The 55,601-nt window shown below is 44.6% G+C and carries 51 protein-coding genes, 1 tRNA gene and 2 pseudogenes; 27 read left to right on the top strand and 27 right to left on the bottom strand.

Annotated features, from left to right (window positions below; all coding sequences use genetic code 11):
- Window positions 1-167 precede the first annotated feature (167 nt).
- From dnaG to ACOCD9_RS14130, 16 genes are all read right to left on the bottom strand, one after another.
- A complete protein-coding gene (gene dnaG / locus ACOCD9_RS14205; protein WP_287701839.1) occupies window positions 168-2,072 on the bottom strand; it encodes a DNA primase in 1,905 nt (634 codons plus the stop codon).
- A gap of 368 nt (window positions 2,073-2,440) precedes the next feature.
- On the bottom strand, window positions 2,441-3,565 hold the full coding sequence (locus ACOCD9_RS14200; RefSeq protein ID WP_419547827.1) for a beta-ketoacyl-ACP synthase: 1,125 nt from the start codon (window positions 3,563-3,565) through the stop codon (window positions 2,441-2,443).
- Between the two features lie 98 nt (window positions 3,566-3,663).
- Window positions 3,664-4,401, bottom strand: a complete 738-nt coding sequence (locus ACOCD9_RS14195) for a peptidylprolyl isomerase (protein ID WP_287701843.1) — start codon at window positions 4,399-4,401, stop codon at window positions 3,664-3,666.
- A 28-nt stretch (window positions 4,402-4,429) separates the two neighbouring features.
- On the bottom strand, window positions 4,430-4,996 hold the full coding sequence (locus ACOCD9_RS14190) for a photosystem I assembly protein Ycf4 (RefSeq protein WP_104395423.1): 567 nt from the start codon (window positions 4,994-4,996) through the stop codon (window positions 4,430-4,432).
- Window positions 4,997-5,601: 605 nt separating this feature from the next.
- A complete protein-coding gene (locus ACOCD9_RS14185; protein WP_419547826.1) occupies window positions 5,602-6,135 on the bottom strand; it encodes a hypothetical protein in 534 nt (177 codons plus the stop codon).
- Entirely contained in the window at window positions 6,135-7,310 is a 1,176-nt protein-coding gene (locus ACOCD9_RS14180; protein WP_419547825.1) for a helix-turn-helix domain-containing protein, read from the bottom strand. The genes ACOCD9_RS14185 and ACOCD9_RS14180 overlap by 1 nt, the downstream gene beginning before the upstream one ends.
- A gap of 210 nt (window positions 7,311-7,520) precedes the next feature.
- A complete protein-coding gene (locus tag ACOCD9_RS14175) occupies window positions 7,521-7,856 on the bottom strand; it encodes a ribulose bisphosphate carboxylase small subunit (RefSeq protein WP_002741682.1) in 336 nt (111 codons plus the stop codon).
- A gap of 15 nt (window positions 7,857-7,871) precedes the next feature.
- Window positions 7,872-8,270, bottom strand: coding sequence for a RuBisCO chaperone RbcX (gene rcbX, locus ACOCD9_RS14170; protein WP_002732424.1), 399 nt, complete (start codon window positions 8,268-8,270; stop codon window positions 7,872-7,874).
- A 130-nt stretch (window positions 8,271-8,400) separates the two neighbouring features.
- Window positions 8,401-9,816 (bottom strand): form I ribulose bisphosphate carboxylase large subunit, encoded by a 1,416-nt coding sequence (locus ACOCD9_RS14165; RefSeq protein ID WP_002753365.1) that lies wholly within the window; start codon window positions 9,814-9,816, stop codon window positions 8,401-8,403.
- Window positions 9,817-10,366: 550 nt separating this feature from the next.
- Window positions 10,367-11,029 (bottom strand): carbon dioxide concentrating mechanism protein, encoded by a 663-nt coding sequence (locus ACOCD9_RS14160; RefSeq protein ID WP_419547824.1) that lies wholly within the window; start codon window positions 11,027-11,029, stop codon window positions 10,367-10,369.
- Between the two features lie 131 nt (window positions 11,030-11,160).
- Window positions 11,161-13,119 (bottom strand): ribulose bisphosphate carboxylase small subunit, encoded by a 1,959-nt coding sequence (locus ACOCD9_RS14155; RefSeq protein ID WP_287701850.1) that lies wholly within the window; start codon window positions 13,117-13,119, stop codon window positions 11,161-11,163.
- A 70-nt stretch (window positions 13,120-13,189) separates the two neighbouring features.
- A complete protein-coding gene (locus tag ACOCD9_RS14150; RefSeq protein ID WP_002734360.1) occupies window positions 13,190-13,501 on the bottom strand; it encodes a EutN/CcmL family microcompartment protein in 312 nt (103 codons plus the stop codon).
- Window positions 13,502-13,533: 32 nt separating this feature from the next.
- Window positions 13,534-13,875 carry a carbon dioxide-concentrating mechanism protein CcmK gene (locus tag ACOCD9_RS14145; RefSeq protein ID WP_002733426.1) on the bottom strand — a complete coding sequence of 114 codons (342 nt, stop codon included), beginning with the start codon at window positions 13,873-13,875 and terminating at the stop codon, window positions 13,534-13,536.
- Between the two features lie 66 nt (window positions 13,876-13,941).
- Entirely contained in the window at window positions 13,942-14,253 is a 312-nt protein-coding gene (locus tag ACOCD9_RS14140; RefSeq protein ID WP_002734613.1) for a carbon dioxide-concentrating mechanism protein CcmK, read from the bottom strand.
- Window positions 14,254-14,868: 615 nt separating this feature from the next.
- The gene (locus ACOCD9_RS14135) at window positions 14,869-15,153 is read right to left on the bottom strand and encodes a Nif11-like leader peptide family natural product precursor (protein ID WP_002741693.1); all 285 of its coding nucleotides are present in this window, start codon (window positions 15,151-15,153) and stop codon (window positions 14,869-14,871) included.
- Window positions 15,154-15,234: 81 nt separating this feature from the next.
- On the bottom strand, window positions 15,235-15,522 hold the full coding sequence (locus ACOCD9_RS14130) for a hypothetical protein (protein ID WP_419547823.1): 288 nt from the start codon (window positions 15,520-15,522) through the stop codon (window positions 15,235-15,237).
- On the opposite strand from ACOCD9_RS14130, the gene miaB reads away from it, so the two are divergent.
- The gene (miaB, locus tag ACOCD9_RS14125) at window positions 15,521-16,861 is read left to right on the top strand and encodes a tRNA (N6-isopentenyl adenosine(37)-C2)-methylthiotransferase MiaB (protein WP_419547822.1); all 1,341 of its coding nucleotides are present in this window, start codon (window positions 15,521-15,523) and stop codon (window positions 16,859-16,861) included. The genes ACOCD9_RS14130 and miaB overlap by 2 nt on opposite strands.
- Window positions 16,862-17,110: 249 nt before the next feature.
- Window positions 17,111-17,497, top strand: a complete 387-nt coding sequence (locus ACOCD9_RS14120; RefSeq protein WP_287701856.1) for a DUF2358 domain-containing protein — start codon at window positions 17,111-17,113, stop codon at window positions 17,495-17,497.
- 9 nt (window positions 17,498-17,506) lie between these two features.
- Here the strand turns inward: ACOCD9_RS14120 and ACOCD9_RS14115 are convergent, their stop codons facing one another.
- Window positions 17,507-18,919, bottom strand: a complete 1,413-nt coding sequence (locus ACOCD9_RS14115; RefSeq protein WP_419547821.1) for a DUF697 domain-containing protein — start codon at window positions 18,917-18,919, stop codon at window positions 17,507-17,509.
- A gap of 177 nt (window positions 18,920-19,096) precedes the next feature.
- Here ACOCD9_RS14115 and rpmG point away from each other — a divergent pair, with 177 nt between their 5' ends.
- The 8 genes from rpmG (at window position 19,097) to glgA (ending at window position 26,628) form a co-directional block, all read left to right on the top strand.
- Window positions 19,097-19,291 (top strand): 50S ribosomal protein L33, encoded by a 195-nt coding sequence (rpmG, locus tag ACOCD9_RS14110; protein ID WP_002734724.1) that lies wholly within the window; start codon window positions 19,097-19,099, stop codon window positions 19,289-19,291.
- A 40-nt stretch (window positions 19,292-19,331) separates the two neighbouring features.
- The gene (gene rpsR / locus ACOCD9_RS14105; protein ID WP_002732313.1) at window positions 19,332-19,547 is read left to right on the top strand and encodes a 30S ribosomal protein S18; all 216 of its coding nucleotides are present in this window, start codon (window positions 19,332-19,334) and stop codon (window positions 19,545-19,547) included.
- 374 nt (window positions 19,548-19,921) lie between these two features.
- Window positions 19,922-22,150 carry a GAF domain-containing protein gene (locus tag ACOCD9_RS14100; RefSeq protein ID WP_419547820.1) on the top strand — a complete coding sequence of 743 codons (2,229 nt, stop codon included), beginning with the start codon at window positions 19,922-19,924 and terminating at the stop codon, window positions 22,148-22,150.
- Window positions 22,151-22,226: 76 nt separating this feature from the next.
- Window positions 22,227-22,299 (top strand) — tRNA-Phe (locus tag ACOCD9_RS14095).
- 248 nt (window positions 22,300-22,547) lie between these two features.
- The gene (locus ACOCD9_RS14090; RefSeq protein ID WP_104398396.1) at window positions 22,548-23,291 is read left to right on the top strand and encodes a HEAT repeat domain-containing protein; all 744 of its coding nucleotides are present in this window, start codon (window positions 22,548-22,550) and stop codon (window positions 23,289-23,291) included.
- The gene (locus ACOCD9_RS14085; RefSeq protein WP_002734602.1) at window positions 23,275-23,892 is read left to right on the top strand and encodes a flavin prenyltransferase UbiX; all 618 of its coding nucleotides are present in this window, start codon (window positions 23,275-23,277) and stop codon (window positions 23,890-23,892) included. The genes ACOCD9_RS14090 and ACOCD9_RS14085 overlap by 17 nt, the downstream gene beginning before the upstream one ends.
- A gap of 155 nt (window positions 23,893-24,047) precedes the next feature.
- Window positions 24,048-24,710: a hypothetical protein gene (locus ACOCD9_RS14080; RefSeq protein ID WP_287701864.1), complete on the top strand. Its 663-nt coding sequence runs from the start codon at window positions 24,048-24,050 to the stop codon at window positions 24,708-24,710.
- Between the two features lie 490 nt (window positions 24,711-25,200).
- On the top strand, window positions 25,201-26,628 hold the full coding sequence (gene glgA / locus ACOCD9_RS14075; protein ID WP_419547819.1) for a glycogen synthase GlgA: 1,428 nt from the start codon (window positions 25,201-25,203) through the stop codon (window positions 26,626-26,628).
- A gap of 48 nt (window positions 26,629-26,676) precedes the next feature.
- On the opposite strand, the gene ACOCD9_RS14070 is transcribed toward glgA, so the two are convergent.
- On the bottom strand, window positions 26,677-27,282 hold the full coding sequence (locus ACOCD9_RS14070; RefSeq protein WP_002733700.1) for a vWA domain-containing protein: 606 nt from the start codon (window positions 27,280-27,282) through the stop codon (window positions 26,677-26,679).
- Between the two features lie 195 nt (window positions 27,283-27,477).
- Here ACOCD9_RS14070 and ACOCD9_RS14065 point away from each other — a divergent pair, with 195 nt between their 5' ends.
- The 8 genes from ACOCD9_RS14065 to ACOCD9_RS14030 all read left to right on the top strand — a co-directional run bounded on the left by ACOCD9_RS14065 (window position 27,478) and on the right by ACOCD9_RS14030 (window position 35,314).
- The gene (locus tag ACOCD9_RS14065) at window positions 27,478-27,810 is read left to right on the top strand and encodes a TMEM165/GDT1 family protein (RefSeq protein ID WP_287701867.1); all 333 of its coding nucleotides are present in this window, start codon (window positions 27,478-27,480) and stop codon (window positions 27,808-27,810) included.
- A gap of 93 nt (window positions 27,811-27,903) precedes the next feature.
- Window positions 27,904-28,179, top strand: a complete 276-nt coding sequence (locus ACOCD9_RS14060) for a TMEM165/GDT1 family protein (RefSeq protein WP_046662945.1) — start codon at window positions 27,904-27,906, stop codon at window positions 28,177-28,179.
- Between the two features lie 566 nt (window positions 28,180-28,745).
- Window positions 28,746-30,059 carry an urea ABC transporter substrate-binding protein gene (gene urtA / locus ACOCD9_RS14055; RefSeq protein WP_287701868.1) on the top strand — a complete coding sequence of 438 codons (1,314 nt, stop codon included), beginning with the start codon at window positions 28,746-28,748 and terminating at the stop codon, window positions 30,057-30,059.
- Between the two features lie 94 nt (window positions 30,060-30,153).
- Window positions 30,154-31,314 (top strand): ABC transporter permease subunit, encoded by a 1,161-nt coding sequence (locus ACOCD9_RS14050; protein WP_419547818.1) that lies wholly within the window; start codon window positions 30,154-30,156, stop codon window positions 31,312-31,314.
- Window positions 31,315-31,317: 3 nt separating this feature from the next.
- On the top strand, window positions 31,318-32,472 hold the full coding sequence (gene urtC / locus ACOCD9_RS14045) for an urea ABC transporter permease subunit UrtC (RefSeq protein WP_002733641.1): 1,155 nt from the start codon (window positions 31,318-31,320) through the stop codon (window positions 32,470-32,472).
- 113 nt (window positions 32,473-32,585) lie between these two features.
- Window positions 32,586-33,332 carry an urea ABC transporter ATP-binding protein UrtD gene (gene urtD, locus ACOCD9_RS14040; protein ID WP_002732385.1) on the top strand — a complete coding sequence of 249 codons (747 nt, stop codon included), beginning with the start codon at window positions 32,586-32,588 and terminating at the stop codon, window positions 33,330-33,332.
- A gap of 38 nt (window positions 33,333-33,370) precedes the next feature.
- Window positions 33,371-34,069 carry an urea ABC transporter ATP-binding subunit UrtE gene (gene urtE / locus ACOCD9_RS14035; RefSeq protein ID WP_419547817.1) on the top strand — a complete coding sequence of 233 codons (699 nt, stop codon included), beginning with the start codon at window positions 33,371-33,373 and terminating at the stop codon, window positions 34,067-34,069.
- Window positions 34,070-34,090: 21 nt separating this feature from the next.
- On the top strand, window positions 34,091-35,314 hold the full coding sequence (locus ACOCD9_RS14030; RefSeq protein WP_419547816.1) for an NAD(P)/FAD-dependent oxidoreductase: 1,224 nt from the start codon (window positions 34,091-34,093) through the stop codon (window positions 35,312-35,314).
- 455 nt (window positions 35,315-35,769) lie between these two features.
- On the opposite strand, the gene pckA is transcribed toward ACOCD9_RS14030, so the two are convergent.
- A complete protein-coding gene (gene pckA / locus ACOCD9_RS14025; RefSeq protein WP_419547815.1) occupies window positions 35,770-37,449 on the bottom strand; it encodes a phosphoenolpyruvate carboxykinase (ATP) in 1,680 nt (559 codons plus the stop codon).
- A 442-nt stretch (window positions 37,450-37,891) separates the two neighbouring features.
- On the opposite strand from pckA, the gene ACOCD9_RS14020 reads away from it, so the two are divergent.
- From ACOCD9_RS14020 to ACOCD9_RS14010, 3 genes are all read left to right on the top strand, one after another.
- On the top strand, window positions 37,892-38,032 hold the full coding sequence (locus tag ACOCD9_RS14020; protein WP_287701880.1) for a hypothetical protein: 141 nt from the start codon (window positions 37,892-37,894) through the stop codon (window positions 38,030-38,032).
- Between the two features lie 45 nt (window positions 38,033-38,077).
- Complete coding sequence (locus tag ACOCD9_RS14015; protein WP_419547814.1) at window positions 38,078-39,448, top strand: cobyrinate a,c-diamide synthase; 1,371 nt, start codon at window positions 38,078-38,080, stop codon at window positions 39,446-39,448.
- Between the two features lie 531 nt (window positions 39,449-39,979).
- Window positions 39,980-41,839 carry an iron uptake porin gene (locus ACOCD9_RS14010; RefSeq protein ID WP_419547813.1) on the top strand — a complete coding sequence of 620 codons (1,860 nt, stop codon included), beginning with the start codon at window positions 39,980-39,982 and terminating at the stop codon, window positions 41,837-41,839.
- Between the two features lie 281 nt (window positions 41,840-42,120).
- On the opposite strand, the pseudogene ACOCD9_RS14005 reads toward ACOCD9_RS14010, so the two are convergent.
- The 5 genes and pseudogenes from ACOCD9_RS14005 to ACOCD9_RS13985 form a co-directional block, all read right to left on the bottom strand.
- Window positions 42,121-42,371 (bottom strand): annotated as a pseudogene (locus ACOCD9_RS14005) (ISAzo13-like element transposase-related protein); the annotation flags it as partial.
- A 565-nt stretch (window positions 42,372-42,936) separates the two neighbouring features.
- The gene (locus tag ACOCD9_RS14000; protein ID WP_419547812.1) at window positions 42,937-43,887 is read right to left on the bottom strand and encodes a LysM peptidoglycan-binding domain-containing M23 family metallopeptidase; all 951 of its coding nucleotides are present in this window, start codon (window positions 43,885-43,887) and stop codon (window positions 42,937-42,939) included.
- A 19-nt stretch (window positions 43,888-43,906) separates the two neighbouring features.
- Window positions 43,907-45,205 (bottom strand): homoserine dehydrogenase, encoded by a 1,299-nt coding sequence (locus tag ACOCD9_RS13995; protein ID WP_287701888.1) that lies wholly within the window; start codon window positions 45,203-45,205, stop codon window positions 43,907-43,909.
- Between the two features lie 141 nt (window positions 45,206-45,346).
- Window positions 45,347-46,702, bottom strand: a complete 1,356-nt coding sequence (locus ACOCD9_RS13990; RefSeq protein ID WP_419547811.1) for a (Fe-S)-binding protein — start codon at window positions 46,700-46,702, stop codon at window positions 45,347-45,349.
- 9 nt (window positions 46,703-46,711) lie between these two features.
- Window positions 46,712-47,998, bottom strand: a complete 1,287-nt coding sequence (locus ACOCD9_RS13985; protein ID WP_419547810.1) for an FAD-binding oxidoreductase — start codon at window positions 47,996-47,998, stop codon at window positions 46,712-46,714.
- A 391-nt stretch (window positions 47,999-48,389) separates the two neighbouring features.
- On the opposite strand from ACOCD9_RS13985, the gene ACOCD9_RS13980 reads away from it, so the two are divergent.
- From ACOCD9_RS13980 to ACOCD9_RS13970, 3 genes are all read left to right on the top strand, one after another.
- Entirely contained in the window at window positions 48,390-49,577 is a 1,188-nt protein-coding gene (locus ACOCD9_RS13980; protein ID WP_419547809.1) for an aspartate aminotransferase, read from the top strand.
- 97 nt (window positions 49,578-49,674) lie between these two features.
- Window positions 49,675-50,406 carry a RadC family protein gene (gene radC, locus ACOCD9_RS13975; protein ID WP_002761042.1) on the top strand — a complete coding sequence of 244 codons (732 nt, stop codon included), beginning with the start codon at window positions 49,675-49,677 and terminating at the stop codon, window positions 50,404-50,406.
- A gap of 596 nt (window positions 50,407-51,002) precedes the next feature.
- Complete coding sequence (locus ACOCD9_RS13970; RefSeq protein WP_419547808.1) at window positions 51,003-51,728, top strand: GUN4 N-terminal ARM-like repeat domain-containing protein; 726 nt, start codon at window positions 51,003-51,005, stop codon at window positions 51,726-51,728.
- A gap of 35 nt (window positions 51,729-51,763) precedes the next feature.
- On the opposite strand, the gene ACOCD9_RS13965 is transcribed toward ACOCD9_RS13970, so the two are convergent.
- From ACOCD9_RS13965 to ACOCD9_RS13955, 3 genes are all read right to left on the bottom strand, one after another.
- Window positions 51,764-52,711 carry a TIGR01777 family oxidoreductase gene (locus tag ACOCD9_RS13965; protein WP_287701896.1) on the bottom strand — a complete coding sequence of 316 codons (948 nt, stop codon included), beginning with the start codon at window positions 52,709-52,711 and terminating at the stop codon, window positions 51,764-51,766.
- Window positions 52,712-52,857: 146 nt separating this feature from the next.
- The gene (gene psb28 / locus ACOCD9_RS13960; RefSeq protein ID WP_002757021.1) at window positions 52,858-53,217 is read right to left on the bottom strand and encodes a photosystem II reaction center protein Psb28; all 360 of its coding nucleotides are present in this window, start codon (window positions 53,215-53,217) and stop codon (window positions 52,858-52,860) included.
- A 104-nt stretch (window positions 53,218-53,321) separates the two neighbouring features.
- Window positions 53,322-53,435, bottom strand: coding sequence for a PetM family cytochrome b6-f complex subunit 7 (locus ACOCD9_RS13955; RefSeq protein WP_002731506.1), 114 nt, complete (start codon window positions 53,433-53,435; stop codon window positions 53,322-53,324).
- Between the two features lie 302 nt (window positions 53,436-53,737).
- On the opposite strand from ACOCD9_RS13955, the gene ACOCD9_RS13950 reads away from it, so the two are divergent.
- The 3 genes and pseudogenes from ACOCD9_RS13950 to ACOCD9_RS13940 all read left to right on the top strand — a co-directional run.
- A complete protein-coding gene (locus tag ACOCD9_RS13950) occupies window positions 53,738-54,259 on the top strand; it encodes a DUF192 domain-containing protein (RefSeq protein WP_409870280.1) in 522 nt (173 codons plus the stop codon).
- Between the two features lie 362 nt (window positions 54,260-54,621).
- On the top strand, window positions 54,622-54,816 hold the full coding sequence (locus tag ACOCD9_RS13945; RefSeq protein ID WP_002732568.1) for a DUF2949 domain-containing protein: 195 nt from the start codon (window positions 54,622-54,624) through the stop codon (window positions 54,814-54,816).
- 347 nt (window positions 54,817-55,163) lie between these two features.
- Window positions 55,164-55,553 (top strand): annotated as a pseudogene (locus tag ACOCD9_RS13940) (flagellar assembly protein H); the annotation flags it as partial.
- Window positions 55,554-55,601: the final 48 nt, after the last annotated feature.

Below are 55,601 nucleotides of genomic sequence, written 5' to 3'. Positions count from 1 at the left end.
GGTTAACAATTTGTAATATTCCTTGTTGACACCCTTACTGACAAAGAAAAAACTGAAATCAAGTCAGGATAAGGGTTGGAGTGCTTACTGCAAAAATTGTTAAGAAAGATCCCTATAAGGGATAGCTTGATAAGGGGGGTGTCTGACAGTTTTTAACACCTAACTACTTAAGCTTGTTGGTAGTGAGGATCAATTGCGATTAATTTATTAACAGTTTGATAGAATTCCTGCTGATAAAATTCCCGTTGATTGCTGTCGAGAGCATTAATTAATTGTTCTTGACAGTAGCGACGATATTCCATTAAACTAATTTTTTCCAGAGCTATAATAGCATTTTTTATCTGTTCTTCTGGCTGAAATATTTCTTGACTGGTATGTTCATTTAAGTGAAATAAAGAATTGAAATCACGATTTTTGTCTGTAGTTATCATCAATAAATGATTCTGTAAAGCTGACATCAAATCTCTTGGTTTAGTAATTTGGGTTTCTAACTCTAGAATTACTTGCCATAACCAACGATAATCAGGGACATTAAAAATTAAATCTTTTTCATCCAAAGATTCTAAAATTATTTCCCGATATTCAGGATAATGGAGATAGATTAATAATAGTAACCATTCGGCTGCTTCTGAGCCGTTTTTTTCGGATTTATCTAAGATGCTTTTCCTCTTGATTGCCAGAGATTTTCCCTGTGGACGGTGAGCTTCGTCGAACCGAGGTTTATTAACCTGTTTAGAGAGATTTTTTAAAATATATGGCAAACGAGTAGCATCTTTTTGAGCCAAAATTTCAGCACAATAATCTAGATAAAAAGTGCGTTGATTGCCATCGATTAACTTTTGCAGTAAACTCACCATACTGCTAGACACTTGTTGAAAATGTAGTCCCTGTTTTAAATCTTTGTTCACCAACATTTGCGATATTTGCCAATCAATCCAAAAAGGAGATTTTTCGATCAGTTCTCGATAACTAAGATATCCGTCAGCACGAGATTTAAGAAATTCATCGGCATCTTTACCATCGGGAAGATTGAGGATTTTTAGGTTAACTTGTCCTGAATAAACTAGGGAGTTAATTTCCTCGATCGCTCTTTGTGTCGCTTTAATTCCCGCTTGATCAGCATCAAAATTAAAGATTATTTGTTTACTTTCACTGTAGCGCAAAAGTAATTTAATTTGCTCTTGACTTAAAGCTGTTCCTAAACAGGCAACCACATTAGTAATACCAGCAGCATGGAGAGCGATTGCGTCAAAATAACCCTCGACAACTATCGCTAAATCTTGCTGAATAATTGCCTGTTTAGCTCGATCGAGAGCAAAGAGAGTTTTTCCTTTTTCAAATAGAGGAGTATCGGGAGAATTTAGATACTTTGGTTGTTCATTACCTAAAGTGCGACTACCAAAAGCGATCGCCCGTCCTTGACTATCAAAAATAGGAATCATTAAACGATCTCGAAATTGATCGTAATAACCACTACCATTTTGACGCGCTTTAATTAATCCCGCTTGTTCCACTAAAGCCACAGGATAGCGCTTTTGTTCCACTAAATAACGATAGAGCGTTTCCCAACCTTCTGGAGAATATCCCAGTTGAAAAGTTGTGATAGTTTCTGGGGTTAGTTGTCGTTGTACCTTGAGATAATCTAACGCTTTTTCCCCTTGGAGTTGACTAAGGGCGTGTTGATAAAAACTCACCGCCACGGCCATTATTTCGTATAATTGTTCTTTGAGGGATAATTTCTGTTCTAATTCCTGACGCTGTTCTACTGCTAGAGTTTTAATCGGGATTTGATACCTTCTAGCAAGATCGAAAACCACTTCACTAAAAGATTGTTTCCCCACTTCCATGAAAAATTTAATCCCGTTTCCCCCCGCACCACAGCCAAAACAGTAATACATTTGTTTGGCAGGACTAACCGTAAAACTAGGGGATTTTTCCTCGTGAAAGGGACATAAACCGACGTATTCCCTTCCCCTTTTTTTGAGGACGACTCTCTCGGAAATTAAATCCACAATATCAATTCTTTGTTTAACTTCTTCGATCGTATCTGGATGTAGTCTCGGTGTATCCATAATCAGTTATCAGCAGTCAGGAGTCAGATGTGAGTTTTAAGTGAGCAGTATATATTAAGTGAGCAGTATTAAAGCTGATCACTGAAAAATCTCCCCAACACCTACCACCCCCACTAACACCCTTTTTGACTCCCGGAAATTCGCACCCATAAGTAATAAGAAAGGACTTGACTTTGGCGGGGGCTTGTGCTACGCTTTTCTTATAATGGTAATCTGTGCAAATCTCATTTAACTCAAATATTTCAATTATGAATAAAATCTTTTAAAAATATTATCTCAAAATCTCCCGACAAAAGCAAGCAAAATTTTGCCAATAATTGTTAAGTTTTGTTAAAAAGAAATGCAGAGACGGGCAGGAAAAGAACTGATTACTGATCACTGAAAAACTTCCCCACTGCGATGGCTGCATTTTGTCCTCCGAAACCGAAACTAAGACAGAGACAATTGTGCAGGGAAAAATTAACAGCCGATCTAATTAAATTTAATTGAAAAGGCGACTCGCGCACACCGACACAAGGGGGAATTAGCTGATTTTTCAGAGCCATTAAACAAAAAGCCACACCTAATGCCCCCGAAGACCCTAAAGTGTGTCCTGTTGCGCCTTTTGTCGAGCTTACAGCCACTTGCGAACCAAAAATGCTGGCGATCAGGTTTGCCTCCCGTTCATCGTTTAAACGGGTGCTAGTGCCGTGGGCGTGAATGTAATTAATTTCATCTTTTCTTAATTGACTTCTGTGCAAACATAGTTCTATGGCTTTGGTAGCGCTACGATTATCCACCGCCGGGGCGCTAACATGATCGGCATCGCAGGTAAAACCATAGCCCAAAATTTGCCCGTAGATGGCGGCATTTCTGCTTAAAGCCAGTTCTTCCGATTCAAGGACTAAAATCGCGCCACCTTCCCCCAAAACTAAGCCTTCCCTAGCTCTATCAAAAGGATAACAGCCCGTTTTCGCCAAAGCTCCCATCTGTTCAAATCCCACCAGAGTTAAGGGAGTGATCGGAGTTTCGATCGCCCCGACTAAAACTCGATCGCATTCTCCCATTTTGATTAATTCTACACCCTGAGCGATCGACCAGATGCCCGTGGCACAGGCCGCCATGGGTGCTAAGACTGGGGCGCCGGTTTCTATCAATCTAGCGGTCAATACCGAGGCGCGATCGGGTAAACTATCTAACCAGTTTTCTACTATTCCCGTCGCTGCCATCCGTTCCCATAAACCCTGACAACCGCGACTAGAACCGATAGTGACAGCACAATCCTTTAAGGGAGGGGTTAACTTCGCGTCTTCGAGGGCAGCAATCAGGGCAATTTTGGTTAAATCCTCTAAAAATGCTGGTTTGTGACCGATTAAACCCAGGGGTAACGCGGGTAAATCAGAAAAGGGTTGTTGTCTAGTTATACCAGTTTTGCCCTCTAGTAATCTTTGCCAACTCTGACTTAAATTTCCCAGAGAACTGATCAACCCAATTCCCGTCACCACAACATTCATTGATCAGTTATCAGTTATCAGTTATCGGAATATTAAATGATTGGGTGGGTGACGGCGAACATTAAATTATCGTCCCGCGAACCCACCCAATCTGAGGGCTATTTTTTCAGATTTTCTGCACCGGAAATAACTTTGGCCGAGTCAATTTTATCCCCTTGTTTAATCGTATCGATCACTTCCATTCCCTTAGTGACATAACCAAAAACGGCATAATCACCATCGAGGAAATTGATATCCGACAGGGCAAAATAAAACTGAGAAGAAGCGGAATTAGGTTGTTGAGAACGGGCCATCGCGATCGCACCGCGTTTATGGGGTAAAGCGACGATGGGAGTGCGCGACGTGGCCTGTTGACCGATTGCTTTCCCATAAATCGGCTCTTTTTCGTCTTTAAGGAGAATTTCTAGGGGAACATAACGAGGTTGCTTGGTTTCTGGATCAACAAAACCACCGGTTCCGCGACCTTGGGGATCACCACCTTGGGCGACAAAAGGCTGCGGTTCTGTAACCACGCGATGGAAAGTTAAACCATTATAAAAACCTCTCTCCACCAGATCCACAAAATTACCGGCAGTAACTGGGGCCGCATTGCCATCAATTTCGATCGTTACCGGTTTACCTTTGATGATCATCTCGACGACAGCAGTTCCATCTAAGCGGGGTTTGTAATTATCCATGTTGACACTGCCCGAACTGGCAGGTTGAGAGGTTTGGGTGATACTAGAATTATCGGGGGTGGAGTTAGCTTCTGGGGAAGAACAGCCGAAAAGTGTGGTCGTTGTGATTAAAAAAACACAAACCACAGACAGCCAGCCAGATTTTCTTATCTTCATCATTTTATAGCCAAAAAGAGCGAAAAAAGGCCTACAATCCCTCTAGAGGAATTTCCAGAAAACGAGCGAGTTCCGCTCCTTGATTTTCCAATTCCGAGAGGGACATCGGATCACCGACGCGAGTTAGAGGGATATCGCGACGCTGTTTAATCCGTAGGAATAGTTCCCGTTTCGGGTTGAGTCCTTCTCGCACTTCGGCCCGCACAGCTTGCGCATCTTCCAGGGGCCAATCGAGATCAATGCGACGATTTTTGCCGGGGTAGCCCCAACGAAAGATTTTAACTTTGCCGGTTTCCTTATTAAACTCGTTGTAACCACCTCCGACATTCCAGAGGAGAGATAACCAGAGATAGATGGCTAAAAGGGTCCCCGCAGTGCCATAAAAGAGGAGGGCGACCCCTTGGGGAATGAATTGTAAGGCACTGGTATCGCTAACGAGAAGTAGATTGACCTTAAAATAACTGGAAAGACCGGCAAGGAGAAACCCTAGACCGCCAATAGAGACGATTACAGCCCAAAAATAGTTACTAGGGCGACGCGCTCCCACTACTTCTTGCCGTAGGATCAGGCTATCTTTACTTGTTGTTTGCGCTTTCATGAATTCTTTTTAAGGTTGCCTAGAGTTATTTTACCAGCTTTTTTCTCGCCACTTCCCCAACCCCGCCCCAGGGATACAGCCGTTGATTTTTCTGAGTGTACCCATGTTTGTCATAATATTTACTTATAGGTGAGTGGGGGAAGTTTAGGGGAAAATTCCCTAATCGTAATTCTCCTCGGCAACAATCATGCGTTATATTTATTCGGGGTTTCCTTAATTTGTACCCAGTAACGGCACATTCAGATACAGCACGGGTTATGGTCTTTTGTCAAGGGGGAAGTCTAATAATAATTATAATTCCTATGTTGATGTTAACTTAGCACCCCACAGACAAGGTGCGTTACATTTTATGGTTCTTCGTTACTTGGTATGGTTCGATAGGGTGGCGTAAATCGACTAAATCCTTATCTGGCAAAAGATTTAATTGATTAGTTCGCTCTAGATCAAAAACAATTGACAAAAATCGCTAAATGCCTTTCTCTATAAGGGTTCCATCCCTTATAACCCTCGTCCATTGCATAAGACAAACCGAAGAACCCATTTTATTAAAGCACCAGGTAATAGCGGCGTGCTGCTACGCAGTGCCTTGGAAACCTCACTATCGTTCAACACTTCTCATCCATCATCCATCTTCTCCTTGCTGCCTCACGAGCTAAGTCGAACTTAATTTTGAACTTATTATTCTCCAGAATTTCCTGAATTGATCTAAGCTCATGATACCCTAAATGGTCTGCTAAATAAGCTTCTATCAAAACCTCCACCAGTTGAGTAATAGTATCTTTCGGCATTTGAATATGTTGCCGAATATAATTTATTGCCTTTCTATCATCGGTCAGCACTTTGCCACCGATACGTCTGGCGACAACAAAACAGGACAGTTCTGCATCACTCGCACGTTTTGATTGAGGGACGTTTGACATCTCAACTAAATCCTCGATCTCTAGAGGAAATGTTGTAATTTCACCATAATCAATTAGTTTTTTGTAATAATTTAAACTATCAGAATGTCCCTGCTCAAATTCTAATTGAACATACACTGTAGTAATCACAGAGTATCCAAGCAATTTAAGAAGATGAAAGCGATTAATGTACATGAAGTGAATAATCGCACAAGTATCGATAGATACTACGCCCATCATTAACTACTGACCTCCAAAAACGTTAGAAGTTCATTTAGAAGCTGATAACCATCTTCCAAAGGTAGCAGTAGCATATCTAGGAGCTTATGGTGAGTAATCTCTCCTCTTCTATATGCCTCCGTACACAAATCAATGAAATGCCAGGACAAACCTTGACGTATAATTTGTGCAGATTTACTTCGCATACCTGAAGATAGCGTTGGTGGAGTCTCAGGATCAAATTTCTCGTCATGTTTAATGACCAAACGTTTTTCTTGAATTAATGGATCTTGTAAAGCCTTATCGAGCCATTTAAGCTCAGATAAACGGATAATTACCACTTGAGAACTGACTCGAAATCGTTCAGCAATTCGCCGAATGAGACTAACCCAAGCTTCGTAGCTTTCTGCGGGTGAGTAATCTGACTCAATTCTTTGTTTTGAAACTAGAAAGCTGCCTGCAAAACTATTGGCTCTCCACTCAAGTTCAGACCGAGCATTTAAAGATTTTAAGTATGTAACTTCCTGCCCTTCAGAAGAGTCAAATAAAGCATGACAGTACTCATGAGCGGCAGAAAAATTTTGTCGGTATAAATCATCAAGATAGTTGATGAGAATACAGTGACCAGCGACCGGATGGTTAATATATAGTCCGGATATATTTTTATCTTCTAATTGACGTTTGAATATATGAATGCCTTGATTTCTGATTAACTCAAATATATTTTCTACTGGCTGTTGCCCTAAACCCAAACGTTCTCTCTCCAAAGAAGCTGCTTCTTCACCTTGTCTTTTGAAGTAGCTATGATTAAACGGATATTGTGCGTAATTAGGAATTTTTGTAGGCTGACGCTGAAATACTTCCCTTTCTAGGAAATCTTCGTACTCACAAAGCCGAACAAATTCCTGAATAGCAATGCGATCGCTTTTAGAAAGGGCAGCGTTGCGACGAAACATTTCTTGAACTTGGGACTCTGCTGATGGGTAGTCGCCTGTAACTAAGTACCTGAAGTCACGGCGGTACATCACAGATAACAACACCAACTGGTCGCCAGTAATTCTATTCCTGCCTTCTTCAATATCTAGATATTCCTGCAAACTTATTTGAAGACGCAATGCCGACTCTTGCGGAGTAATTGAAAGACTTTCTCGCGCTTTCTTGAGCTTTCTGCCTAAAACTACATAATCAAATGCCATCGCTAATGAGAAAAACAGGAATCCAGTCCCATTATATTGGGAGCATTTCATTTATGCAAATGAGTAATTATATAGTCATTTCAATTAAAGGTGAGATGCTCCCCTATTTTTAGCTCGGATTCACTCTTGCTAAAAATTCTACCAGACAAATAGAAAAAAAGGGAGGTCTAAGAACCCCCCTCAATAGTTAATAATTAGATGACAGCCAAATTAGTAGCGGCCGGCGTTGGGTTTATGAACAATAAAGCTCATGGTTTGACATTGTTTGATGTTGTCAAAAGCGATAACGCGGATGTAGCAATCAGAATATTCAGTGCGGCACTCGCGAACTTCATTAAGAACTTCTTGGGGGCCAGAAACAGAGAATAAAGGCAGTTTCCACATCGTCCAATGATAATCTGCGGGTTTGGGATCTTTTTCAAATTCCACAGCAGGAATATAACCCTGATCGATCATGTATTGAATTTGTTTAGCAATTTGTTGATCGGTGAGGGGGGGCAAGTAGGAAAGAGTTTCGTAACGCTTCTCTTTAGGTAAAGTTTTCATGGGTTTCTTGATTCCTTATGGGTTGGGTAGATCATCAACATCGAGATTTAATTCCGATGTCTCTGGTTGACTTATAGCAGTACGGGTGAGACGTTCCAAAAGTTGCCGACGATGTTCGGTATTGTCATTAATAATTCCCGTTTTTACCATCTCTGGCAAGAACTCTAAAACCTGTTCGGCTAGATGTTCTCTTACCGTCATGATCCGCAAAACTAACTCTTTATTCTCAGTCATTAACCCCGCAATATAGGCCTCGCCATCCTGAATGGAATGGCTAGAAGTATAGTGACTCAGCCAAATAGCCAAAGTCGGATTAGTTTCTGACAATTGATCGATAATCGTGCGAACCGCTTGGTAAGTTAGGTAACTTTGTAAGACTTTCGCGGTATCTTGAACAACTTTTTTCGGATACATTTTATACAGTTTTCAGTTATTGGCTAGACAGTTATCAGTGTTGAAATTCTAGCGACTGCTTGCCGATTTTGGGCAAGTCCCCGGCATTATTTTGCACCGATAACTGCTAACAACCTTCTGAAGGGCTGTATTAGAGGGTATCCATAGCCTCGAACTCGAATTTGATTTCTTTCCAGAGTTCGCAAGCGGCAGCCAGTTCAGGACTCCAACGGCAAGCTTCCCGGATAACGTCGTTACCTTCGCGGGCCAAGGAGCGTCCTTCGTTACGAGCTTGGATACAAGCTTCCAGAGCCACACGGTTAGCGGTGGCACCAGGTGCGTTACCCCAGGGGTGGCCGAGGGTTCCACCACCGAACTGTAAGCAGGAATCGTCACCGAAGATTTCCACCAGCGCGGGCATATGCCAAACGTGGATACCACCAGAAGCAACCGGCATTACCCCGGGTAAGGAGGCGTAGTCTTGGGTGAAGAAAATACCACGAGCGCGATCTTCTTCTACATAGTCTTCACGCATCAGGTCAACAAAACCCATCGTGATCCCGCGTTCACCTTCAAGTTTACCGACAACGGTTCCCGAGTGCAGGTGATCACCACCAGAGAGACGTAAGCACTTAGCTAAAACGCGGAAGTGGATACCATGATTTTTCTGACGGTCGATAACCGCGTGCATTGCCCGGTGAATGTGGAGCAGTAACCCTTTGTCGCGGCAGAATTTCGCCAGGGTGGTGTTAGCGGTGAAACCACCGGTGAGGTAGTCGTGCATGATGATGGGGGTTTTGATTTCGGCGGCGAATTCAGCCCGTTGCATCATCTGCTCGCAGGTAGGAGCAGTTACGTTGAGGTAATGTCCTTTAACTTCGTTGGTTTCTGCTTGGGATTTAACGATCGCCTCTTGGACAAAGAGGAAACGATCGCGCCAACGCATGAAGGGTTGAGAGTTAATATTTTCGTCGTCTTTGGTGAAGTCTAAACCACCGCGAAGACATTCATAAACGGCACGACCGTAGTTTTTAGCGGAAAGGCCGAGTTTGGGTTTGATGGTGCAACCGAGTAAGGGGCGACCGTATTTGTTTAATTTGTCCCGTTCAACGGTGATACCGTGGGGAGGACCTTGGAAGGTTTTGATTAAAGCGACGGGGAAACGGATATCTTCTAAACGGAGACCGCGTAGAGCTTTGAAACCGAAAACGTTACCAACGATCGAGGTGAGGATGTTGGTGACGGAACCTTCTTCAAATAGATCTAAAGGATAGGCAACGAAACAGAAGAACTGGTTATCTTCGTTGGGTACGGGTTCGATATCATAACAACGGCCTTTATAGCGATCGAGGTCGGTTAAGTTATCGGTCCAAACGGTGGTCCAGGTACCTGTGGAAGATTCCGCCGCTACCGCCGCACCTGCTTCTTCAGGAGGAACTCCGGGTTGGGGTGTCACCCGGAAGCAAGCTAGTAGATCGGTATCTTTGGGGGTGTAGTCGGGGGTGTAGTAAGTCAGGCGGTAGTCTTTTACGCCGGCCTGGAAACCTTTGGATTTGGCTTGCACCATTGGGATTATTCCTCCATAAACTGCATGATTAGTCGCACCTGTAAAATCTCGCCGTCAACCGACATAGATTTTTCTTAAGCTCCTTTCCCCTGCTGCTAGGAGCGAAGTTAGGGAGCAATTTTCACTAATGTTTTTTTCAACTGATCATCTTAACACGAACTTTACCCTATTCTGATCATTTTTTTTCTCTATCCCTAAAATTTTGATTGTTTTTTTTTCTCGGGGGGATTAGTTTCTTTAATCTGTCGTCATCTAACTTTGACAATCTCTACAAAAACACAAAAAAATCAACAAAAATTTACCTGATTGACACGCAGAAACTTCTGCTCATCAGGCTTTGAGCGATTAAAGCTAATCCTTAATTGAGGAAGATTATCAATAATTACAACCTCAAAAAATGTCGGCAATCGCTAAAGATGAATTAGATTTCTAAGCAATTATACCCAGTACCTAGAGGACAGTTAGACAGCAGTGAACTCTAGATAAATTAGGTCTAATTACTCAGTAATTATTGTTGAGATTTTTGGCTTGTGAACGATTATTTTCCCCTTCAAGAATTATGGTTATTGTTGCCATTAAAACGATGACGTTCTGGAAATAGCGTGACCAATAACTGATTGATATAGACCTTTCCGACCACCGATGCTTGATTCGGTCGGTTAGTAGTAGATGCTTGTTCTCTGGTTTCCGTAGGACCTGCCTCGGCCACCATTTCCTCGCCATCCCAAGGACTGGCCACGGTTTCGGCGACCACTTCCTCCACTGACGGGACTGGGGACACTTGACTGACTACGGGTTGCGGTTCCGGTAAAGGGGGTCTTTCCGGTTCCGATGGGGTCGCTGACACCTCGATGGTAATTTGACGGGAAGTATCTCCGATCAGGGAACCGGACGGCACGAGCGACATCGCTGCCACAGAAGCATTAAAAATCGTTGTGGTTGACCCAATACAGGCATTCTCACCGATTTCACCCCGACCGACGACCAGAACACCTGTACCCAAAATTGCTCCCGCACCGATAGCAATAACACCCTGATAGGCGGTTAAAATTGTTCCCATACCCAGGCAAGCACCCGCACCGATAATTATTTGGCTATTGGGGGCTGCTCGGAGAATCACCCCCGGAGCCACGATCGCACTCTCATGAATGGTGACATCACCATTGACATAGAATTCCGAGCGGCTAATAGGTTGAACGGGGGGTAAGGACATAATTGACAGTCACTCAGTGATCAGTGATCAGTGAGCGGGGGTTAGGGGGTAGGGGTTAGAGTTTCGGGTATTTTTCCCGATCCGCCAACACCTAACACCTATCTCCGTTCACCGATCGCCGAGTCCTGAAATTAAGGGCGTTGAATAATCGATTCGAGAACACGACGTTTCGCTTGGGAGTCAATCCCGATCAGACGAACGTATTCCCCTTGATGGTCGCGCAGACAGGTTTCTAAAGCGGCCACCACATCGGATTCGCGACTGCTCTCGATCGGGGTGCAGCTTTGCCAAGAACTGGTTTTAAAACGACGTTTATCCGCGTGTTCGGCCCCGATTTTGTGACCTTGGTTCAATAAAGAGCGAATTTGAGTGATCGTTTCTGCGGTTAAGGTACTGGTTAAAGTGGCAGTACCGCCGCCAGAAGAACCAGAAGCATAGCTTTTGAAACTCGGTTCAGCAACGGTGGCGGTTTTACTGCTGCCATTACTACTCACCGAACCATCGGGACGCTGAATCACCGTTTCTAAAACCCGTTTTTTGGCCTTAGCATCGATACCCAGTAAGCGGACGTATTCGCCGCTATGTTCCCGTAAACAATCTTCCAAAGCAGTAATTACATCGGATTCGCGATTGCTTTCGATCGGGGCGCAACTCTGCCAAGAACTGGTTTTAAACCGGCGTTTATCCGCGTGTTCGGTGCCGATTTTGTAGCCTTGGGCGAGCAGGGAACGAATTTGAGCGATCGTTTCTCCACTTAAGCTACCACTGCTGCTATGACTGGCTCCGTTACTAGCGGGGGCGCTGTAGCTGCTGGCTTTGCCGCTGCCGTTACTAGCGGGGGCGCTCCCGGGGCGGTGAATAATCATTTCGACGACGCGTTTTTTCGCTTGCGGGTCGATCCCGATCAGGCGGACATACTCATCGCTATTTTCAGTCACGATCGCTTCAATATCGCGAATGATGCCCGCTTCGCTCTTGGTTTCGATCGCCGGTCCGGTTAACCAAGAACTGGTTTTAAACCGGCGTTTATCCGCGTGTTCGGTGGCGATTTTCAGTCCTTGGGCCAGCAGGGAACGCACTTGTACCGACAGGTCGGAATGGCCGTTACCGTTGCCATGACCGCCGTGGACGGCGGTGGTGGTGCGGGCCGGTTCTCCCGGGGTGTCTTCGGGGCGTTGGATAATCATTTCCAGTATGCGCCGTTTAGCGGCGGGATCGACTCCGATCAGGCGGACGTATTCGCCTTGCAGGTCTCTGAGGGAGGCTTCTAGGGATTGGGATACCTGTTCTTCGCGGCCACCGTCGATAAAGCCGGCACTTAACCAAGAACTGGTTTTAAAGCGGCGTTTGTCAGCGTATTCGATGCCGATCTTGTAGCCTTGGGAGAGGAGGGAGCGAACCTGCGCTCGAATGTTTGTATTTAAACTCATAGGTGTCACCGAATTTCTATATAGCGTCTCATTAGCGATGTTTATAGCGGCTGCTGGTGCAGGAGTCGCTGGGCTGTGGGCTTTGACCGGGACGCTGGGGGCGAGGTCGATATCGACAATGTGACGGGTGAAGGCTCGATCGATTTCTGTGACATCGGGTAAGCGATCAGCCTGCTGTTGGCTGGTGATCACGGAACCGGATGGCACGAATTTACCGGCGGGGATTTCCACGTCTTGAACGAGGGCGTGCATCATGACGATGCAATCGGCCCCGATGCGGGCATTAAAGACGGTGGAGCGAAAACCGATAAAACAGCGATCGCCCACATAGGCAGGCCCGTGAATGAGTGCCATGTGGGTGATGCAGCTGCCCCGGCCGATCCACACCGAATATTCTCGGCCGTCATCTCCCACCACACGGCTTTTTTCTAAACCGTGGATGATTGCTCCGTCCTGAATTTTGCTGTCGTCGCCAATGTGAAAGGGGGTTCCTTCATCGGCGCGGATGGAAGTCCCCGGAGCGATCACCACTCGCGCCCCGATCTCGATAGCGCCACTGAGGTTAGAGAAGGTGTGGACTTTGGCACTCTCGTCTATGCGCGTTTCCTCTGGGGATTTGGTCCGCTTTTTCGGACTAGCCGCCGTTGTGCGGACGACCATAGTTAGTCTTCCTCCATACTGAATTTGGCTGGCTGGTTGTTAATTAACTGTGTTTGGGTTCTATCGATGTTTAACCGGATTGACGAAATTCGTCTCTCTTGCTGTAGAGGGTGCGATTTTCTACGGTTATAGTGTCAATAATCCCCACCACCATCGCGTCAAGGGGGCGATTGTTCTGCCCGTCTTCGATACGGGCGGCTCCTCCCCGGGACACTAGCACCCATTCATTAAGCCCCGCTCCGACAATATCACCCGCTACTTCGTATTTAGGCAAAAGTTGCCCTTGGGCGTCGATGAATTGCAAAAGCAGAAGTTTCACTCCCGTCATACTGCGCGGTTTCAGGGTGCTAACGACGGTTCCGCAAACTTTGGCAATTTGCATGGAATTTGTTTACACTAAAAGTTAGTTGCGCTCTAGATTCGTCTTAAAGGTTGTGGGTTAACACTTTCACGAAACTGTTCCACGGCTTCTGTATAACGAATGGGAAGAACGTATTCGAGGTTTTCGTGGGGACGGGCGATGATGTGGGTCGAGAGGACTTGACCACCTTTAACACGATTAGATGCCGCTTCTGTCCCCGCCGATACGGAGGCCTGTACTTCCGAAACGTCCCCCCGGACGATGACGGTGACGCGACCACTACCAATTTTTTCGTAACCTACTAGGGTTACGCGGGCGGCTTTTACCATGGCATCAGCCGCCTCGACGACGGCTGGGAAACCCAAGGTTTCCACCATGCCCACTGCAATTGACATAATATTTTTGTCTCCTAATGGTTGGCTTTCTTCGACTCTATAGATGCTGACCCCGATTAACGGTGTTTAATAGCTGCGGAATTGCTCTACTTCTTCGGTGTAGCGAATGGGCAGCACGTATTCGAGGTTTTCGTGGGGACGAGCGATGATATGGGTAGATAGCACTTGTCCTCCGTTAACCCGGTTGGCGTTTTCCACTCCGGCAGCCACAGAAGCTTGCACTTCTGAAACGTCTCCCCGGACAATGACAGTGACGCGACCACTACCGATCTTTTCGTAACCCACTAGAGTCACCCTGGCGGCCTTGACCATGGCATCGGCCGCTTCCACAACGGCGGGAAATCCTAGGGTTTCAATCATTCCTACTGCAATTGGCATTTTTTTGTTCCTCGCTTGTCAAGCCAAACTAAACTATTAATTTCGTTAGCGTTATCAACTTTGTTTCAGTCAAATTCTTTCCTTGTTACTTTTCCTGCTCTAGCTTTGGTGGCAGTCGGGATCGTGGCAAGGTGGGGGTAAGACCATCCTAAATTTTATCTCGATCGTGACCGTTTTCATCCACTAATTTTATTTTCTAGGGCTGGTTGGTAAAAATTTGACGAGTCAGGCAAAATTATCAACCTAAAAAAAGCATAGGAAACTATGACACCTTTGACAATATAAAACATTATGATTATTTCTCATCTTCCGGTTAACGAAAGTTAATCATTCCTTCCCTTCGTCCATCAGCCTCAGCAATTCTCAAGAGATTTACAGCTAAAACCTTTGCTATGACTGCATTTCCGCTTTAACTTTTCCCTTGGCAGCTTGATTGTCTCTGCTGGATTTACTGGCAGATAAAAGCCTATTTTTCGCTGATTTCGGCTTTTTTATAATTTTTTTATACTATATACGGCTGGGGTTGGGGAGAGAGGGAGCCTTTTTCAGTGATCAGTAATCAGTGAACCGAAAACTCACCTCTGATCACTGGTAACTGATCACTGATGACTGACTCTAGCGATCGATCTCGCCTTCGTAGGGTTGAACACCGATCGAGGGATAATTATCGTGGTTAGGGCTGAAAACTTCTAACACTGCATGGGCCAACTTTTGGAAAAAGTCGGGACTCTCGTGCAAGGATTTAAGTGCCGCTTCTAATTCAGGACGGGAGAAATCGAAGCCTTGGGAGCGAGCTATCTCTAGCAATTGCTGAGGATCTTGGGTTGAGCGCATTTTTTGACCCAATTCTTCGTTTTTAGCGGCTAAGGCGAAAAAGTCGAACACTTGATTTTTAGACATATAAATACTTTTCCTTTGATGATTAAAGGTGTGGCCTCGGCGGCGTGGAGGTTAAACTGCCTAGTATGGTTTATTTTTATCCTACCAGTCAGGAGATATCCTCAAAGCAAAAGTTTCGTTTTTCTTTGCTTGTATGGCTGAGTATGCTTTTTCTGGGGTGTGGGCTTCGGCCGTGAGCTCAGCCGAACGGGTGTGGGGTGTGGGGTGTGGGGTGTGGGGACAATAAATAAAAATAATCTCCTGACTCCTGACTCCTGACTCCTGACTCCTGACTCCTGAATCCTGCCGACCGCCGACCGCTTCTTTCAAGTCAGAGAATAAATAGCCTAAAATAGAAACCTGCACTCTTGTTTCTGTAGCCAGCATCATGAATAAGTCCCCACGTCGTTACCATATCACCACCTTTGGTTGTCAGATGAATAAAGCTGACTCCGAACGCATGGCGGGTATTTTAGAAGATTTGGGGTTTCAATGGTCTGAGGATGCCAACGAAGCCGATTTAATCCTCTACAATACCTGTACAATTCGCGATAATGCCGAACAGAAGGTTTATTCCTATCTCGGCAGACAGGCTAAACGCAAACAAACTCAACCCGACCTTACTCTAATTGTCGCTGGCTGCGTGGCTCAACAGGAAGGGGAACAATTATTAAGACGGGTTCCCGAAGTGGATTTAATTATCGGTCCCCAACACGCAAACCGCTTGGGAGACTTATTACAACAAGTTTTTGACGGTTCCCAGGTGGTGGCTACCGAACCCATCCACATCATGGAAGATATCACCAAACCGCGCCGGGATAGTAGTATTACCGCTTGGGTGAACGTCATCTATGGTTGTAATGAACGCTGTACCTATTGTGTGGTTCCGGGGGTGCGCGGGGTGGAACAATCGCGCACTCCTGCGGCAATTCGAGCAGAAATGGCACAATTAGGACAACAGGGTTATCAAGAAATCACCCTTTTAGGTCAAAATATCGATGCCTACGGACGGGATTTACCCGGAGTGACGGCAAGCGGCCGACATCTGCACAATTTCACCGATTTACTCTACTACGTTCACGATGTGGCCGGCATTGAACGTCTCCGTTTTGCCACCAGTCACCCCCGCTATTTTACCGAACGTTTGATTAAAGCTTGTCAGGAATTACCTAAAGTTTGTGAACATTTTCATATCCCTTTTCAATCGGGGGATAATGATATCCTCAAGACCATGAAACGGGGCTATACTCAGGAAAAATACCGACAAATTATTGCTAATATTCGCGATTTAATGCCGGATGCTGCCATTAGTGCCGATGCGATTGTCGGATTCCCCGGAGAAACAGAGGCACAGTTCGAGAATACTTTAAAATTAGTCGATGAGATTGGTTTTGATCAATTAAATACGGCGGCCTATTCTCCCCGTCCCGGTACTCCTGCCGCTATTTGGGATGATCAATTAAGTGAGCAGGTAAAAAGCGATCGCTTACAAAGATTAAATCATTTAGTGGCCACAAAAGCCGCTGAACGTTCCCAAAGATATTTAGGCAGAATTGAGGAAATTTTAGTGGAAGACGTTAACCCTAAAGATGCTGGTCAAGTTATGGGAAGAACTAGAGGCAATCGCTTAACTTTCTTTACGGGAAATATTGAGGAATTGCGCGGCACATTTGTTAAGGTTAAAATTACCGAAGTCCGTCCCTTTAGTTTGACGGGAGTGATCTTTTAAGTAGTGGTGCAAAACTAATTTCTTGGTTAGGAGAGGCAATAGGCAATAGGCTTCGGCCGTGAGCTCAGCCGAACGGCAAAAGGTAGTTAAATATGTGTAACTAATTTTGCTTAGGTACTTAATAGTTCACAGTGACCCCTCTTATTCAGGGGGATCCCCCCGCCTATCGGCACCCCCCTTATCAAGGGGGGCAGGGGGGATCAAAGGCAAAATCTATCTTCAATTTAATTATAACTAATTACTTACTTTATGGATATTATCGCTATTTTGCAGCAAGATTATCAAAGATTTCCCCTCGATCAAACCTATGATATTTATGCTGATAACGTTTATTTTCAAGACCCTCTCAATCAATTTCGGGGGATTAAACGCTATCGGGAAATGATTGGTTTTATGAGTCAATGGTTCCAAGCTATCAAGATGGATGTCCACGCAATTGAACAGCAGGGAAATATTATTAATACCCGTTGGACATTGCACTGGACAACCCCTTTACCTTGGCGGCCTCGCATCGCTATTTCTGGACGCAGCGAATTAACTCTCGATGACAATAATCTGATTATTTCTCATATCGATTATTGGGATTGTTCGCGCTGGAATGTGCTGCGTCAGCATTTACCTTTTCCCGGTTCTTAACTAGATTTTTTAACCAGAAAATGCCGACCAACGAGCGCTCGTTTGCTTGACAAAATCCTGTAAAAATGCTAGGCGTTGATTTTGTTCCCAGACCTGTTTAACTTTATTCTGCAAACTCGTCCAATTCCAATCATTATTCAGTTGCTCGTTAATTTCCTGTTCTTGGAAATATTCAACTAAACTTAAACCAGCTAAACGAGTTAGATAGGCTGCTCCAATTCCCTGCACTGTACCACCGGCAATATAAGTAATCGCATTTCCCTTGAGAATCGTTCCCAATGCCTGGGTTGTCACCTCTACCATGCCCAATTGTACCATCATTTTACCCAGGGTAGTCATGGCTGTTTTTGCTTGTTCAAGAGACATTTTTTGTTGATAAATTGCCCCTAAATCCACTAACATTTGAGCGTTAGTGGCTGCCGCTAAAACTAAATCTAGGGCCGCAAGAGGATTAGCAAAAGTGGCGGTAGCGGCTATCCATTGGTATTGTTCGATAACAGGTAAAGCCTTTTTGCGTCGGGATTGATTAAGTAATTGTTTGGTTTCCTTGACTAATTCGAGCGCTTGTCTCCAGATAGTTCCCAGAACTAATTCGGACTTTTCTTGTTCGATAATTTGTCGGAGATAATTATCTAGATTATCAATAACAATAGCTTGGGGTTCCGTCCATTCCTTGATTTCTCCATTGCTTTGATGTTGACGAACTTTTAGGGGTTCAGGGGCAGCAGCTATGGCTAAAATATGATGAGCGGGAATAGTTTCTTTTAGTCTTTGTTTCAGGGAAAGAAGTATTTCTTCTCTGGTTTCGGCAGGTAAACGATCCTGTTTATTCAGTAACAGGATAACACGCTGGTGCATTCGATCGAATTGCTGGAGGATTTGCCATTCGGAATCGCTTAAATCCCCATTGATCAGATACAAAACTAAGTCGGCTGCCAGGGACTTTTTCTGGTTAGCGGTGGAATCGAAAGTTAGAAGCGGTTCCGTTTCCAGAAAAGCGATAGATTCCCCAAAGTTGCCGCTTTCTAGTAGTTTTTTTAAGGCAGTTTTACCAGTTTTTCTCGCACCGGTAATGGCAATTTTCAGGTCTTGGCGACTAAATTCTTGATTTAATTGGGTTAAACTGGTTTTGAGAGGGGTTAAGTCTTGATTGGGGTCTTCTTTGCCCAGATAATTAATTATCTTCTCAGCCTTGCTAATCCCTTGTTTAACTTTTTCTAGACTCAGGGGAGTGGGATGGGAAAAATCGATTTTCGTGTTGGGTTTTTGCCAAAACCAGATACCAGCACCAAGAGCAATCACACCGAAAATACCCCATGAATCGATTTCGCTCAGTGTACTATTGAGAGTTTCCCCCAGGGTGAAAGCGATGGTAATGCCTATCCCCGTCACTAAAATCGGTTTACCCAATCTTACCGTCATTTTTCCTCATCCTCGCCAACTGCTGTGATTATTCTAGCTTTTTTGTGCTGGATTTCATCCCAAACTCAACTTTTTAGCCGACAATTCCTCGCAGGTGTCCCAGCCGCTCTTGCCTAAAAGGCCCCAGATATGTCATAATGATCGATTGCGTGTAAATTTACCCGATCCCCTGTTGTTATGGCTAGTAAAAAAGGCGTTCGCCTGATCATCACTGTAGAATGCACGGAATGCCGCAGTAATCCCGATAAGCGTACCCCCGGCGTTTCTCGCTACACCACCAGCAAAAACCGTCGCAATACCACCGGCAGACTGGAAATCAAGAAATACTGTCCCCACTGCAATAAGCACACCGTCCACAAGGAAATTAAGTAAGCACACTTTAGTTAAAAAGTCAAGCAATCTTTACAAATCTATGAGCTACTATCGTAAACGTCTCTCCCCCATCTCCCCCAGTCAACCGATTGACTACAAAGACACCGAACTCCTCCGCAAATTCATCACCGAACGCGGCAAACTTCTACCTAGACGCATCACCGGTTTAACTTCTAAACAACAGCGAGATTTAACCGAAGCGGTAAAACGGGCCCGTTTAATGGCTTTATTGCCTTTTGTCAACCAAGAAGCCTAAATTCAGTGATCAGTAATCAGTAATCAGTGAACAGTGATCGCTGAAAATAACACATATAAGTAATAGGACAAAATTAACTTCTTGGTGAGGATAGGCACTCATGGAAGAAGTAATTGGATATGTGTAATTAATTGTATCTAGCTACTTAACTTAAAACTTAAACCTGATAACTGATAACTGATAACTGATAACTGATAAGCGATCTCAGTATATTGGGGTTGCTTTCTCGTTTTTGCAAAGAAATATATCGAAATCGGCAGCGGATAGGAAAATTCGTGCGAGAATCTTAAAAAATAATTAAATCGCTCTAGGAGTAGCCAACGATTTTGTGATTATCGATCCAAATCCACCAATTAGCACAATGGGAGGCTCTTATGGAAAAGCAGCCGTCAGAAATCGATACCGAGTTGGATGCACAGCTAAAAGAGGAGGATTCCGAGCAGTTTCTGCGTAGTATATTTAATTCCGTGCAAGCGTCGATTTTTGTGGTGGACGTGCTGGAAAATAGAGATTTTCGCTATGTGGGTGCAAACCCCGTTCATGAACGCTGGACAGGACTGCGCTCATCAGAGATTAAAGGCAAAACTCCCGAACAAATCCTTCCCCCCGATGATGCGCGTAGTGTGCGGCAACACTATAGTGATTGTGTACGTTACGGAACGACTATTTCCTACGAACAGTATTTACCTTTTCAAAATATACCCTACTGGTGGCTAACAACTTTAACACCCCTACGGGATAACAATGCGCGCATCTATCGTTTAGTGGGAACCAGTACCAATATCACCGAACGCAAACAGGCTGAAGAAGCTTTAAGATTACAAGCAGAACGGGAACAACTACTGGGGGTAATGCAGGAAAGAATCCGGCAATCGTTGGATCTCGATCGCATTTTGCAAAGAACCGTTAAAGAAGTGCGACAATTTCTCAACTGCGATCGAGTGTTAATTTATCGTTTATTTCCCGATCATAGTGGCATGATTGTGGTGGAATCCCATACTGGGAGGATTAATTCTGTCTTAGGAAACAGGATCCAGGATCCCTGTTTTAATTTATCCCCAGAACGTCTGGAAAATTATCGTCGCGGGAGAATTCAGGTTATTGAAAATGTCCATAATTCTGGACTTGATCCCTGTTATCGCAGCTTACTCACCTCTTTGCAAGTACAGGCTAACCTGGTGGTGCCAATTATCTGCGATAACCAACTTTGGGGGTTACTAATTGCCCAAAACTGCCAAAAAACTCGTCCTTGGCAATCCCAAGAAATCGATCTGCTCAAACAATTAGCCATTCAAGTGGGAATTGCCATTCAACAAGCGGAACTGCACCAACGGGTAAAATGCTTGAATACTGCCTTAGAATCGGAGGTTCAGCAAAGAACCGCCGAATTGCAGATGACTTTGAAGTATGAAGCATTAATCGGACGGATTACCGAAAAAATTCGCGATAGTCTCGATGAAAATCATATTCTGCAAACTACCACTAGGGAATTAGTGCAGGTTTTACCCGTAGAAAGGGCCCAAATTGAGCTTTATGATTCCAGTCGCATCAAAGCCACCATTGTCCACGAATATACCACTCAAGAGCTTATATGTCAGGGAATTACCCGTCAAATTAGCGATTTTCCCGAAATCTATCAACCGCTGCTGCACAAACAAATTTTACAATTTGTTGATCGTCTTCCCCTTGGTAATCCGCAAATTGGTCGTGTTAACCGTTGCGCTTGTGCTATCTTTGACGATCAGGGCTTTTTGGGCAATCTTTGGCTAATTCGACCAGCTAATCAGATTTTTAACTCCTTAGAAACTAATTTGATTCAACATATTGCCACCGAATGTGCGATCGCTATTCGCCAGGCGCGACTTTACGAATCTTCCCAAGCACAAGTGAGGGAATTAGAGAAACTGGAAAGATTAAAAAGCGAATTCCTGAAAACCCTTTCCCATGAACTGCGAACCCCGATTACCAGCATTCGTCTAGCGGTGGAAACCCTAGAAAGTCTCCTAGAAGATCAAGGAATCGAGATCGATCCAGAGGATTCGATCGGTCAACTGTTGCAAATTCTTAACATTGAATCTCAGCGTCAGAGTAAGTTAGTTAATGATCTGTTGACTTTAACCTATCTGGATGCGGAAACCGAACCCCCGGCGATCGAAGCGATCGACTTACTTTCTTGGCTACCCTTATTAGTGGAACCTTTTCGCACTCTCACCCGCGAGCGACAACAGCAGTTAATTTTAGATATAGATGGGGATATACCGGAGATTAACACCAGTCTGTGTCATATCGAGCGCATCATAGCGGAATTACTGACCAATGCTTCCAAATATACCCCAGAACAAGGAATAATTCGGGTAAATGTGAGGCGTGCGGACGAGCAAATATTAATTAGTGTGAGTAATTCAGGGGTAGAAATCGTCCCAGAGGAATTATCAAAAATATTCGCCCCTTTTTATCGCATTCCTAACCACGATCCCTGGCGCTACAGTGGTACTGGTTTAGGTTTAGCTTTGGTCGGCAAACTGATTAAACCCCTGAATGCTACCATCGATGTCACCAGTGCCAACGCTGTCACCACTTTTACCCTCACCCTGCCAATCTAGTCGAGCAGAAAACTTTTTAGAAAAAAACCTTGCAATTATTTCGAGGGCGTGCTATGTTGATAAAGGACTGAAAAAAGCCGAGATAGCTCAGTTGGTAGAGCAGAGGACTGAAAATCCTCGTGTCCGCGGTTCAAATCCGCGTCTTGGCATCGGAAAAACAATAAAATTTGCCCTGTATTTACTTTCTAGTCTGCTAGGTTTTGTAAATGCAAGAATAGGCGGTGAGAATGCGTCTTAGCTTATCAGTGATGATATGGGCTGCCTATCTTCGCTCGGATTTGGATCTTCAGTTCACTGATAACTGATAACTGATAACTGATAAGTCTCCCCAACCAGCAATTACTTTTTGATTTTGGGCTTGACGTAAGCGGTCACGGATTAAGATAATCTAACAAGTATGTACGACAATGAAATCCTAGACTCTAGCAACTCCTTAAATAATCCTCTCGATGGGAGCGATCCGGATCAAGCAGCGGAAATCCCCCCCGATCCCGAGGAAATGCTTTCATTGCTTACTTCTGCTCATGTCAGCGAGAGGATGATCGCGGCCCGCGCCTTTTGTGAATTGCGTGACGAAAGAGCGATCGCACCTTTACTAGAGATGTTAAACGATGTCTGTCCCCTAGTGCGTGTCAGTGTCGCCTATGCTTTGGGACGAAATCCCAGTCTTAGCGCCGTGGAGCCTTTAATCGATTTACTAGCCAGGGATTGGAATGGTTACGTCAGAAAAGGGGTAGTTTGGGCCCTGGGTAACTGTGGCGATCGCAGGGCGATCGAGCCTTTGGTTCATGCTCTTAAAACTGATATTTCGGCGGTGCGATTATGGGCTGCCAGTAGTTTGGCTCAGATTGCCAAGGTCAATTATGAAGATATCATCACCGTGTTGCCACCTTTAATTGAAGGATTGCGCCGAGATTTAATTGCAGCGGTGCGGAGTAATTGCGCCTGGTCGATCGGTCAATTATGCCGAGAATTGCCCTTCAATGTGATTTATGCCACGGCGATCGATGCTTTGATCGAGGCCTTGGTGGAAGATGAGGATTTAGGTGTCAAGGAAGATGCGAGAGGTGCTTTATTAAAAGTGGGCGACCCGAGAGGATTACAATTGATCGAGGAATTAGAGCTTGAAGGAATTATCTAAACCGCTAATTTTGGGCGTTACAGGGGCATCAGGGCTGATTTATGCTGTCCGTACTCTCAAATATCTACTTTTAGCCGACTACACGATCGATCTAGTGGCCTCCAGATCAGCTTACACTGTCTGGCAAGCGGAAGATAATATTCGGATGCCGCCAGAACCGGAGCTGCAAGAACAATTTTGGCGCAGTCAATGCGGGGTGATGGAAGGGGGAAAATTACGCTGTCATCGTTGGGGTGATGTGGGGGCAACGATCGCCAGTGGTTCCTATCGCACCCTTGGTATGGTAATTATTCCCTGTAGCATGAGTACAGTGGCCAAATTAGCGGGGGGGTTAAGTTCCGATTTGCTAGAAAGGGCGGCGGATGTGCAGATTAAGGAGGGCAGAAAATTGGTTTTAGTGCCGCGAGAAACCCCTTTTAGTTTAATTCATCTGCGTAATTTAACCACTTTAGCCGAGGCGGGCGTTAGAATCGTGCCAGCAATACCGGCATGGTATCACCATCCCCAATCGATCGAGGATTTAGTCGATTTTGTCATCGCTCGTACTCTCGATCAGTTAGATATCGATTGTGTGACAATTAATCGCTGGCAAGGACATTAACAGTTATCAGTTATCAGTTATCAGTTATCAGTTATCAGATGTAAGTTTTAAGTTAATTAGTTAGTTAGTTATCTTTATCTTTATACCTGTTTACTGTTTACTGATCACTGTTTACTGATCACTGTTTACTGATCACTGAGTCAAGGGAGGTAAAAATGGGCTGGATTATGGTCTTATTTGCAATCGCTGTAGGCGGATTACTGATCTGGCAGAATCTGGGGGTGATCACTTTGGTCTTTTTTGGCGGTATTATGACGGTAAAACTGCCCCTAGCGGTCTGGGTGTTACTTTTCACCTTGGCGGGAATTATCAGTGGTTTAACCCTGCAATTTCTCTATAGTTTTGGTCGTCCTTTGGCTGCCCCAAAAGCTTCCCCTCGTATAGGAAATAATCCTACAGTCCCACCGCCATCTCCCCGACCTACCTATATTCAAGATTCTGCTCCGTCTCCACCCCTTCGACGTAGCTCAGGGCAAGCGAGTAACGATTGGGAAAGAGATAGCGGTGATGATTGGAATTTTGATACACCCCCCCTTCGACGTAGCTCAGGGCAAGCCGAAAAACCGACGATCATTCAGGAGCGGGAAGATTTCTCGTCTAGGCTTGCCGATCAGGAAAGAGTTGATTTTGTCAAGCCACCAAGTGACAGTTCTCAAACTGGCTCGGTTTATTCCTATAGTTACCGCACGGCCAAACAGACTCGCGGGGAAAAGGCCGATCAAGTGTACGATGTCAATTATCGGATTATTACGCCCCCCGCCCAGGATCAAAACCAAGATCGGGAGGTAAACAAAGGGGATGAGGAAGAGTGGATTTAACTTTGACAGAGACAGAAACAGTGCTGATCGGCTAAAAATTGCTAAAAAGACGGTAAAAAAAGGCTAAAAAACTTAACAATGCCCAAAAAAGCTAATTGGGGCTTGCTCAATAAATCTAAAAACCTTGTTGGGTAAGACTTTTAGACTTTTTGGAAACCAAAAAGTACCAGCTCTGGGAGTGATCGGGTGGAAAATTCAGGTACTTTTTCCCTGAAAATTAGGTAATTGACCAGATGAAAATCGCTAAAACCCTACACCCTACACCCTACACCCCACACCCCACACCCGTTCGGCTGAGCTCACGGCCGAAGCCCACACCCTGCCCCCACCGAAAAACTTTTTGCCGCAAACCCTAATTATGTCCCTTGTTGGCTCTCTGGTTCGTTAAAGAAAAATCTAGGCTAATCCGATAATAACCTACTTGCAAATCCTGCTAGGGGGGCTTTATCTGTTAAAATTTCTTGTCGTCGTGAAGTAAAGCGGGAAGAATATGCGAATTCTATTTGTGGGTGCCGAGGCCGCCCCAATTGCCAAAGTTGGGGGAATGGGAGACGTAATTGGGGCATTACCGAAAGTCTTGCGTCAGCTAGGTCATGATGTGCGGATTTTTCTACCCTACTACGGTTTTCTTGCGGAAAAAATGGACATCCCTTCCGAACCCATTTGGTCAGGATTCGCCATGTTTCAGGATTTTTCAGTCTATGAAACGGTTTTACCCGATACAGATATTCCTCTCTACCTCTTTGGTCATCTAGCTTTCTCTGGACGCAGTATCTACGGAGGCGAAGATGAGGCCTGGCGATTTACCCTATTTGCCAATGGTGCGGCGGAATTCGCCTGGAATTACTGGAAACCGCAAGTTATTCACTGTCATGATTGGCATACGGGCATGATTCCCGTCTGGATGCACCAAGACCCCGATATTAGCACCGTTTTTACTATCCATAATCTCGCCTACCAGGGTCCTTGGCGCGAAGCATTAGAAAAAATGACTTGGTGTCCTTGGTATATGCAGGGCGATAATACCATGGCCGCGGCGGTTCAATTTGCCAATCGCGTCACGACTGTCTCTCCCACCTATGCCCGTCAAATACAGACCCCCATTTATGGCGAAAATTTAGAGGGATTATTGTCCTATATTTCTGGCAATCTGGTGGGCATTGTCAACGGCATCGATACGGAGGTGTATAACCCAGCTAAAGATGTTTATCTTAAGCAGAATTTTACCCCAGAAACCATCGAAAAACGTCTGGCCAATAAAATTGCCCTGCAAGAAGAAGTGGGGCTACAGGTCAGCAGAAATGCCTTTGTCATGGGGATGGTGACGCGTTTGGTGGAACAAAAAGGTATTGATCTAGTGATGCAAATTTTAGATCGCTTTCTCACCTATACTGATGCACAATTGATTATTTTAGGTACAGGCGATCGCTATTATGAAACCCAACTATGGGAGATGACTTCCCGTTTCCGGGGGCGAATGTCCCTGCATCTTCTCTATAGTGATGCTCTTTCCCGTCGCATCTATGGGGGGGCCGATGCTTTGTTAATGCCTTCCCGTTTTGAACCCTGCGGCATTTCCCAATTAATGGCCATGCGTTACGGTTGCATTCCCATGGTACGCCGCACCGGTGGTTTAGTCGATACGGTATCTTTCCACGACCCAATTCAGGAAAAAGGAACAGGATTTAGTTTCGATCGCTATGAACCTTTAGACCTGTTTACCTGTATGATCCGGACTTGGGAAAGTTTCCGTTATAAACAGGATTGGCAAAAACTACAGCAAAGGGCAATGACTCAAGATTTTAGTTGGTATAAATCCGCTTTGGAATATCTAAAAATCTACAAACAAATCACCGGACAATCGGAGCAATTATCCGATGAAGAAAAAGATAAATTTGTCGCCCTGACTAGCAGTTAAATCCTCCTTGATTAGGGGTGAAGATCTATCACCCCTACTGGCTAGAAATTAATCGGTAACGGCATTGAGAAGAACTTCCGCTAGGGTCATATCTTCCATATCATCGATAGTAATCGTGTCAACGATATCGAATTTGGCCCCCGCCGATTCTAGTTGATCGTCTAAAGCTTTAAGAAATTCGGTTGCTTGTCGATCATGGCCTACTTGAATCAGAGAAATGGCTAATTCTTCATCCCTATCGAGTTTTCGAGAAGCTTCGATAATTTGACGCATCACCGCTTTGCGATCATCTGGTTCTCCGTCGGTAATCACCAGAATAGTTTCTCCGTTGGGTTTAGTTTTGCCAGCAGTTTTGCGCTGAAAATAATTATTGAGGGCATCTTGAAGAACAGCGGCTAGGTCTGTCCTCCCCATAGGTTCATTTTCTTGATAAATTTGTGTCACCTTATCGGAAGTAACATTATCATAGCGTCGGAAACGTCCGGAAAAAAGATAGATAGTGATGCCGTCGGGATCGAATTCCTCGCACTTTCTAGCCAAGGCGAGGGTGGATTCTTGGGCAATTTGCCAACGGGTTTTCTCGCTGGGTTTATCAGCAGTGGACATACTGCCACTTTTGTCAATAATCAGAGTATAATCTCTGTTTTCTACCATAGGGGCTATACCTCCAAGCAATTTGCGCTCGTCCTAGTCTAATAATTATTAAACTCTAGGATGGAAACTCTACCTCGATCGACTAGGGTTTTTTAACTATTGGGGGAAGGAGACAGCGTAATCAACAGCAGAAACTATCGCCAGAAAACCAGTCGGGCTAAAATGAAAAAAGTATGAAAATTATTTCCTTAGCCGATGAGTGATAGCAAATCGATCGCCTCAACCGAGAAAAAGCCAGATAATCCACCTTCTTGGAGTTTTTGGACGGTGTTTAGTTCCACCTTCCTAACCATATTTTTTGCTGAAATCGGCGATAAAACCCAATTAGCCACCCTTCTCATCAGCGCCGAATCTCAATCCCCCTGGGTGGTTTTTGCCGGGGCAGCCAGCGCTTTAATCGCTACCAGTTTCCTCGGTGTCCTGATCGGTTATTGGATTGCTCGTCGTCTTTCCCCCAAAACCTTAGATATCGGTGTCGCTATCCTTCTCCTTTTGATCACTGGTTTACTCATCGGCGATATTCTCTAAGCAATCAGTGATCAGTGTGACTGTTTACTGTTTACTGTTTACTGTTCACTGTTCACTGTTCACTGAAAAAAGCTTCCCATCTCCCTAGAATTTATGAATTGGCAATTATTCGGACTGACATTTATCACGGTTTTTTTGGCAGAAATAGGCGATAAAAGTCAATTAGTAGCGATCGCTCTCGGTGGCAGTTCCAAATCACCCAAAGCTGTCTTTTTTGGCTCAATTACCGCCTTAATCTGCACCAGTTTCTTAGGAGTCCTTGCGGGCGGCAGCATAGCGCAGTTATTCCCCGCTAAGATATTAAAAGCGATAGCGGCCATTGGTTTTGCGCTGCTTGCTGTCCGGCTGCTTTGGCCAGATTCGGATTGATAATTGGGTTTCCGGCAAAAAGCTTTTCGGTGGGGGCAGGGTGTGGGCTTCGGCCGTGAGCTCAGCCGAACGGGTGTGGGGTGTGGGGTGTGGGGTGTGGGGTGTAGGGTGTGGGGTGTGGGCTTCGGCCGTGAGCTCAGCGTTCGACCGAGCTCACGCCGAGGTCCGAACGGGTGTGGGGTGTGGGGTGTGGGCTTCGGCCGTGAGCTCAGCCGAACGGGTGTGGGGTGTGGGGTGTAGGGTGTGGGGTGTAGGGTGTGGGGTATCGGAAGAATAAATAGAAATAATCTCCTATCTCCTGACTCCTGTCTCCCGACTCCTGCCTCCTGTCTCCCGGCTCCTGATAGCTAAAAAACTGAGGCAAATTCCAGAAAAATAATTAATTTTTCCTGAAAAAGTAGCTAAAACTACAAAAAATATCCAAAAAGTAGCGAAAATCACAAAAAATCTGCTAACCTAGCCGTAATATCACACAGATATTTGTAGAAGGATTCCCGAAAATCTCCTCAGCAAAAACATCCGTGTGAAGTAGCTAATATTGTCAGCGAGGTTAGTTCAAGATCATCATGTCAAATTTAGGACGACGTAAATTTCTCCTGTACGGTTCTGCCACTTTGGGAACCAGTATTCTGTTAAAAGCTTGCGGTGGACAAAACCAAACCCCCACGGCTAGTCCTAGCCCAGCTGCTAGTCCCGCCCCGGCTTCTGGAGAGACGATTAAGGTGGGTATTCTGCACTCCCTCAGTGGCACCATGGCCATCAGTGAGACCAGCGTAGTCGATGCGGAAAAACTGGCGATCGAGGAAATCAATGCCGCCGGCGGTGTTCTTGGTAAACAGATCGAGGCAGTGGTGGAAGATGGCGCTTCCGATTGGCCAACTTTTGCCGAAAAAGCCACCAAACTGATCGATCAGGACAAAGTTGTGACTGTCTTCGGTTGTTGGACTTCCGCCAGTCGTAAGGCGGTTTTACCCGTGTTTGAAGCCAAAAACCATATGCTCTGGTATCCTGTCCAGTACGAGGGTCAAGAGTGTTCTAGAAATATCTTCTACACTGGTGCTGCCCCCAACCAACAGATCGAGCCGGCAGTGACTTGGTTGCTGGAAAATAAAGGAAAAAAATTCTTCCTCGTCGGTTCCGACTACGTTTTTCCCCGCACCGCCAACACGATTATTAAAGAGCAGTTAAAGGCGAAAGGCGGCGAAACCGTGGGCGAAGACTACCTACCCCTAGGTAACACGGAAGTTACCCCGATTATCACCAAAATTAAGCAAGCTTTACCCGATGGTGGCGTTATTTTCAACACCCTCAACGGTGACAGTAACGTGGCTTTCTTTAAACAACTGCAAGCGGCCGGTTTAACTCCCGATAAATATCCGGTCATGTCGGTGAGTGTTGCTGAGGAAGAAGTTAAACAGATTGGTAAGGAATATCTCCTCGGTCAGTACGCTTGTTGGAACTATTTCCAAACCGTAGATACCCCCGCTAACAAGAAATTTGTTGCGGCTTTTCGAGCTAAATATGGTGAGGATCGCGTGACCAATGACCCCATGGAAGCGGCCTACATCATGGTCTATCTCTGGAAGCAAGCGGTAGAACAAGCGGCAACCGCCGATGATCTCGACAAAGTTCGCGCCGCGGCCGTGGGACAAAAATTCGATGCTCCCGAAGGACCGGTGGAAATGTTCCCCAATCATCATATCTCCAAAACCGTCCGCATTGGTCAGGTGAGAGATGATGGTCTATTTGACATCGTTTGGTCAACTCCGGGGGTAGTGGATCCGCAACCTTGGAACCAATTTGTCCCCGAAACTAAGGGCTTTGCCTGTGACTGGACGGATCCGGCTAAGGGCGGTAAGTTCAAAATGGAAAAATCCTAGTTTTAGGAATTTTTCCGGACAGTAACGAGAGTGAGGTGGGCATTACTGCTCACCCCACTTTTTAAAGATTAAAAATGCACGGGAATAACGAAAAGTGTCAGCATTATTGGAAGGATTGTTTAATGGTATTAGCATCGGTTCTGTGCTATTGCTGGCCGCTTTAGGACTAGCGATTGTCTTCGGACTGATGGGGGTGATTAATCTCGCTCACGGTGAGTTAATGATGTTAGGGGCCTACAGTACTTTTGTGGTGCAGAATGTCTTTAAAGGTTTCGGTTCTCCCCTCTTTGATACTTATGTTTTATTCGCCCTACCGATCGCTTTTTTAGTGTCGGGATTGGCGGGATTATTATTAGAAAGGGGGGTGATTAGGTTCCTCTATGGCAGACCCCTAGAAACGCTGCTGGCCACTTGGGGAGTCAGCTTAATCCTGCAGCAATTTGTCAGAAGTGTCAACGGGTTATTAGTAATTAGTTTAATAGTTTTCTGTCTGTTATTTTTCGGAGCGATGACGGTGTTAAGTCGTCGCCTAGATTGGGAGAGAATTCGCAATTTAGCTATTGGTATCACCCTGCCTTTATCCCTAGCTATCGCTGGATTATTAGGCTATCTTTTATCTTTTAATCCGGTTCTCGCTCGACCCTGGTTTAGTGCCAGAAACGTCGATGTCACGGCTCCTGCCTGGTTACGGGGAGGTTTACCTTTACCCGGTTTTCAAATGCCCTACACCCGTCTATTTATTATCATTTTAACTGCCCTTTGTTTGTTAGGGACTTATTGGTTTTTAAAAAAATCTTCTTGGGGTTTACGCATTCGTGCCGTCACCCAAAATCGCCAGATGAGTGCCTGTTTAGGCATTCCGACAAATCAAGTGGATGCTTTGACTTTTGCCCTCGGTTCGGGATTAGCTGGAGTTGCCGGTTGTGCGATTAGTTTCTTGGGTTCCGTCGGTCCAAATGTGGGACAGAATTATATCGTTGATACCTTCATGGTGGTGGTGGTGGGGGGAGTGGGTAATCTCCTGGGAACTATTATCGCGGCTATGGCCATCGGTGTGGCTAATTATTTAATTGGTTCGGGAACTTTTGCTCTGATTTTTGGTTCCGTAGAAGCCCTAAAACCCCTAACGGATTTCTTCACCTTTTTCTCCACCACTAGCATGGCAAAAGTGATGATTTTTGCTTTAATTATTGCTTTCTTGCAATTCAAACCTGCGGGAATTTTTCCTCCTAAAGGACGTACTGCCGAGTTATAGATTATGATTACCGAAACCATCACTAGAAACGAATCCCGACAACGGGAAAAGAAAAAGTTAATCACGGAAATCGCTGTTATTGTGGGATTGGTGGTCATCTTTGCGGTGTTGCTGCCCTTAGCTTTGTCTGCCTTCCGCTTGCGTTTATTGGGGCGATTTCTTTCCCTGGCTATTGTCGCTTTGGGGATAGATTTAATCTGGGGTTATACGGGTTTATTAAGTCTTGGTCATGGCATCTTTTTTGCCCTCGGTGGTTACGCTTTGGCCATGTACCTAAATCTTCAGTTACCCCCCGGACAAATGCCCGAATTTTTTACTCTCTACGGGGTGACAGAATTACCTTTTATTTGGCAACCTTTTTATTCCCTACCTTTGACAATTCTAGCCCTAATTATCGTACCAGCGATCGTGGCAGGATTATTGGGTTATTTAATCTTCCGCAACCGCATTAAAGGGGTTTATTTCTCGATTTTGACCCAAGCGGCTTTACTGGTATTTTTTAACTTTTTTAACGGCCAACAAAAGTTAATTAACGGCACTAATGGCTTAAAAACCGATACCCAAACAATTTTCGGGTTGCTGGTGGGTTCCGATGCCGTTCAAGTGGCCTTTTATTTACTCACAATTGTCTGTTTACTGGCTATTTATCTCCTCTGTCGTTGGTTAACTACGGGCAGATTTGGGCGCTTGTTAGTCGCCATTCGCGATGATGAGGTGCGTGTCCGTTTTTCCGGTTATGATCCTACTTGGTTTAAGGTGTTAGTTTTTGCCATTTCTGGGGCGATTGCTGGTGTTGCCGGCGCTCTTTATACCGTGCAAACGGGAATTATCACCCCTAACTCTATGGATGTGGCTTTTTCCATTGAAATGGTGATTTGGGTGGCTGTGGGGGGACGTGCTACCCTTGTGGGGGCAGTTGTCGGTACTTTATTAGTACGCCTAGCCCAAACTTTTTTAAGCGAACAATTTCCGGAAGTCTGGGTATTTTTCCAAGGGGCCCTATTCCTAATTGTGGTGACAGTGCTTCCCGATGGTCTTCTCGGTGGAATTAAACGTTTGCTGACTCATTTTGGTTTCCGCAAAACTTTAATTACCTATCCTAGTATTGAGGAAGCTCCAGAAGTGCAACTGGAAAAAGAAGAATTAGAGCATAAGTGATCTTAGCTATCAGTTATCAGTTATCAGTTATCAGTTATCAGATGTGAGTTTTCAGTTCACTGATTACTGCTGACTGTTCACTGAAAATACTTCCCTATTCCCTCTTAGAAGTTATGACTGGAAAAATCTTAGAAATCGAGAATCTTACCGTTAGTTTTGGGGGTTTTAAAGCTCTCAATAATCTTAATTTTAGTATGGATACGGGAGAATTGCGGGTGATTATCGGTCCCAATGGTGCGGGAAAAACCACTTTTTTAGATGTGATTACTGGGAAAGTGCAACCCACCATCGGACGGGTATTATTTAAAGGTCGAGATCTCCGCAAAATTCCTGAATATGCGATCGCTCGTTTAGGTATTGGTCGCAAATTCCAAACTCCTAGGGTATATTTAAATCTAACTGTCCGAGAAAATCTCGATTTAGTTAGTAATCGCAATAAAAATGTTTTCTCAACTCTTTTCGGTCGTCCTCCCCTAGAAGATAGCAGAAAAGTTATTGGTTTATTGGAAACTATCGGGTTAACTGCTAAAGCTGATTTATCCGCTTCTTTACTTTCCCACGGCGAAAAACAACGCTTAGAAATTGGTCAATTAGTGGCCCAGTCACCAGATTTACTGCTAGTAGATGAACCCGTAGCAGGATTAACCGATGAGGAAACGGAAAACGTGGGTAATTTGTTGTTAAATCTAGCGGAAAGTCATTCAATTATTGTCATTGAACACGATATGGAATTTGTCCGGCAAATTGCCCGCAAAGTCACGGTTTTACACCAAGGAACTGTTCTCTGTGAGGGGAATATGGAGCAAATTCAAAATGATCCGAAAGTTATTGAAGTTTATCTAGGTTCCTCGGAAGAATAAAGAATCAAACGATTAAAATTAATTAAAAAGGGTTGACAATGTTACACATATCTGATCTCAATGTTTACTACGGAGAAAGTCATATTTTAAGAGATGTTGATCTTAACATTAATGCGGGAGAAATGGTCTGTTTAATTGGACGTAATGGCGTAGGTAAAACTACCCTATTAAAAACCTTGATGGGTATCTTAAAACCACGAGCGGGAACAATTAATTATGAGCAAGAAAACCTGATTAATAAAACCTCAGATCAAAGAGCCAGATTAGGACTGGGTTATGTGCCGCAGGGTAGGGATATTATTCCCCGTTTAACGGTAAAAGAGAATTTAATTCTCGGTTTGGAAGCTTTACCCACAAGGAGAAAAAATGCCACAATTCCCGAAGAAATCTTCGATTTATTTCCCGTTTTAAAACGCATGTTATCGCGGATGGGAGGAGATTTAAGCGGTGGACAACAACAGCAATTAGCCATCGCTCGCGCCTTAGTGGGGGAACCAAAATTATTAATTTTAGATGAACCCACGGAAGGAATTCAACCGTCAATTATTCTCGAAATTGAAGCGGCGGTACGGCGCATTGTTGCCAGCAAAGGAATCGCCGTTTTATTAGTAGAACAACACCTGCATTTTGTCCGCCAAGCTGATCGATATTACGCCATGCAGAAAGGGGGAATTGTTGCTTCCGGTTTCACAAGTGAATTAAGTCAAGAAGTCATTCAGCGATTTTTGTCGGTTTAAACTTAACTTTTTCCTTGATATATGACTCAAATAGTCGTAATTGGTGGCGGGGCAGCGGGATTTTTTGGCGCAATTAAAGCGGCAGAATCTAACCCAAAAGCTGGCGTTACTATCCTAGAAGCGGCAAAAGAACCTCTGGGGAAAGTGCGGATTTCCGGAGGGGGGCGCTGTAATGTCACCCATCATTGTTTTGATGTTTCCCAATTGGTTAATTATTATCCTCACGGTGGCAAAGCACTACGGGGAGCTTTTAGTCGGTTTCAACCCCAAGATACTATTAAATGGTTTGAATTGCGGGGGGTAAAACTAAAAACAGAAGCGGATGGGCGAATGTTTCCCAGCACCGATAATTCTGAAACTATTCTTAATTGTCTGCGGGAAAGTGCGACTTTTGCTGGGGTTAATTTAAGGCTAAATTCCCCAGTTAAATCGGTTAAAAAACAGGAAGAAAGTTTTTTAATTGAATTAAAAAGAGATGAGCAAATTAGGGCAGATAAGCTTTTAATTGCTACGGGAAGTAGTCCTTTTGGTTATCGCACCGCTCAAGATTTAGGTCATTCTCTAGTCTCTCCTGTGCCTTCTTTATTTACCTTTCAAATTGCCGATCCTCGTCTGCAAGATTTGTTAGGGGTTGCTGTGGATAAAGTGCGAGTTCGTCTTGGGGGAAGCAAATTAGAACAAATCGGACCTTTGTTAATTACCCATTGGGGAGTCAGTGGACCGGCTATTTTAAAACTTTCTGCTTGGGGGGCGCGGTTACTTCACGAGCATCATTACCGAATGCCTTTAATCATTAATTGGTTGGGGGATTATCATCCTGAAAAATTGCGAGAAATTATCTTACAAACTAAAAGTGAATATCCCAAAAGAAAACTTTTTAATTATTGTCCCTTTGAACAGTTACCCAAGCGTCTTTGGCAGAGTTTATTAAGTTACTTGACTGTTAACTCGGAAACTCCCTGGGCCGAATTATCTAAAAATACTCTCAATCGATTAATGATTGAATTACAGCAAGGGGAATATCAAATCAAAGGAAAAGGGGTGTTTAAGGAGGAATTTGTCACCTCTGGGGGAGTGAATCTTCAGGAAGTGGATTTTAAAACTATGGAAAGTAAAATCTGTCCGGGGTTATATTTTGCCGGGGAGGTACTAGATATCGATGCAGTCACGGGGGGATTTAATTTTCAAAGCGCTTGGACCACTGGTTATCTCGCCGGACAAGCTATGGGCAATAGAAGGGTGTAGGAAGCACCGGAGAGGGGGAAGTGGGGAAGTGGGGAAGTGGGGAGCCTTTTTTCAGTAAACAGTAAACAGTGAACTGAAAACTCACATCTGACAACAAGGGCCGAATCTAAGACCTAATTGGTTAAGCTAAAAGCTTTGATGTGCTTAGTTTCTAACCTTCTTTTTAGGTAGGAGAATTGTCAGATTCTGTCTTTTGCCTCTTGCCTGTTGCCTCTTGCCTTCAGAAGCTGACTCCTGACTCCTGACTCCTGACTCCTGACTCCTGACTCCTGACTCCTGAATACTGACTCCTGAATACTGACTCCTGACTCCTGACTCCTGACTCCTGACTCCTGACTCCTGAATACTGACTCCTGAATACTGACTCCTGACTCCTGAATACTGACTCCTGAATACTGACTCCTGAATACTGACTCCTGAATACTGCCTTCGTTAAAACCGATTCCTTGATGCTGTTATTCCCAAATTGGACCGGCTGCAATGATTTCTTGGGAGGCAGTGGTAAATTGACGGAAATTTTCCACGAAACGATGGGCCAATTCTCGCGCCTGTAGGTCGTAGGATTCGCCATCTTGCCATGCTTGTCGCGGGTCGAGGATTTTTTTGGGAACTCCTGGGACAATTTCGGGGACGAGAACTTGAAAGATGGGATGAGGATGGAAAACGACTTCCTCTAAATCGCCATTTAAAGCGGCGGAAACCATAGCACGGGTGTGTTTGATCGAAATGCGATCGCCGACTCCGTAGGGACCGCCGGACCAACCGGTATTAATCAGATAAACCGAGGTTTCGGGGTGTTGTTCTAAACGTTGCCCTAACATTTGGGCATAGACGAGGGGTGACAGAGGGAAGAAACATTGACCGAAACAACTGGAAAAAGTCACCTGTGGGGCGGTGATTCCCCGTTCCGTTCCCGCTAATTTGCTAGTATAGCCGGAGAGGAAATGATACATCGCCTGGTTCGTGGTTAATTTGGCGATTGGTGGCAGTACCCCAAAAGCATCGGCAGTTAAGAAGATAATAGTTTTCGGGTGGGTTCCCATGCCAGATACGGCACAATTAGGGATATAACGCAGGGGATAGGCGGCGCGGGTGTTTTCGGTCAAACGTCCATCATCGTAGTCGGGAAGGCGATTATCGGGGGAAAGGATCACGTTTTCGAGAATAGTGCCAAATTGAATTGCTGCCCAGATTTGGGGTTCGTATTCGGCACTTAAACGGATGGTTTTAGCATAACAACCGCCTTCAAAGTTAAAAATGCCGTCTTCTGACCAACCGTGTTCATCATCACCGATGAGGCTGCGTTTAGGATCGGCGGAAAGGGTGGTTTTACCCGTACCGGAGAGACCGAAAAAGAGGGCCGTATGACCGTGTTTATCCATGTTAGCGGCACCGTGCATCGGTAAAACCCCTTGTTTGGTCATCAGGTAGTTCATCATCGAGAAGACGGATTTTTTGATTTCGCCAGCGTAGCGAGTGCCACCGATGAGAACGATTTTTTTGGCCAGGTTGAGGACGATAAAGGCTTCGCTGTTCAGGTCGTCATCTTCGGGATCTCCCTGTAACCCCGGCAGGGCAATCACGGTAAAATCAGTTTCATGGGCAGCTAGTTCGACCGCACTGGGCCGGAGGAATAACTGATGGGCAAAGAGGTTATGATAGGCGATTTCGGTGACGACGCGCACGCCAAAGCGACAATTAGGATCGGACCCGACGTAACCATCGAAGATATATAGGTCTTTTCCCTGCACATAGGCGAGGACTTTTCGGTATAACTGCTGGAATTTTTCCTCGCTAATCGGGGCGTTATGCTGATTCCAGTCGATTTCCTTTTCGCTATTGGCTTCTTTGACAATGAATTTATCTTTGGGGGAACGACCGGTATATTTACCCGTTTCCACCACTAAAGCCCCATTATCGGCTAAAACGCCCTCATGATGTTCGATCGCCTGTTCGACTAATTGCGGTACGGAAAGATTGCGATAAACGCGACCGAGATTTTTCATGCCTAGGTTTTCGAGGCCGTAGGTGGGATGAATTTGATTTTCTAATTCGTAGTGGAAATTGACATTCTCCATGCGATCGGACAAGGGACAAGAGATACTATCATTGGTCAGCGTGTGTAGAGTCGGCATAACCCCAATTCTCCTGATAATTTAGTTGTCGGTTTAGAGGTAAGTTCTAGGCCTCTGATTAGTGCAGTTATAGGAACTAGAAAACCCTCGTTCTCTGTCTTTTTCACTCCCAGACACCTAAGAAGCTATATTGATTAGTTTATCTGACGATATTTCCCTGATTAATCTGGTCTTTCGCTGTCGGTAAAGCCAATCCTAGAGCGGTAATTCAGGATTATTTACGTATTTACCCCTCATCTCCCAGTCAGGGTTTTTACCTTTTCCCTCTTGCCGATCTAACTGCTTTTTCTAGATATTTTTAGTCTATCTGTACAATAGGATGCAGACGATGTTTTTTTTACAAAAGTTAACAGCTACACAAAATTGATCCGCTAATCTAGAAGTTATCTTAATTGTCAGGTAGGAAGTCTCTGGTTTTGGGCAACGTCAGAACAATAGCTGGTTGTCTAGAGATGATGACAATGATCCTAAACGTGGTCAAATTGATTTCGCCGCTAATCAAAAAAGTCGATTGACACAGGGCCAGTTAGCGGCCAAAATTGACTCTATTAGCCGTTGGCAAGCTCTAGAATTGATTGTGTAACAGGTTAATTAAGTCTAGCTCGATCTCGAAAAAAAACAACTAATAATGATCATCGCAGGAGAAAGAAGCGGAGTCGGTAAAACTACGATTACTCTGGCAATCTTGGCCTATTTAATCAGTCGTGGTGATCGAGTGCAATCTTTTAAAGTCGGGCCCGATTATATCGATCCCATGTTCCATACTCATTTTACCGGTCGCCCCTGTCGCAATCTAGATCCGGTTTTAACTTCCGAAGACTATGTCAAAACCTGTTTTGCCCAACATTGTCAAAATGTCGATTATGCTCTGATTGAAGGGGTAATGGGGCTATTTGATGGTATTCAATTAAGCGATACTCAATTTCCCGATTATGCCAGTACCGCCCATATTGCCCGTATTTTAGGGCTTCCTCTGCTGTTAGTTATCGATTGTAGTCGTTTATCTACCTCTGTCGCCGCTATTGTCCGCGGTTATCAATCTTTAGACAAAAATCTCCATCTAGCCGGAGTTATCCTCAATCGGGTTGGCAGCGATCGCCACCTGCAATTACTGCAAACCGCCCTAGAATCCATCAATATGCCGATTGTCGGGGTTTTGCGTCGTCAAGATTCCCTGACAATTCCCGATCGCCATCTAGGATTGGTTCCCAGGGATGAACTAGGAGAAATCAGGGAACTGCAAGATCAACTGGCTTCTATTGCCCAAAACTGCTTTAATTGGGACATTCTCTTGCCTTTACTCACTATTTCTCCCCAAGAGAACCCGAAAAATCCCACAGAAGAAAATAAGCTTTTTCCCCCTATCCGTATCGGTATTGCCAGAGATAAGGCTTTTAACTTTTATTACCCCGATAATCTCGATATTTTGGCCAATTTAGGTGCAGAATTAATCTTTTGGAGTCCCCTGCAAGGAGCAAATTTGCCCGAAAACCTGCAAGGATTGTACTTTGGTGGCGGTTTTCCCGAAATCTTTGCCCCGGAATTAGCCGCTAACACCCCTGTCTTAACTCAGGTGAGAAAAGCGATCGCCGATGGAATGCCCACCTACGCCGAATGTGGGGGATTAATGTATTTATGTGACAAAATAGTTGATTTTGAGCAAAAAAACCATTTTATGTTGCAAATAATCCCCCAATCTGCTATAATGTCCCCGAAATTAACCCTAGGTTATCGGCAAGCCATCGCCAAACAGGAGACGATCCTGCTCAAAGCAGGTCAACCAGTGCGCGGCCATGAATTCCATCGCTCCCAACTAAGCGGGGTGAGCGACGCACCGATTTATCAACTGCAAGCATTCCCCAAGGGTGCTATCAATGCCGAAGGGTGGCAAGGTAAGAATCTGCACGCTTCCTATCTCCACCTACATTTTGGGGGCCAACTGGGCCTGCCGAAAAAATTTTTAGCTGCCGGCCTTGATTTTTCCGCACAGCTGCGTTAAGCTAATTGCAGATAAATTTGATAATCAATCCGTTAAGGGATACAGGAGGTGATGTCGATGGTAGAAAGTAGTAAAAGCATGGGTCTCCTAATCGACAATAGCCGGCTGTGCGCCGGGGCTGTTCTCTAGACCCCCACGTCTAAACAAGATTTAGACTAGCTGGAGTTCCTTCCGGCAGTCTGGTGTCGATTCCGATGACCCGCTACACCGCCCTTACCGAGCAATTGGTAAGGGCGGATAGTTTTTGAGGGTTGCTAGGCGACGGGGAACTCCAGAAACCTGCCCGACTCGTTTAGATGAGCCTGTTATTTGAGCTTAAGTTTTCTCCCAGTAAGGATGCTAACCTACTTTAGTTTTTGTTTAAGTACCGTTAGGATCAACAGGGTGGCCACTTTGTCAACCGGTCAAGGGAAAAAATGAGATCGCATCTTTCCCTAAGCAATCAAATCGTGTATAATGGCAAGAGAATAGAAAGGCTATATGCGTCATCAAACTGTGTAGTCAACCTATAAGGTGTGAGGAAAAACCATCATGTTAAAAATGTTCTGGAAATCATTGCTGGTTAGCCCAGCAATTTTAGGGGCTACCTTGGTAGCTTCCGCTAATGCTAGTAGCTTCGATCCCGTCAAATCTACCAGTGTTTCTACCGAATTTAACAATCTAGAAATCGCTCAAGTTCAGGACAACGGTGCAGGAACTGGCGAACTACTCAATCAGATCGAACAGTACGGTAACGAAGGACAGTCCGTACCCGTGGAAGGCAACAGCATCGATCAAGTCACCAGCGTTAACCAACTGCGCGATGTTTCCCCCACCGCTTGGGCCTATGAGGCCTTAAGAAGTCTTGTGGAGCGCTACGGTTGTATTGTTGGTTATCCCGATCGCACCTTCCGGGGCGACCGAGCTTTAACCCGTTGGGAGTTTGCGGCTGGTTTAAACGCTTGCTTAAACGTGATGGAACGTTTAATTCAAGATGGTGTCAACGTCCTCAAGGAAGACTTAGATGCCCTCAAGCGCTTGATGGATGAGTTCCAAGCCGAGTTAGCAGCTTTGGGAGCTAGAGTTGATAACTTAGAAAGCCGGGTGTCTTTCCTCGAAAATAACCAATTCTCCACCACCACCAAATTAGCTGGGGAAGTCATCTTCGCTGTCACCGATACGGTTGGTGCTGGTAGCCCCGCCTCCCAGGCCGCCATGCAATACCGCGCTCGTTTAGTTTTAAACACGAGCTTCACCGGTCAGGACGTACTGAAAACCCGTTTAGCTGCGGGGAGTGCCACTCCCTTCGGATTTGATTACAAATCCACCACCACACTGCAAAATGGTGATCCCGCTTCCGTCAGATTCGATAACCTGCAAAGCCCTTCCCTATTCCAAACTTGGACAGCCGCCGGTAACGGTAGCAATGTTGTTCTTGACTGGTTGGCCTACTATACCCCGATTGACTTAGGTTATTTTGGTCGCTTCAATACCTACGTCGCCGCTTGGGGTGGTATTTGGAATGACTTCGTTCCCACCACTAATCCCTTCTTTGAAGACTTCGACGGTGGTAATGGTGCTCTATCTACCTTCGCTTCCGAAAACCCCATCTACCGTATCGGTGGTGGTTCTGGGGGTGGTGTTAGCCTACAGTTAGGCTTCCTCCAAAGCATTCTTGGTCCGACTTCCCTCTCTTTGGGTTACTTAGCCGGTGGTGGTGGCTCTAGTTCTGCGGCCAATCCTAACCCGGGTAATGGTCTCTTTAACGGAGATTACGCCGCTTTAGCACAGATTAACGCTAACCTCTTTAACTTCCTCAACGTCGGCTTCACCTACGTTAACGCTTACCAAGGTGCCGATACCGCCATCTTCGGTAACGGTGGTTCCTTCGGTGCAACGGGAAGTTCCGCTGCTAACCTTTCCCAAACTCAGTTGAACAACCTGCTCAACGTCAACGGCAACCCTCCTGGAGATGTAACCCTACAGGATGAAGTCGGTTTCTTCAACTTCGGAGCCAAAGTATCCAATAGCTACGGTTTAACCGGTGCAGTGGATATTGGTTTCGCCAGCTTGAGTGCCTTCGGTTCCTACTCCACCGTGCGTTTACTCGGTCTCGGTGATGCGGAAGTGTGGACCTACGGTGCTGGTATTGCCTTCCCCGACTTAGGTAAAGAAGGAAATATCTTAGGTCTGTTTGCTGGTGCCCAGCCCTACATTGGTCACTTAAGCTTCCGGGAAATGGGTCTAAAAGTATCTAACATCGTTCCCTACCACGTTGAATTGTTCTACAAGTACCAAGTCACCGACAATATTTCTATCACCCCCGGTGTCATCTGGATTTCTGCACCTGAACAGTTCAAAGGTACTGGTAACGAGTGGATTGGCACTCTCCGCGGAACCTTTACTTTCTAGAATTTCCTAAATTAAACCCGAAACCCCACTCATGGTGGGGTTTTGTTTTAGGCAAATAAGGGACTTCCAGAGAATAAAATACCCAACAAAAAAATAGAAAAGTGTTTTTTTGAAAAAGTAATTATTTTTGTCTAGGAAAACAAAGAGTCTCCCATTACAACCTATTTTTCCGAAAAAATAGGCAGCATAAACTTTTATACTTCCGAGCTTTTTCGAGTATAACAAGGACAAGTCAAAGAATCAAAGACAGTTTTTAGCAAACCATCTTAGTTAACTACAAACTAGGTCTTATCATAATAGATATCAATAAACCATTGTCCCAAATTGGGAAAGTCTTGATTCGTTGATTCTGTGAGACGTTCGATTTTTTCTTCAATTTTTTCCCTAGCTTTTTTAGTAAGCTTTACTCCTTTTTGTAAGTTTCAGTAATCAACTTAACAATCGGGTGTTTTCCTTTCCAAGTCATAGTTTGAGCGAATTTCCAAGCTGTTTCGATTTCATCTAAAATACTCCCATTCCAACGGTTTTCTAGCCCAATTCTAAGACTGTTTGTGCCATGAATCTTCTTTTAGCTGCACCTTTTAATTGAAGTGCAGTTTCACTGAGCAATTTCTTGAGGGAATCAGTTAATTCCATATACACTTAAAAGGAAAAACTTGATTAATAATAGACCTCGACCTAATATTATCTCAAGACCAAAAGTTTTTCTAGTTAAGGAATCTAACGGAATATAGCGTTTCCTGTTCGTAAAAGGTACATTATTGATGTTGAAAAGCTTAATTAGCAAAGGTTTAACTGTGCCACACAGGTGTGAGACTTGCTATAAAAATTATTTTAATTACCTCATATTTTTTCAGTGAAATTGAATTAGCAACGATAGATATAGCGTTTCCTAAGCTAGTGAGGTACACCTATTTTCTTCCCTTTTGCCTCTTGCCTCTTGCCTAAAACCCATAACTTTTGTACCTCAGCAGACTGAAAAACGCTATATACATTACAGCTATCGAACTATTTAGTTAATACATAGACTAAAGGCAAGCTGTGACTGGGTTATAATTTTTGGAGATGTCTAATCTTGAGAATGATTAGTTTATTTTTTAGAAGTCCCTTAACCGTTTACTTTTGACTTGATTGCGGGTGGACACTGAGCTTGTCGAAGTGTGGATTTGGGGCAAATGCAAAGCGGGATCCTGCGCTGTCCAACCGACGGGAGTATCTAAGCGCACCTCAAAATGAAGATGGGGGGGAATAATATCTGGTTGTCCGGTGGTGCCAACCGCACCGATAACGTCTCCTGCTCGTACCCGTTGGTCAATTCTCACTGTAACCCTGCTTAAATGGGCATAACGGGTCTGCCGGCGACCTAAATGATTAATTACTACCAAATTACCATAGGCCCCTTCCTGACCCACATAAATCACGAGACCATCCTCGGCGGCTAGAACGGGTGTACCTATTGGTGCAAGAAGATCAATACCACTATGAAAGAGATTTTTCTGTTCCGTGGGGCTTTTTTGCCAACCGTAGGCTAATCCGACAGTGCTGGCCAAGGATAAGGGATAAGAACTTAATCCAGTATAATCCGATCGCTTGCCGGCGGCGGACCAATTGCTGCCGGGGATAAAAACTATTGTCGGCCGGCGACCACAACCGTTAAGCTCAAAGAGTATATCGGCACGAATACCATAGGCCGCTTCTAAATCGCGCCAAGTGGAACCCTTGGGTGCTTCGATGCGAATGCCGTTCATCGGGGGAATAAAGATTTCTTTCCCGACGGGGGCCAAACCATTTTTAAGAATAGTCGGATTGAGTTTAATTATCGTTGCGGGGATGAGAGCGTATTTTTCGGCGATGGAGGCGATCGTTTCTCCCGCTTGGATTTTATGGCGTTGTAACCTTGATAAAATCGGTAGGGGACAAACACTATCGGATCCTTGGGCAAAAATTAATTTTTGATTTAAGCCCAAAAAACCTAGACAAAAAAACAAAATTGTGCTGGTCAAACTTAGCCAACTTTTCTCACTTCTGATTCTCCGACCCATGACCATAAAAAAAGCGATTTCTTAATTACAAAACCCGGAGAATACTAGGAATACTGTCAATAGCTTCTAAAGACTCTATGGCTGCTAAAGCGTTGCGGAAATTGCCCTCGCGTACATCGTGGGTGACAACGACAATTTCGGCTAAATCACCCCTAATACCAATTTGTACCACGGATTCTAGACTAACCCCATGGTCGCCGAAAGCCATACCTAAATGACCGATTACCCCCGGCACATCGCGACAGAGAAAACGAGCATAAAAACGGGTCGATAAATCCTCCATCGGGGCGATTTGACAATAATGCTGGTGAATACAGCTTAAAAGCGGGTCAAGTTCCTTGGTTTTGCCACTACTTTTTAAAATTCCGACGATATTCATCACATCCGATACTACCGCGCTGGCCGTCGGTCCGCCACCCGCACCCGGTCCATAAAACATCACTTGTCCCAAGGGTTCCCCCTCGACCAGAATAGCGTTATAGACTCCGTTAGCATTAGCGAGGGGATGGGTTTTCGGGACTAGGGTTGGATGAACCCGCAACTCTAGGGTATCGGAATCCTCCTTAACCGTATCTTTTGCGATCGCTAATAATTTAATCACAAATCCCAGTCTATCAGCGTAGGCGATATCGACGGCGCTAACTTGCCGGATACCTTCACAGTAAACATCTTCCCTTTTTACCCGACCTCCAAAACCCAGAGAGGCTAAAATAGCGATTTTATCGGCTGCATCGAATCCATCCACGTCCGCAGTCGGATCCGCTTCTGCATAGCCTAATTCCTGAGCTTTGGCCAGAACTTCGCTAAAATCTGCCCCTTTTTGGCTCATTTCCGTGAGAATATAGTTAGTTGTGCCGTTGACAATTCCCATGATGCTGCTGATACGATTAGCGCCGAGGGATTGTTTTAAGGGTTTAATGACGGGAATGCCACCACCCACGGCCGCTTCTAGGAGGACATAAACCCCCTTTTCGTTGGCCTTGGCGTAGATTTCGTCACCAAAACGGGCAATAACCGCCTTATTTGCCGTAACAACGTGCTTTCCCGATGCGATTGCCTGGAGAATTAAAGAGCGTGCTGGTTCCAAACCCCCCAATAATTCGACAATAATATCAATTTCGGGGTCAGTAACGATCGATTCTAGGTCAGTGGTCAACAGTTGGGGGGAAAGCTCGATTTCTCTCGGTTTATCTAGGGATCTAACTCCCACTCGTCCAATGGTAATCTCTTTGAGTACGGGATGACGACCAAAAGGATCGAGGAGGATTTTCGCTGTTCCCGTCCCCACAACCCCGAAACCGAGTAAACCAATCTTAAAGGTCACGCTTTTATCTCCTGCTAGTCTGACGCAAAAAATACTAATGGCCAAGCTGTCGCCATTGTCGATTTTATCATTACAAGGTCTTTGTCTGTGGGGTTTTCTTTTGCTTCCCTGACACCACTAACACAACTCAAATGGTGGGAGTTAGCCAATTTTCAGCCCGCGAATCGCATAATCTAATAATTCCATGGGATGAATAACGGGTGTATCTTTTCCCTGTAATTGTAGATGTTTTTTAATTTGTAGGGAACAACCCGGATTAGGAGAAGCAATCACCGCAGCTCCAGTATTTAATAAATTGCGTACTTTCTGCTGACCTAATTCATCGGCAGTATCTGGCTGTAGCATATTATAAACTCCGGCACTACCACAACACAGGGCCGCATCGATAGGTTCTTTTAAGTTAATATTGGGGATTTTTTGCAATAATTGCCGTGGCTGCACCGAGATTTTTTGTCCGTGTAAAAGATGACAGGCATCTTGATAAACTAGGGTTAATTCTGTTTCGGTAATCGGCGATAAATCAGCAGTTAATCCCACTGCTGCCAAAAATTCTTGGGCATCGCGTACTTTAGCCACAAACTCCTTAGCCTTATCTTTATATTCAGGATCATCGGCTAAAATATGATGATATTCCTTGAGAGTATGACCACAACCCGCCGCATTGATAATAATATAATCGACCTCGGTTGCTGCGAAACTATCGATCATTTGTCTGGCTAAACTTTGCGCTTGTTTCTCCTGTCCTTGGTGTGCGGGTAAAGCGGCACAACAACCCTGGGTTTTTGGGATAACTACTTCACAACCATTGGCAGTTAAAACCCGCACTGTTGCTTCATTTACCGGCGAGAAAAAGAGGCGCTGTACACAACCTAAAACTACACCCACCCGATAGCGTTTTTCCGTTTGGGAGGGAATAACATCGGCATAGTTTTTAAACAGAGAATTTAGAGTAATTTGGGGTAAAATTGATTCCATGGCCGCTAGACGGGGAAAGAGCATTTTTAAGATACCCGATTTCCTGACTAAGGTTTGTAATCCCAGGGTTTGATATAACCAGAGGAAGGGTAAAAATAATTTGAGACGGACGGGATAGGGAAAGAGATTAAAAATCAGAAAACGAATAATTTTATCTTTAAAACTGCGGGGTTGATTGCGTTCCACTTGCGGACGAACTGCGGCGATTAATTGATCGTATTGTACTCCCGATGGACAGGTACTAACACAGGCTAAACAGCCTAAACAAGTATCAAAATGTTGGCTAGTGGTTTCGTCTAAAACTGCTTCCCCTTTATTGATGGCATTCATCAGATAAATTCTGCCCCGGGGGGAGTCCATTTCTTTGCCAATGACTCGATAACTGGGACAGGTAGATAGACAAAAACCACAGTGAACACAACTATCGATTAATTCTTGAGCGGGGGGATTCTTGGGGTCAAATCCTTGATTTTTTTGGTCGATTAATTCTTGAAAGTTAACGGAATGTTCGGAGGTTTGCATGATTTTAAATTAGATTTTGTTAAGAAAGCGTTCAGGACTAAAAATACCTTGAGGATCGAATTTAGTTTTTAGGGTTTTCATCGTGGTAATTGCGTTACCTGCATAACCCCAAGGTTCAATTTTTTCTTTTAGGGATGGGGGCGCGGTTAACACAGTTAAATAACCCTGATTGGCACTGCATAAAGAGCGAATTTTGTCAAGATTTTCCTCCGATTTTAAGATAACTTTACCCACGCCGCTACTAATATTAATCGAGGCTAGTCCGTTAATTTGGTCGATAACTAGAGCTAAACTGCTGGGTAATAATCCTATTTTGCCGAAAAAATTGCCCTCTTGGTCATAATTATCCATTGTTTTTCGGTATCTTTGCCCTAGAGAAATTTCTTCCTCATCCCGATAATAATTGGTCTGACAGTCTAACTGTTGTCCTAAATAACTCACCTGTTGCGATTGTTCGCTAATACTTTCGGGAATGCTTTGAAAACGCAGCAGTAAAGCGACTTTTTCCCCTAATCCTAGTGCTTGCGTCATCCCTGGGTTTAAACATTCAGCCACGGTGGGAGTTAAGGACGATTGCCGAATAACTTGACTTAATTTACTAATATTTTCGCTATTTCCAGTGATTATCAGGGTTTCTGAGTTAGGGGTTTCGGGATACAGTCGCAGGGTAATTTGGTCGATAATCCCTAAAGTGCCGTAGGAACCCGTAAATAGCTTCATCATGTCGTATCCCGCCACATTTTTCACCACACGCCCTCCAGCTTTAGCAATCTCGCCATCGTGACGGATAAAGGAAAATCCTAGGATCAAATCCCGGACTCCACCGTATCTTTGCCGCCATGTTCCCGCGTCGGCCGTGGCCATAATACCGCCAATCGTGGCATTATCGGCGAAACTGGGATCTAGAGGAATAAATTGACCGCTAGGAGCTAAAAAAGCCTGTAAATCTGCTAGTTTAAGCCCAGCTTCCACGGTTATAGTTAAATCTCCCCTCGCATGGTCAATAATGCGGTTGAGATTTTGGGTACTGACTAAAATATCCGGCGACTCGACTAATCCACCCCAATCTAATTTACTGCCTTGACCGTAGGCCAATAAAGACAGACGATTTTCGTTGGCAAAACGCACCAGAGAGAATAAAGCGGTTGTATTAGCGGGATAGACTATAATTTCCGGACTTTTGCCCCTAATTGCCCTCGATAATCTTTCTTGTTCCTCTTTTGGCACTTGTGGCCAGGCAATAACCGTCGTGTCGGGGGGTAAAATAGAAGTTATCTGGGCAGCAATCGCAGTCATATTTGAGAAAAGAATTGAGGAGTGAGGAGTTAGGACTTACCGGCCGATAATGGCGAAGAATGGGGGTAATGCTAGGGCTAATCAGTAATTTTCAGCCTCTATTAATCAGATTACCTTAGTTTTGCTCTCCATCTCCGATGTCAGGCAATTCCAGCCATACTGAGGCACAAAGAAGTCAGCTAATAACTAAGGGACTTGCGTAGGAATAATATCCCAATCGATCGGAGGGCGCAAGCTTTGCGCCCCTACAGTAACGGATTTTGTCCACAATGTAGGGGCGAACTGCGTTCGCCCAAAAGGTACATTATCAAAGCGCAAGTCCCTAACTGCTAAATTAGCCATACACTCGTGCCATAATGGTAGATTACCTCGATCAGTAAGCCAAGAAGTAATGAGTGTAAATTGGACGAATAGCCGCGCCAAGCGATTAAGTGCCTTACCCCCCTACGTTTTCGCCCGCTTGGATGAATTAAAAGCCTTAGCCCGCAAAGAAGGACTAGATTTAATCGATTTAGGTATGGGCAACCCGGACGGTGCTGCCCCGCGTCCAGTTATCGAAGCGGCCATTCAAGCTTTTGAAACGCCCCAATTTCACGGTTATCCACCCTTTGAAGGAACCGCCAGTTTCCGAGAGGCGATCGCTAAATGGTATTATCGCTCTTATGGTGTGGAACTCAATCCCGATAACGAAGCTTTGCCGCTGCTAGGTTCCAAAGAGGGCCTATCTCACCTGGCCTTAGCTTATGTTAACCCCGGCGATGTGGTCTTGGTTCCCAGTCCCGCCTATCCCGCCCATTTTCGCGGTCCCTTGATTGCTGGGGCGACGCTATACCCGATCATTTTAAAAGCAGAACAGGATTGGCTGATAGATATCGATTCTATCCCCGAAGATGTGGCTAAACGGGCGAAAATCCTCTATTTTAACTATCCCAGTAACCCCACCGCCGCCGTTGCCCCTCGGGAATTTTTTGAAAAAATCGTTGCTTGGGCCCGGCACTATGAGATTATGCTCGTCCATGATCTCTGTTATGCTGAATTGAGTTTTGATGGTTATCAGCCCACCAGTTTATTAGAAATTCCGGGGGCAAAAGAGATTAGTGTCGAATTTCATACCCTCTCGAAAACCTATAATATGGCTGGGTGGCGCGTCGGTTTTGTCGTGGGCAATTCCGATATTATTCAAGGGTTACGCACCCTGAAAACCAATCTCGATTATGGTATCTTTTCCGTCATCCAAAAGGCGGCCGAAACCGCCCTACAACTGCCGGATGAATACGTCAAACAAGTACAGGAAAGATACCGGCAGCGACGAGATTTTTTCATCAAAGGTTTGGCGCAATTAGGTTGGGATATTCCCCCCTCTAAGGCGACAATGTATCTCTGGGTCCCCTGTAGCGTCGGCATGACTTCCACGGATTTTGCCCTCAGCGTTTTGCAAAAAACCGGTGTCGTTGTCACTCCGGGCAATGCTTTTGGAGAGGGAGGGGAAGGTTATGTGCGCGTCAGTTTAATCGCCGATATCCCGCGATTAGGGGAAGCTTTACAGCGCCTCGAAGATGCGGGAATTCGCTATCGGTAAGGAGAGTTTTTTCCCTTGATTTACCCACCAAATCCCTCTAGGCACTGACTAAAATTGCGATTATGATGGAATTTTATCGCGGTAGCTTGCCACTTCCATGACCTACAGCTTAAGAATTGCCGATATTCCCGTCAGTGAAAGACCAAGGGAACGTTTAATCAGTGTCGGGGCGAAAAACCTCAGTAACGCCGAATTATTAGCGATTTTACTGGCTACAGGTCAAGGTAAAGGCAAACTCTCGGCAGTGGGTTTAGGACAGCATATTCTCAACGAATTGAGTAAATATCGCCGGGATCCCTTGGACGTTTTGAGGGATATTCACCCCCATGAATTAACCGCTATTCATGGCATTGGACCGGCTAAGGCCACTACTATTCTAGCGGCGATCGAATTGGGAAAACGGGCTTTTCAACGACGACCGACGGAAAAAATGGTTATCGATAGTCCCGATACCGCTGCCGCTATCCTTGGCCACGAACTAATGTATCAGTCTCAGGAACGTTTCGCTGTTATTTTACTCGATGTCAAAAATCAGTTAATCGCACTAAAAGTGATTACTATCGGCACAGCCACAGAAACACTGGTACATCCGCGAGAAATCTTTCGAGAAGTGGTTAAACAATCAGCTACTAAGTTAATTATCGCCCATAATCACCCCACCGGGTCACTTGTGCCTAGTCAAGACGATATTTTACTCACAGAACAATTATTACAGGGGGCTACCTATCTAGCCATTCCTCTCCTAGATCATTTGATCCTCGGTAATGGCAATTTCCAAAGTCTTCGCCAAATCACGGATCTTTGGGAAAAATATCCCCAAGAAGATTAGACCTCTTGTAAAAATCAAAAATTGTTGTTGGGGTTAAGAGTCAGTAGTCAGTAGTCAGGAGAATTAAGAATGAATAATAATTAATTGGCGTTGCTGATTTGAGATATGAACCCACATTCCGCATCCTCAACTGTCACATTGGCTGTCCCCCTCTAGAGACTTGAGTAAAAATACTTAGCTGGTGAGGGTTTTCTCGGCGCCCGCTAGGGGGGGTCTTGAGACCCTAATTATGAAAAAATAGGAATTGTTGAAACCCACTTTCCGCACTTCTTAACATTCAATTGATAATTTTTACTAATATATTGCTTACAACCCTTTGCCAGTAAGGACTATAGCCACAATGAGGGATTTTGATCAAGGTGAAGAATTGTAAATTTTTTTCTCAGAAAAAATCAATTATTGAAAATGTTCTCAATAGTAGTTTCTACAATCAAGGTTTTTCGTCAAAACATCTTGGGGAATGTAAAAATATATAAAAGTATATGAAGAGGTGCGGAATGTCGGCGCTAAAAATCCCTTTTTTGTCTGGAAAAAATCGAGCAGCGACCCCGAAATAGTGGTAATAGTATTGAAGGAGTGGTCTTAAAAGTGATGATATGACTGACCAGAATGGCGTGTTAGTAGAAGAACAGAGCGAGGATATTACCCGTAAGATGAGTCAATTAGCCACCGAGTCGCCGAAAAATCAATTACAGATCCTGACACAATTAGCTGGGGACGGAGAAGGTGGCCTAACTGTATTGAGAGATTTTTTATTAGCCCAGCGTCCCACTCCTGTTAATCTGGTGACAGGTAAGGCTTATCAATTGCTCTATCAAGATAATAGCACTCAGAGCAAGGAATTTTTAGCTAATTATTTTCCCACGGGTGTTGTTCCCCTAGACAGTGCTAAGGGTATCGATTATCGACTTTTACAGGAATTATTGGCTAAACAGGATTTTCAAACTGCCGATAGTCTCACTCGTCAAAAACTCTGTGAATTAGCAGGAGAAGGAGCAATACAGAGGAAATGGGTCTATTTTACGGAAGTAGAAGCTTTTCCCAAGGTTGACATTCAGACTATTGATAATCTTTGGTTAGTTCATTCGGAAGGGAAATTCGGTTGGTCGGTGCAGCGCAAATTATGGCTCGGTGTCGGTCAAGATTTCCCGAAACTCTGGCCGAAAATTGGCTGGAAAAATGGCAATAATTGGACAAAATACCCGCAGGAATTTATCTGGGATTTAAGCGCTCCCGTAGGCCATTTACCCCTGTTAAATCAACTGCGCGGGGTGAGAGTGGCTGCCTCTTTATTCTCCCATCCCGTCTGGAGTGAAAAATAGATTGAGAGCATTCGGCCCGCTAGTGCATCAGATTTCTACATTTTCGGGACAATTTCCTCTAAGGCCGCTTCTAGATTAGGATAGCGATAGTCAAAACCGATCGCTTGGGTGGCTTTTGGCAGCACTTCTTGACCTTCTAAGACGATTTTTGCCCCTTCTCCCAAGAGAATTTCGAGGGCAAAATCTGGCACTGGCAACCAAGAAGGACGCTTCATTACTTCCCCTAATATCTGACAGAATTCTTTCATCCGGACGGGATTGGGTGCAGTAGCGTTGAAAGTACCGTTAATTTCTGGGCGATCGAGACAATAGATAATTAAATTAATTAAATCATCCCGATGAATCCAAGAAAACCACTGACGACCGCTGCCAATCGGTCCGCCGGCAAATAGTTTGAAGGGTGGGATCATTTTCCCTAAAGCACCCCCATTGCCTAAAACAATACCCGTGCGAAGAATGACTAAACGAGTGCCGTAATCTTTCACTTTTTGGGCGGCTGTTTCCCACTTTTTACAGACATCCGCCAGAAAATCGCCACCGGGAGGGCTATTTTCGTCAAAACTAGCGGTTTCACTGGTTCCATAGTAACCGATCGCCGAGGAGTTAATTAAAACTTTCGGTTTCTGGTCGGCCAGTGCGGTCGCAACGCGCTCGCTACGCGAGATCGCCTCGACAATTTTCTCGGTGCCGATTTGCCGACTAGCGACGATTGCTCGTTTTGCTTCACCGGTCCAGCGTTCCGAAATCGGTTCTCCCGCTAGATTAATCACCGCATCACATCCGGAAATCTCTTTTTGCCAATCCCCCGATTCTGTGGCGATATAGGGAATAATATCTATCTTAGGATAGATTGACTGTGGGTACATTCTTCGGGCTTTATCGGGATTGCGCGTCAAAATTAGGATGTAATCGCCGCGATCATGGAGTTTGACCACCAATCGACTCCCCACAAATCCCGTCGCCCCAGTAATCGCTATTTTCATGGTTTCTTGACTAAATTTATGCTTATTTTAGCTGGTTTTTAACTATCAGAATTCAGTATTCAGGAGTCAGGAGTCAGGAGTCAGGAGTCAATCAGGAGATTATTTTTATTTATTCTCCCCACACCCTACACCCTACACCCCACTTCTCACTTATCCTGATACCCCATACCGTTGGCTGCCGCGTAACGATTCATAAAGCGCAGAAAACGCTCCCAGTGTTCATCGGTGATTTCAAAACCACATTCTACCCGTTGAATTTCATCTCCTTCATCTCCTCCAAAAATAAACTTAGTCGAGTTGGGAATAACTATAATCACTCCTTCCTCATCGGTGAGACGGAGATCGCCGTAGGTGCGGGTGGTGAAACTTTGGAAACGTTCGATCGCTTTCAGGGTTTTAAAAGTCATCAGGACATTGCGAATCCCGGTACTTTTATTTTTGCGGAGACTAACACCGCTTAATTCTTCTGATAAACCGACAAAAAACTCGATCGTGGGAGTGGTCATAGGTGTGGGTATAAAATTTTAGTTATTGATTTTCTCTTAATTACCTTTGACAGGAAAAAGTAGTTCATGATTACTAATAAAGTAACCATGAACCGAAAAACAGGCTATTCCGCTTCTCCACCTTGGATTTTGAGGAGGAGAAAACCCCAAGCTAATCCGACGAGGACGAGAACGATCGCCACGATCGGCCCATTAAATAACATACTTTCTGCGGTCATGGTGATTGCTCCTGAGCCTACAATAATCGATCAACAGATCAATGGTATTTTAACCTACGAAGGCGATCGACTGCAGCCGGACTGGGGCAAAATTGAGGGGGAAAATCGGCCAATAACTTTGAGAATTTTCCTAGTATATACGTTCTAGCAATCCTGCCCCTCTCCTCAAGGAAGGATGCTCACCCCCATGCTAGATATTTTTAATACTATCTTTATATTTTTTGTCGCCACTTTGTGTTAGTGTCTTATCTACTTAATTCTCCACTTATCCTAGGAAAATTAAGTATTGATAACTATTGGTGATGACTGGTAAAAAATCATTTATGCTCAAGATCAAGTTAATACTATTTTTAGGTTTGTTGCTGCTGAGTTGTCAATCGACTAATCTCAATGGTAATAATAGTTCGATGGCTCAGATTACGACTGAGAATCAAGGGCAAATATTACCGATCACCGCCAAAGCAGATATTAATGGTGAGATGATTGAGTTAGAAGTAGCTCAAACCCCCGAACAACAGGCCAAGGGTTTAATGTATCGCTTGTCTTTGGAGAAGAATCACGGTATGCTATTTCCCTTTGCACAACCTCTGATAGCCCGGTTTTGGATGAAAAATGTCTCGATTCCTCTAGACATGATTTTTCTAAAAGATGGTATAGTAAAAGCAGTTTTGCTCAATGTCCCTCCTTGTGCTGTGGATCCTTGTCCTGTCTATGGGCCAAACACCATGGTTAATCAAGTCATCGAACTAGCCGGGGGTCGAGCGAAAGAATTAGGAGTGAAAGAAGGAGATAAAATTAAGATTGAGTTTATCTCAAGACCTTAATTTTTGAAAATGGTGTTAACTTTCTTATAAAAAGTGTCCCTTGTCTGGAAATATAAGTATGGCTTTTAGAAGCTATTACGCATTTATACTGTTTAAGATATAACCATATCGATTAAGATTTTTATAGTCTATTAAATAATAGATTGAATAATCTTCACCCTTGGTATAAATTAAACAGAGACAAAATTCTGCTCGATCTAACGGGACTATCTTAAGAGAGCCAGCGATTTTTAGGAAAGCACACTCTATCATCTAGATAGCTTAGATACAGAAAAACGGTCGCAGGACTAACTGTCCTTGAAACCGATCAGGTCGTGTTTTATTGAAATTACTAGATATACTATTGAGGAAAAAGTCCCCCTATGTCCACGATTGCCTATTCCCAATTCCGACAATTTCTACAAGAGGAATTGTCCCTTCCCCAAGAATCGATCGCTATGGCCGAGCGCTCGATCCAATCTGATAAAATTCATTTACCGATGATTCTCTGGCAGTACGGTTTAGTGACCTTGGAACAATTAGACAAAATTTATGATTTTCTCGAAGAGGTAGTATAATCTTGCAATTGCTCACTATTGACAAGGAGAATAATTGCCATGGCTGCTCATAGTTTCTGGCACAGTTTGAAAATTCCGATCCCAAAAACTACCAATCATCACTTGAGAAGTGGGTTATTTAAACCCACTTTTTTAATAACTATACAATTGAGAATTATCGGTTCTTCCGAACTTACACTGTAGAAAATTCCTCAAGCTCCTTCTCTGCACAGCAAGGCTCTAAAGTTGATAAATATCAATCCAACAAAAACTCAAAGCCTTAGTGTACAAACTTTACAAGCATGAGTTATTGATAGTTTTACATGACAGGTTCGGTAGAGCCGCCTTATCGATTAACTGCTCAGTCCATGAAACCCCATGACCAATTTGCCAAAAATTACCTTGAACAATTACTTTCTCCCCTGGGAATCGTCGAAATCAGCAAAGAAGTCAGCGACGAAACTCGACAGATAGATTTATTTTTTTCCCCCAATCCCGAACCCAACCCCAATTATCTGGGATTATTAGGCAGAATTGTCCTTAATACTGTCTTAATTGAACCCTATCGCAATCCTCCCAACCGTAGCGAGATTCGTAATTGTTTAGCAAAACTTTTGGCGATTTTAGCCGAACTGCAAAGACAAGCTAAACGGGAAAATCAGAGCTACAATGAAGATAATGCCCCTCGCTTGTGGATTTTATCCCCTTCCGTTGGTATCACTGTTTTAGAAGGATTTGGGGCAAAGTTAAGACCAGATTAACCAGAAAGAGTCTATTTTCTTACCTCGCTTTATCGCACGGCAATT

The sequence above is a fragment of the Microcystis sp. genome (assembly GCF_048564745.1).
GTDB classification, from domain to species: Bacteria; Cyanobacteriota; Cyanobacteriia; order Cyanobacteriales; family Microcystaceae; genus Microcystis; species Microcystis ichthyoblabe_A.
This window is presented reverse-complemented; position numbering and strand designations above follow the sequence as displayed.

Coding starts and splice junctions, on each gene's coding strand:
- ACOCD9_RS14190 (WP_104395423.1), bottom strand. CDS start 4,996: ATGAAAGCGCAAACAACAAGTAAAGATAGCCTGATCCTACGGCAAGAA.
- ACOCD9_RS14080 (WP_287701864.1), top strand. CDS start 24,048: ATGGGCTGGATTATGGTCTTATTTGCAATCGCTGTAGGCGGATTACTG.
- ACOCD9_RS13980 (WP_419547809.1), top strand. CDS start 48,390: ATGAGTGTAAATTGGACGAATAGCCGCGCCAAGCGATTAAGTGCCTTA.
- ACOCD9_RS14120 (WP_287701856.1), top strand. CDS start 17,111: ATGGATATTATCGCTATTTTGCAGCAAGATTATCAAAGATTTCCCCTC.
- ACOCD9_RS14015 (WP_419547814.1), top strand. CDS start 38,078: ATGATCATCGCAGGAGAAAGAAGCGGAGTCGGTAAAACTACGATTACT.
- ACOCD9_RS14100 (WP_419547820.1), top strand. CDS start 19,922: ATGGAAAAGCAGCCGTCAGAAATCGATACCGAGTTGGATGCACAGCTA.
- ACOCD9_RS14065 (WP_287701867.1), top strand. CDS start 27,478: ATGAGTGATAGCAAATCGATCGCCTCAACCGAGAAAAAGCCAGATAAT.
- ACOCD9_RS13970 (WP_419547808.1), top strand. CDS start 51,003: ATGACTGACCAGAATGGCGTGTTAGTAGAAGAACAGAGCGAGGATATT.
- rcbX (WP_002732424.1), bottom strand. CDS start 8,270: ATGTATCCGAAAAAAGTTGTTCAAGATACCGCGAAAGTCTTACAAAGT.
- rpmG (WP_002734724.1), top strand. CDS start 19,097: ATGGCTAGTAAAAAAGGCGTTCGCCTGATCATCACTGTAGAATGCACG.
- ACOCD9_RS14140 (WP_002734613.1), bottom strand. CDS start 14,253: ATGCCAATTGCAGTAGGAATGATTGAAACCCTAGGATTTCCCGCCGTT.
- ACOCD9_RS14145 (WP_002733426.1), bottom strand. CDS start 13,875: ATGTCAATTGCAGTGGGCATGGTGGAAACCTTGGGTTTCCCAGCCGTC.
- ACOCD9_RS14175 (WP_002741682.1), bottom strand. CDS start 7,856: ATGAAAACTTTACCTAAAGAGAAGCGTTACGAAACTCTTTCCTACTTG.
- ACOCD9_RS14165 (WP_002753365.1), bottom strand. CDS start 9,816: ATGGTGCAAGCCAAATCCAAAGGTTTCCAGGCCGGCGTAAAAGACTAC.
- rpsR (WP_002732313.1), top strand. CDS start 19,332: ATGAGCTACTATCGTAAACGTCTCTCCCCCATCTCCCCCAGTCAACCG.
- ACOCD9_RS14185 (WP_419547826.1), bottom strand. CDS start 6,135: ATGATGGGCGTAGTATCTATCGATACTTGTGCGATTATTCACTTCATG.
- ACOCD9_RS14070 (WP_002733700.1), bottom strand. CDS start 27,282: ATGGTAGAAAACAGAGATTATACTCTGATTATTGACAAAAGTGGCAGT.
- ACOCD9_RS13950 (WP_409870280.1), top strand. CDS start 53,738: ATGACTGGTAAAAAATCATTTATGCTCAAGATCAAGTTAATACTATTT.
- ACOCD9_RS14090 (WP_104398396.1), top strand. CDS start 22,548: ATGTACGACAATGAAATCCTAGACTCTAGCAACTCCTTAAATAATCCT.
- ACOCD9_RS14060 (WP_046662945.1), top strand. CDS start 27,904: ATGAATTGGCAATTATTCGGACTGACATTTATCACGGTTTTTTTGGCA.
- urtE (WP_419547817.1), top strand. CDS start 33,371: ATGTTACACATATCTGATCTCAATGTTTACTACGGAGAAAGTCATATT.
- ACOCD9_RS13985 (WP_419547810.1), bottom strand. CDS start 47,998: ATGACTGCGATTGCTGCCCAGATAACTTCTATTTTACCCCCCGACACG.
- ACOCD9_RS13965 (WP_287701896.1), bottom strand. CDS start 52,711: ATGAAAATAGCGATTACTGGGGCGACGGGATTTGTGGGGAGTCGATTG.
- ACOCD9_RS13945 (WP_002732568.1), top strand. CDS start 54,622: ATGTCCACGATTGCCTATTCCCAATTCCGACAATTTCTACAAGAGGAA.
- psb28 (WP_002757021.1), bottom strand. CDS start 53,217: ATGACCACTCCCACGATCGAGTTTTTTGTCGGTTTATCAGAAGAATTA.
- dnaG (WP_287701839.1), bottom strand. CDS start 2,072: ATGGATACACCGAGACTACATCCAGATACGATCGAAGAAGTTAAACAA.
- urtC (WP_002733641.1), top strand. CDS start 31,318: ATGATTACCGAAACCATCACTAGAAACGAATCCCGACAACGGGAAAAG.
- ACOCD9_RS14180 (WP_419547825.1), bottom strand. CDS start 7,310: ATGGCATTTGATTATGTAGTTTTAGGCAGAAAGCTCAAGAAAGCGCGA.
- ACOCD9_RS14200 (WP_419547827.1), bottom strand. CDS start 3,565: ATGAATGTTGTGGTGACGGGAATTGGGTTGATCAGTTCTCTGGGAAAT.
- ACOCD9_RS14130 (WP_419547823.1), bottom strand. CDS start 15,522: ATGATGCTGGCTACAGAAACAAGAGTGCAGGTTTCTATTTTAGGCTAT.
- ACOCD9_RS14155 (WP_287701850.1), bottom strand. CDS start 13,119: ATGGTCGTCCGCACAACGGCGGCTAGTCCGAAAAAGCGGACCAAATCC.
- glgA (WP_419547819.1), top strand. CDS start 25,201: ATGCGAATTCTATTTGTGGGTGCCGAGGCCGCCCCAATTGCCAAAGTT.
- pckA (WP_419547815.1), bottom strand. CDS start 37,449: ATGCCGACTCTACACACGCTGACCAATGATAGTATCTCTTGTCCCTTG.
- urtA (WP_287701868.1), top strand. CDS start 28,746: ATGTCAAATTTAGGACGACGTAAATTTCTCCTGTACGGTTCTGCCACT.
- ACOCD9_RS14115 (WP_419547821.1), bottom strand. CDS start 18,919: ATGACGGTAAGATTGGGTAAACCGATTTTAGTGACGGGGATAGGCATT.
- ACOCD9_RS13955 (WP_002731506.1), bottom strand. CDS start 53,435: ATGACCGCAGAAAGTATGTTATTTAATGGGCCGATCGTGGCGATCGTT.
- ACOCD9_RS14010 (WP_419547813.1), top strand. CDS start 39,980: ATGTTAAAAATGTTCTGGAAATCATTGCTGGTTAGCCCAGCAATTTTA.
- ACOCD9_RS14195 (WP_287701843.1), bottom strand. CDS start 4,401: ATGATGAAGATAAGAAAATCTGGCTGGCTGTCTGTGGTTTGTGTTTTT.
- ACOCD9_RS14000 (WP_419547812.1), bottom strand. CDS start 43,887: ATGGTCATGGGTCGGAGAATCAGAAGTGAGAAAAGTTGGCTAAGTTTG.
- ACOCD9_RS14135 (WP_002741693.1), bottom strand. CDS start 15,153: ATGTCTAAAAATCAAGTGTTCGACTTTTTCGCCTTAGCCGCTAAAAAC.
- radC (WP_002761042.1), top strand. CDS start 49,675: ATGACCTACAGCTTAAGAATTGCCGATATTCCCGTCAGTGAAAGACCA.
- urtD (WP_002732385.1), top strand. CDS start 32,586: ATGACTGGAAAAATCTTAGAAATCGAGAATCTTACCGTTAGTTTTGGG.
- ACOCD9_RS14150 (WP_002734360.1), bottom strand. CDS start 13,501: ATGCAAATTGCCAAAGTTTGCGGAACCGTCGTTAGCACCCTGAAACCG.
- ACOCD9_RS14160 (WP_419547824.1), bottom strand. CDS start 11,029: ATGTCCTTACCCCCCGTTCAACCTATTAGCCGCTCGGAATTCTATGTC.
- ACOCD9_RS14030 (WP_419547816.1), top strand. CDS start 34,091: ATGACTCAAATAGTCGTAATTGGTGGCGGGGCAGCGGGATTTTTTGGC.
- ACOCD9_RS13990 (WP_419547811.1), bottom strand. CDS start 46,702: ATGCAAACCTCCGAACATTCCGTTAACTTTCAAGAATTAATCGACCAA.
- miaB (WP_419547822.1), top strand. CDS start 15,521: ATGAATAAGTCCCCACGTCGTTACCATATCACCACCTTTGGTTGTCAG.